The sequence below is a fragment of the Stenotrophomonas sp. Y6 genome, assembly GCF_022436665.1.
In the GTDB taxonomy this organism is placed as follows: Bacteria; Pseudomonadota; Gammaproteobacteria; order Xanthomonadales; family Xanthomonadaceae; genus Stenotrophomonas; species Stenotrophomonas acidaminiphila_A.
Genome location: NZ_JAKUKB010000011.1, coordinates 112,077 through 169,474 on the forward strand (window position 1 = coordinate 112,077; position 57,398 = coordinate 169,474).

Here is a 57,398-nt window from a genome sequence, read left to right on the forward strand (position 1 = left end):
ATCGAGGGCTACAGCCACCAGGAGGGCGTGCGCAACGTGCTGCGGGTCAAGCGCTATGCGGTGAAGAACCCGCCGGCCGACGCGTCTTCGCAGGCCTACGTGCTGGACATGGTGGTCAGCTCGGAAACGGTGAAGAAGTAACCGCGCTGCGCCACACCGCGGAAACGACGAAGGGCGCCGCGCGGCGCCCTTCTTCTTGGTCCCGTGGGGTCACGCCAGGGCCGGGTTGAGCGTGTAGGTGCCATGCAGCGCCGCTTCGGCCAGCACGTGGCCGTGCATGGCGCGGTACACGTCGGCGGCGCTGAAATCGCCTTGCACCGGCAGCCGTTCCACGTCCAGCGCGAACAGGCGGAAGAAATAACGGTGCACGCGCTCGTCGTTGAACGGCGGGTACGGGCCGTCGTAGCCACGGTAGACCCCGGCCAGCTCCGGATTGCCGGCGAACCAGGCGGTGTAGTCGTTCACGCCCTGGCGCGCGCCTTCCGGCCCCGGTGGTGGCTGCTTGCCGCGCGCGCTGAAACCATCGCTGCAGCTGCCCGCCGCGATCTCGCGCAGCGAGGCGGGAATGTCCACCATCACCCAGTGGATGAAGTCGCCGCGCGGCTGCGCCAGCGGAATGCTCACGTCGTCGCGGCCGACCAGTTCCGGCACGGTCGGGACATCCGGATCCACGCATACCAGCGCGAACGAGCGCGTGCCTGCCGGCACCTCGCTCCACGCCAGCTGTGGGTTGCGGTTGCCGGCGAAGCCGCTGGCGTCGCCGGCGGCGAATGCGGCCGGGATCGGCCGGCCGTTGTCGAAACTCTGGCTGCTCAGTTTCATTGTCTTCTCCTCTGGGGTGGGGCGCCGGCCCAGCCGGCGCCTGCCGCTGCGGGGGAACCGGATGCTCAGGCCTCGGGGTAGCCCAGGCGCGCGGCGACCGGCGCCAGGTGCGCGAACTCGGCCGCCAGCACCTGCGCATACCGGCGCCAGTGGCCGGCCTCGATGGTGGCCGGGCCGAGGCTGCGCACCGGCGGGAAGCGCAGCCCGAAGGCCTGCTCCAGCAGTTCGCCCATCGCCGCCGGGTCGTTGACCGCGGCGTCGATGCGCAGGATCAGATGGGTATACAGGTCCTGTTCGTTGAGGTCGGCCACCTGTTCCAGCACCCGCGCCAGCCAGCGCGCGGCCTCGTCGGCCGAGGTCAGCGCCAGCGGCGCCGGCGCGCCCAGCGCCAGCCATTCGACCAGCATGTCGCGCGGGTCGCGCACCGCGATCACCAGGCGGCCCTCCGGCAGCTGCGGGCGCAGCGCCCACAGCAGGGCGTTGTCCCACCACAGCAGCCAGTCGATCACGTTGCCATCGGCAATGCCGCGCGCCGGCAGGGCGTCGCGCCACTGCTGCACGAACTGCGCCGGGCTCAGGGTGTCGTCGGCCAGGTGCTGCAGGGTATGGAAGTTCTGGAAGGCATCGTCCGGCGGGTTCGGGCCGAAGCGGTCGCTGCGCAGCACCTGGCTGCCGGCGGCCATCACCGACACCACGCGCTCCACGCCCGAGCCCGGGGCGCCCCACACGAACAGCGGGCGCAGCGGGTTGTCCTGGGCGACTTCGCCCAGCGCCGGCCATTGCGCCGGGGCCTTGGCCTGCGGCGGCAGCGGCAGGCGCGACGGCGCCAGTTCAGCGTGCAGGCGCAGCCAGGTGGCCAGCGCCGCGGCCGGCTCGTTGGCCCGGTCCTGCACCGCACCCAGCCAGACCCGCAGTTCCGGACGCGCGGCTTCCGGGGCGTTGTCGATCAACGCCTGGACGTGGGCGATGGCCGAGGCCGGCTCGCGCGCCAGCAACGCCTCGACGATGCGCTGTTCGCCGCTGACGCGGCCCGGCTCCAGCGCGACGATGCGCCGCGCCACGGCCTCGGCGGCGTCCGCTTCCCCGTTCATGTCGTGCAGGCGCATGCGCGCCTCCAGCGCCGGCAGGTGGTCGGGCATCGCCGCCAGCCAGCGTTCGACCACCTCCACCGCTTCCGGGCTGCCGACCGGTGCCACCGCCAGCCGCGCCAGCCACAGGTCGTGCAGCTGCGGGTGCACGTCCAGCGTCGCGTCCAGGTCGGCGCGCGCCTCGTCCTCACGGCCGAGCCGCTGCCAGGCAACCAGCAGCATCTGCAGGGTGGCGCGGTCGCCGGGCAGTTCCGCCAGCAGCGGGCGCAGGTACTCCAGCGCCTGCAGCGGCTGGCCGGAGGCCAGTTCCAGCTCGCCGGCCAGGCGGCGCATGCCCGGGCTGTCGCCTTCCGCGGTGGCCAGCACCTGGCGCATCACCTCGGCGGCACGGTCGGCATGGCCCTGGCGCAGCGCCAGCTGCACCAGCAGGCCGCGCAGGGCGTGGTTGGACGGGTTCAGCTCCAGCACGCGCCGGAACGCCTGCTCGGCGAAGGCCAGCAGGTCCTTGGCCAGATAGGCGAAGCCCAACGCGTAGAGCACGCGCGGGTCGTCGGGCAGGCGCTGGCTGGCGGCCGACAGGACCGCCAGCGCGCGGTCGGCGTCACCGCGGCGCAGCGCGACCATGCCTTCGATCGCGCCCAGCTCCGGGCTGTCCGGCTCGACCCGCGCGGCCATGCGGCCCAGGCGCTCGGCCTCGTCGATGTCCTCGCGCGCCAGCGCCAGGTGCGCCTGCATCAGGTAGGCGGAAAATTCGTTGGGATTGAGCGCGGTGGTGCGCTCCAGCGCCTGCCCGGCGTCATCGATGCGGCGCTGGGCCAGCAACAGGCCGGCATGCTGCAGGTGCAGGTCGGCATCGTCCGGCGCCAGGGCCAGGGCCTGCTCCAGGCTGGCCTGGGCGGCGTCGGCATCGCCGCGCTGCTGGAGGGCCAGCGCCAGCCAGCGGTGGGCCTGCGGTTGCTGCGGTTCGGCGGCGACCCATTCGCGGGCCGTGGCCACGGCTTCGTCGGTGGCGTTGCGGCGCAGGGCGTTGATGATCGTGTCTTGCATGGCGGTCCGGCGTAAGCGCAAAACGCCATTGTAGCCGGGCCGTGGCGCGCCCCCGCCGGCAGCGCCAGCGGCGGCTCAGGCGCCGAGCGCGGGCACCGCCCCCTGCGCTGCCGGGCGCACGCCCACCGCGGCGGCCAGCCGTTGCGCCACCCAGCGCTCGGAAAAGCCATCGCCGCGCAGGTTCTCTATGAAGCCGCAGTGGCCACCCCAGCGCGCGATCTCCAGCCGTGCGTGCGCCGGCAGGCGCCAGTGGCGGAAGGAGGTGAACGGAATCACCGGATCGTCGCGCGCCATCAGGATGTCGGCCGGCACCTCCAGCGCGGACAGGCGCGGGCCGGCGATGGAGTAGCCGTCGAAATAGTCCTGCAGCGTGGCGAAGCCGGTATGCCGCTCCACCAGCCAGCCGGTCAGCGCGCGGATCCCCAGCTTCAGCACCGCGTCGTCGCAGTCGGCCAGTTCCGGGAACAGTGCGCGCTTGCGCCGCAGCGAGCCGGTCCACTTGCGGCGGAAGTACCAGTCGTACATCGCCGGGCCGCGTTCGATGCTGTCCATGGTCTGCGCCGGGTCCAGCACCGGGCACACCGAGGCCACGTGGCGCAGCGGCACGCCGGCGGCGGGCGCGTGCAGGGCCAGGCGCAACGCGAAGTTGCCGCCCAGCGAGTACCCCGCCGCGACCAGCGGCAGGCCGGGAAAGCGGCCGGCCACGTCGCCGGCGGCATGCACCACCTCGCCGATGCGGCAGGAATGGAAGATCCCCGGGTTGAGATGGTGGGTGTTGCCGTGGTCGCGGAAGTTCAGCCGCACCACCTCGAAGCCCTGCTCGAGCATCCGCGCGGCGGTCATGCGCATGTAGCTGGACTCGGCGCTGCCCTCCCAGCCGTGCAGCAGCAGCGCCAGGCCGACCGGCGCCGCCCTGCCCGGCAGGCGGCTGTGCCAGGCCTGCAGGCGCACGCCGTCGCCGCCGTCGAGGATCAGTTCGCGGGTGAGCGCGCCACTGGCCGCCAGCAGCTGCTGGCCGCGGCGCAGGCGCACCCCGCTGGACGCCAGCATCGACTGCAGGTGCGGATTGCGCAGCCACGGCGGCGGTTGGTAGTGGGCGACGCTCAACATGGCGGCCATGCTGCGCCCGTGCGCCGGTAGAGCGCGTGAACCCGCGCCGGCGGCCGGCCGCCGCTCACGGCTGCCCGGCGCTGCGGGAGGCGTGCCACCGCAACACGTCGTTACGGGCCTTCCATCGCCGCGATGATGCGCGCGCGCGAGGTCTCGGCGATGCGCCGGCGCCCTTCCAGGTCATGGCTGGCGACCGGCTCCAGGAAGTGCACTTCGGCGCGGCGGGCCGGTTCGCCGAGCAGGCGCAGGAAGTTGCCGAAGAAACTCTCGCCCGGCGCGAACGCGACCCGGGTCTGGGCATCGCCGCGCACGCCGTAGCGCAGGGCCACCGGCTGCACCGGCACGCCGGTTTCCACCGCCGCCTGGAAGATGCGCGCATGGAACGGGCCGACCTCGTGGCCGCCGCGGGTGCGCCCTTCCGGGAACACCGCCACCGGCCGGCCCTCGCGCAGCCGCTTGGCCATTTCCTCCATCACCCCGCCCAGCGACTCGGTGTTGCCGCGCTGGTGGTAGATGGTGTGGCCGCGGCTGGCGAGCCAGCCCACCAGCGGCCAGCCGGCGATCTCGCGCTTGGCCACGAAACCGACCATTTTCTGGCTGTGGATCATGCTGATGTCGACCCAGCCGACGTGGTTGGCGACGAACAGCACCGCCCCCGGCAACGGCTGGCCGGTGCGCTGCAGGCGGAAGCCGAAGATCCACATCAGGCCGCCCGACCACCAGCGCACCACCTTGTGTTCCAGCGGATCGGTGGCCGCGCCGAGGCGACCGAACGGCGGCGCCATCAGCAGCAGGATCAGCGGCAGGAAGATCACGACGTGGACCAGCAGCAACGGCACGCGGTACAGATAGCGGAACGCACGCGCCACGCTGCCCGGGCGGGCGGGACGGGGGGAAGTCATCCGCGCAAGATACCGGATGCGGTCCGGCTTCCGCCAGCACATGGCGACCGCCTGCCCGGCTCCTCACCCCGGGGCCCGGGCAACGCGGTATAAATCCGCTCACGCCTACAGGGGAGCGTGGACATGGAGCGGTTATCGCGGTCGCTGGCCGGGGACATGCTGCCGCTGTTGTCGGCGGCGCTGGAGCAGGTCGACAGCGGCGTGATCGTGTTCGATGGCCAGAACCGCATCGTGTACTTCAACAAGGCCATGGAAGCCCTGTCCGGCTGGTCGCGCGACGAAGTGGCGGGACGCAACCTGGGTTTCCTGGCGCCGGCGGCCATGCGCGAGCGCTACGACAGCGACCTGCATCCGGGCGCGGCCAACCGCGTGCGCGAACTGGCCAGCCAGCCGCGCGACGTGCAGATGGTGCGCAAGGATGGCCAGACCCGCTGGATCAGCGTGTCGGTGGCCCGTACCCCCGCGGTCGAGGGCCAGATGCACATGGCGTTCGTCCGCGACGTGACCACGCGGCGCCAGCGCCAGGAGCGCGAGCGGCTGCTGTCGCTGGGGTTCGACGAGACCCAGAGCGCGGTGCTGATCACCGACGCCCGCGGCCGCGTGGTGCATCTGAACAAGGGCTTCTGCCGGCTGTTCGGGTTCGATGCCAGCCAGGTCCTGCGCCGCCACGTCGCCACGCTGCTGGTGCCCGACCGCGCCCGGCGCCGCACCACCCTGGCCCAGGCCGCGCGCCTGCTGGCCGGCGAGCCGGTGTGCTGCGACGAACGCGTGGCCTGCCGCGATGGCCGTCCGCTGTGGTGCGCGATCAGCATCAACCCGATCTTCGACGACTACGGCACCCTGGCCAACCTGGTCATCGTGCTGATGGACATCACCCACACCAAGGTGCACGAGGTGCTGCAGCACCGGATGCTGGACGCGCTGGTGCGCGAGGTTCCCACCAGCGAGGTGATGCAGATGATGTGCCGCGACGTCGAGCAGATCGCACCGCAGGTGCTGTGCTCGGTGCTGCGGGTGGAGGACGGGCGCCTGCGCACGCTGGCCGCGCCGAGCCTGCCCGAGGCCTACACCCGGCAGGTGGACGGCATCCCGGTCGGTCCGGGGGTCGGCTGCTGCGGTACCGCCGCGCATACCGGGCAGATGGTGGTGGCGCGCGACATCGCGCTGGACCCCAACTGGCAGGGCATCAGCCACATGGCGCTGGAGCACGGGCTGGCGGCCTGCTGGTCCACCCCCATCAAGGCCAGCGACGGCCGCGTGCTGGGTACGTTCGCCTTCTACTACCGCCGCCCGCACGACCCGGATGCCTTCCACCGGCGGCTGGTGGACGTCATCGTGCACCTGTGCGCGCTGGCGCTGGAGCGCGAGGAGGCGCGCAACCGCATCCGCCGGCTGGCGTTCTACGACGATCTCACCGGCCTGCCCAACCGCAACCTGCTGCATGCCCAGGCCGACCAGGCGATCGCCGCGGCGGCCGCCGCCGAGCAGGCGCTGGCGGTGCTGTTCATCGACCTGGACCGCTTCAAGCAGATCAACGACTCGTTCGGCCACCCCGGCGGCGACCAGCTGTTGCGCGTGGTCTCGCGCCGGCTGCAGGAAGAGGCCGGGCCGGGGGACATCGTCGGCCGCCTGTCCGGCGACGAGTTCGTGATGGTGCTCACCCTGTGCGACGCGCACTCCGCCGGCGAGCGCACCGAACGCATCCTGCGCCGGCTGTCGCTGCCGCTGCAGCTGGACGACGTGCAGATCCGGCCGTCGGCCAGCGTCGGCATCAGCATGTTCCCGCACGACGGCCACGACACCGAAACCCTGCTGCACCATGCCGACGTGGCCATGTACCAGGCCAAGAACAGCGGCCGCAACGGCGCGCGGTTCTACTCGCGCGAGATGGACCACAACGCGCAGGAGCGGCTGGCGCTGGAGACCGCGCTGCGCGAAGCGGTCGAGCAGCACCAGCTGCACCTGCATTACCAGCCGCAGGTGGGCATCGGCGACGGCCGCCTGCGCGGGGTGGAGGCGCTGGCGCGCTGGCGGCACCCGCGCCTGGGCGACGTGCCGCCGATGCAGTTCATCCCGCTGGCCGAGGAATGCGGGCTGATCGGCGACATCGGCCACTGGGTGCTGGAACAAGCCTGCGCGCAGCTGGCGCACTGGCGGCGCACCGGGCTGGAGGTGCCGTCGGTGGCGGTGAACCTGTCGCCGACCGACTTCCACGACCTGGACCTGCCGCTGCGGATCGAACAGGTGCTGCGGCGCGAAGGACTGCTGCCGGGCGACCTGAAGGTGGAGATCACCGAGGACGTGCTGCTGGATACCGACCCCAGCACCCTGCGCACGCTGCACGCGGTGCATGCACTGGGCGTGCGCCTGTCGATGGATGATTTCGGCACCGGCTATTCCAGCCTGAGCTACCTGCGCCTGCTGCCGATCAGCGAACTCAAGCTGGACCGCAGCTTCGTGCGCGGCATCGAGAACGACGAAGTGGCCAGCGCCCTGACCCGCGCCATCGCCCACATCGGCCAGAGCCTGCGGCTGACGGTGGTCGCTGAAGGCGTGGAAAGCGGCGAACAGCTGCGCCTGCTCGGTGAACAGGGCTACGGCATCGCCCAGGGCTACCACTTCACCCCGGCGCTGCCCGCGCACGAGCTGGACAGCTGGATCCGCGAGCATCTGCCGGCCGCCGCGTTCGCGCACGCTTGAGCCGGGGCGCGCCGGGGCCCGGCATGCCTGCGCTCAGGCCGGTACCACCGCCAGGGTCAGGCGCGAGACGCACACCGGCTTGCCGGCCTCGTTGTCGATGCGGATCTCCCAGACCTGGGTGGTGCGCCCGACATGCAGCGCGCGCGCGGTGCCGGTGACCACGCCACTGCGCGCCGCACGCAGGTGGTTGGCGTTGATCTCCAGCCCCACGCAGACCTGGCTGGCGGTATCCACGCACAGATTGCCGGCGCTGCTGCCCAGGGTTTCGGCCAGCACCACCGAGGCGCCGCCGTGCAGCAGTCCGTAGGGCTGGCGGGTGCGTTCGTCCACCGGCATGGTCGCCTGCAGCCAGTCGTCGCCGGCCGCGGTGAAGACGATGCCGAGGTGCTCGATCAGCGTGCCCCGGCTGAGGCGATTGAGTTCGTCCAGTGAAACGGGGGCGCGGAAAGCCATGGCGATGACCGGTGTGGGGGCAGGCCAGTTTACGGTGCCGCGCGCGGGCCGGGCTCAGGCGAACAGATCGTCCTGCGGCGGCGGATAGCGCAAGCGGCCATCGACCACGCGTGCGCTGGCGGTGAGCACGTGCGCTCGCGCCGGGCCGGCATCGAGGATGTGCCGCACCGGGATGCCGCGCACGCTGAGCAGATCGGCGATCAACCGGCGGTGGCAGCGCCACCACGGCGCTTCGGCGCACATCAGCGCGGTGCGGCGGCGCGCGGCCAGTTCCAGCAGCCGCGCCAGCCCGTCGGCGAACTCGGCGCTGTCCAGGTGGTCGGCGTAGCCCTGGAAGGCGGCGTTGCGCCAGGCCCCGTTGGGCGAGCCGGGCCGCGCGCGGCGACGCCCGCCCAGCTGCGGCAGCCACAGGTAATCGATCCCCACCGCCGGAAGCGCGTGCGCCAGCGTCCCGCCGGCAAACCAGGGATGGCGCCGCGAACCCGGGAAGCGGCGCACGTCGGCCACGGCCTGGATGCCGTGGCCGTCCAGCAGCGCGAGGAAATCCTCCCAGCTGCGGGTGGAATGGCCGATGGTCCAGAGCGTCACGGCGCCGTCCATGTCAGCCGATCTTCTCCGGTGTCGTGCCGCGGTGCGTGGCGCCGCGGTCGCTGCGGATCGCGGGCTGCGGGCGGTCGCCGCCGCAGCGGCGCCTGTCGCGCTGGTACAGCATGCCGCGGGCATGCGCCCGGACGACACGGCCGGCGACGCGGCCGGCTTCGGAGTTCCAGCGCACGGGGTCGTCGCGCTGGAAGGCGCTGCCCATCGGCATCCTCGGTGCAGGCAGGGGGACGGCCATTGCAACCGAGGCCACGTCCACGCCCCGTGTGCGCGCTACAGGATGGGTACCAGCCCCGCGCCGAACGCGGTCAGCATGCGCACCAGCAACCACTTGGGGCCGACGTCGACCTCGGGGAAGTCGCCCACCGGCACGTAGCAGCGGCGGAAATCCGGGTCGTGCCGCGACAGCGGCAGCGGGCACTCCGGCCCGGGCTGGAAGGCGTAGTTGGTGGCGTAGCGCCACGGCCACACGTCGAGCACGGGCAGTGCCTCGGAGGCCTTGCCCAGGCTGTAGTTCAGGCCCGACAGCACCGGCGCCTTCTCGCGCGGCGCCACCACCCAGGCATTGTCCGGCGCGATGTCGCGCAGGATGCTCTGCGCCAGCCGCTCGGCGAACACCGGGTCGTCGATGATCACCGCGCCTTCGGTGTTGTAGTTCTCGCTGCGCGGGTCGAAGTTGTGGGTACCGACCACGCCGATGCGGCGGTCCACCACCAGCGACTTGGCATGCAGGCCCATGCGCGCGCCGCGGCGGGTGACCGGCAGCGGGCGGTTGGCCGCCTTGCTGCCGAGGAACGAGGGCCGGGTCTCGGTGCGCAGCACCTCGCGCTCGACCTCGCTGCCGTCGGCGCCGGCGCGGCGCCCGGAACCGCTGCCGCGCACGTTGCTGCCGGCCGCGCTCGCCCCGATCAGGCGGTGCGGCGGCGGTGGCACCCCGGTCCCGTCCAGTGCCGAGGACAGCAGGTTGTCCGGGGCCACCGGCGGATCCAGCGGGAACGGCTTGTACTCGTAGATGTCGAAGCCCAGCACGCGCAGGTTGCGGCGCTTGTACTTGTAGGCCATCGCATAGACGATCGGGTTGTCGGTCGCTGCCAGGCTGTTGGTCGACACCACCACCCGCGGTGGTTGCGGGCGCGCGCGCAGGTCCTTGAAAAGCTGCTGCGCCGGTTCGGACAGCACCAGGTACGGCGTCTGCAGCAGGACTTCGGACCGGGCGCCGGAGATCAACGTGTCCAGTCGCGGTTCGCTGGGGTTGGGCAGCGGGTCGCGGCGGTGCTTGCGCGGCAGGTCGGCGACATAGGCCACCGCGCGCACCGGCAGCGCGGTATCGACGAACGCCTCGGTGACGAACGCCGGGTCGGCCGCCTCCGCCGCGGCGCGCGCCACCCGCTCCGGGCGCATGAAATGCGCCGCCGGCATGTCCGGCACGCCATGCCGCAGCAGGGTGCGGCCGACATCGTTCAGGCGCTCGGCCGGCACGCTGCGCGGCGCGTCCCAGAAGGACTGGAAGTTGGCGGCCATCTCGCGCGCCTCGGGCCCGGCCACCACCACGTCGCGGTCGCGGAAGTTGTACTCGCGGTCCCAGTCGTAATAGTCGTCCTGGTAGTTGCGGCCGCCGACCACGCCGACCACCCCGTCCACCACCAGCAGCTTGTTGTGCATGCGCTGGTTGAAGCGGCGGAAGCAGCACAGCACGCTGCCGGCGTAATCGAAGTAGTTGAGCTTGGCCTTGCCGAACGTGGGGTTGTAGATGCGCAGCTCGAAGTTGGCGTGCGCGCCGGACAGCGCGGCGAGCATCTGCACGTCCGATATCGCCGAGAGCTGGTCGATCAGCACCCGCACCCGGACCCCGCGGCGGGCGGCGTCCAGCAGCGCGTCGATGATCATGCGCGCGCTGTCGTCGGTATCGAAGATATAGGTCTGCAGGTCGATGCTGCGGGCGGCGCTGTGGATCAGGTTCAGCCGCGCCACCAACGACAGCTCGCCCTCGTCGAGGATCGTGGCGTAGTGCCGCGGCGCGCCGGCGGCGGCGGAGTCGGCCATGGCCTGGGCGCCAAGCGCGCGCAGCGGCGAATCCAGCGCGCAGCGATCGGCGCGGGCGCAGTCCAGCGCGGTGGGGCGGGCGGACACGGCGATGCCCTGCGCACGGTCGCGCTGCTGCGGCGACAGCGACGCGCAACCGCCGGCCAGCACGGCCGCGCCAAGCAGCACCAGTCGCAGCAGTAGGTTCACGGCCGGGAAGCGCCCAGCAGGCGCGTACGCAATATGAAGGTCACACGGTCACCGAGGGCGAACTGCCAGCTGTCCATGCCGTAACGACCGCGCTGCACGGTACCCCGGCTTACCAGGTCGCAATCATAGCCCGGGCGGGCGCATTCCGGCGCCTCCAGGCGCAGCACCTCGCGCCGGCTGATACCACGGATGGTCAGCCGCCCCTGCACGCTGCCGCCGCGCTCGACGATGTCCGGTTCGTAGGGATCGGACTCGAACTCGACCAGCGGGTGCCGCTGCGCGTCGAAGAATTCCTCGCCGCGCATCCAGCCGGTGTAGCGCGGCTTGCCGGGAATCTCGACGTACTGGGTGAACATGCGCAGGCGCACCTGGTGGCGGCCATCGGGCAGCACCGTGATCCAGCCATCGAAACGCGGGAACTGGCCCTCGATCCGCTGCCCGAAGCGGGTGCGGATCTCGAAGCCGAAGCGCGAGTGGTCGGTATCGAACTGCAGCGGCTGCGCCGCGGCCGCCGTGCCCGTCGCCGCCAGCCAGCTCAGCAGCAGTCCGCAACGCACCCACCGCATGTGTTCAGTCCCTGTCCACGGCCCCGGGCCAGCGGGCGGCCATGCACGCACGCCCAGCCGGCTTCCGGCCTGTGCCGCCGGGCACGCAGCGTGGCCAGGCGCGGGGGCTGCACCGGTACGGACGACGGAACCGGATCATCGGCTCACGGCCACCAGAATGCGGCCAGACGGGCGATGCCCGGCTCGATGGCCGCGGCCATCGGCAGCGACAGCACCGCCACCGACGCGGTGGGCATGCCGCGGTAGTCGCCGGACTGGCCGCTGTGCATCAGCGCCACCAGCCGCTCCAGGCCGGGGTTGTGGCCGACCAGCAGCAGGCGCTCGACCTCGCGGTGCTCGTCCACCAGCCCGGCCAGGGTGCCGGGGGTGGCGTCGTAGATCCGCTCCTCCAGGCGCTGCTCGACGTAGCCGGTCAGCGACAGCACCGCCTCCAGCGTCTCGCGCGCGCGCCGTGCCGGCGAGCACAGCACCCGGTCCGGCACCAGCCGCTGCTCCAGCAGCCAGCGACCGGCCGCCTCGGCCTCGGCCAGGCCATGCGGGGAAAGCGGGCGGTCGATATCGGCCAGGCCATTGTCGGCCGGCTCGGCATGGGCATGTCGCAGCAGGATCAGTTCACGCATGAGGGTTCATTAGCTCCGGGTCAGACCTTGTTCAACCATTGCAGAAGCGGCTCCCAGTCCTGCTGGTGCTCGCGGACCTGGGCGGAGTGATAGTCGAACAGGCTGCGGCCCAGGCCGACCATGACCACGTAGCTCTGGCTGTCACGCAGCTGCGCGACCACCTCGTAGGGCCACTGCGCCAGCATCTGCCGCGCCTGCTGCGAGGTCTGCGTCCACGGCTTGGTGCGGTTGAGCACCAGCCCCACCGGCAGCGCGCGCGAGTGCACGCGCTTGACCCTGGCCAGACTGTTCAGGAACCCGACGATGGCCTCGATGTCCAGCGCCGACGGCAACACCGGCACCACCACCGCGTCGGCCACGTCCAGGAAATGTTCGAGATCGTCCGCGAGCGCACCGGCCGGGGCATCGATGATCACCTCTTCGGCGCCATCGGGAATGTGTTTCTGCCAGCCCTTCCTGCGCTGGACGTCCACCGGCAGCACGGCACTGTCCAGGCCGGCGCGGCGCTCCGCCCAGCGCGTGCTGGAGCCCTGCGGGTCGGCATCGGCGATCACCGTCGCCCTGCCCTGCAGCGCCGCATGCGCGGCCAGGTGCGTGGCGATGGTGCTCTTGCCCACCCCGCCCTTGGAACCGGCCACCAGGATCGTCTTCATGCACGCCTCGTTTTGCGCGGGACTGCCCGCAGCGTACACCGGCGCGCGACGGCCGCGGTAGTCGGCGCGTGAGGACACCCCTGCCGGGACGGGAGGCTTTGCTATCGTGGCGGCCCACACCGGAGCCACCATGAGCGAACTGCAGGACCTGACCGCGCTGATCCGCGCCAATACCCCGCTGATCGTCATCGAGACCGCGGACGAGGCCCGCGTGGTGGACCTGTTCCGGCAGGCGCTGATGCACGTGTGGCGGGCGCTGTACCGCTGGTCGATCACCGAAGGCCTGCGCCGTATCGACATGGACCGCGAGGACGACGCCGTCGGGCCGCCCGACGCCAGCTCGGCGCTGCGGATGATCCAGGAGGCGGAGCAGCGCGGCATCTACCTGCTGCTCGATTTCCACCCGTACCTGGGCTACGCCAGCCACCAGCGCCTGCTGCGCGACATCGTGCAGCGCCGGCACAGCCAGCCGCACGTACTGGTGCTGGTCGGCACCAAGGTCGAACTGCCGGCCGAGCTTGAAGCGCTGGCCACCCGCTTCAATCCGCGCCTGCCCGACGCCAACGCACTGCTGAAGATGCTGCGCGAGGAAGCGGCCGCCTACGCCGGCGACAACGGCGGCCGCCGCGTGGAAGTGGACCAGGACGCGGTGCGTCAGATCCTGCGCAACCTGCAGGGGCTGAGCCTGCCTGACGCGCGCCGCATCGCCCGCCAGCTGATCTACGCCGACGGCGCACTGCGCGCCGACGACCTGCCGCAACTGGCCAGGCTGAAGTTCGAACTGCTCAACCGCAGCGGCCACCTGCACTACGAATACGACAGCGCGCGCTTCGGCGACGTGGCCGGCGCCACCCGGCTCAAGCGCTGGATCGAACAGCGCAGGGCGGTGTTCGTGGCCGGCGACGCGCCGCCCGGGCTGGACCCACCGCGCGGCATGCTGCTGCTGGGCGTGCAGGGCTGCGGCAAGTCGATGCTGGCCAAGGCCACCGCCGCCGGCTTCGGCGTGCCGCTGCTGCGGCTGGATTTCGCCACGCTGTACAACAAGTACCACGGCGAGACCGAGAAGAACCTGCGCGATGCGCTGGCCTCGGCCGAGCAGCTGGCGCCGTGCGTGCTGTGGATCGACGAAGTCGAGAAGGGCTTGGCCAGCAGCGGCGAGGACGGCGGCGTCTCGCGCCGGGTGCTCGGCTACCTGCTGACCTGGATGGCCGAGCGCAAGGCGCCGGTGTTCATCGTCGCCACCGCCAACCAGGTGCACGAGCTGCCGGCCGAACTGCTGCGCAAGGGCCGCTTCGACGAGATCTTCTTCGTCGACCTGCCCACGCCCGACACCCGGGTGGAGCTGCTGCGCCTGCACCTGGGCAAGCGCGGACTCGACGTCGGGAGCTTCGCCCTGCCCGCGCTGGCCGCCGCCGCCGAGGGCTTTTCCGGCGCCGAGATCGAACAGGCGGTGGTCGCCGGCCTGTATGCGGCGCATGCCGAACGCAGGCCGCTGGACACCGACCTGCTGATGGCCGAGATCAGCAGCACGCGGCCGCTGTCGGTACTGATGGCCGAGCAGGTGCAGGCGTTGCGCGACTGGGCACGCGGGCGCACGGTTCCAGCGGAGTAAAGGCGGCCGTGCTCAGCGCGGCGGCGACCAGGGCACCGATTGGGCCTGGTCCAGATACCTCACGCGCGTGGCGCGACCATGCTGCAGCAGCAACGCCTCGCGCGCCGACGGCAGCAGCACGCCGGTGGCGTGGGTGGTATTGGCGCGGTAGAGCCAGGCCACGCCACCGCGCACATCCAGCAGTTCGATCTTGCCCTCCATACGCGCGTTGCCACCGGCGACGCCGGCCAGTACCAGCCAGTCCTCGCCACAGGTGAAGCCGGCCTGGTGCACGCCGACCAGCGAACTGGAATAGACATGTTCGCGCTGCCAGCCGGCCAGGTTCCAGCGCACGGTCTCGTGCTGCAGGCCGCGGTACAGCGGCGGCACATCGTGCTGCAGCACCTTCGCCCGCGCGGGTGAGCGCTGCACCGTCACCAGCCGGGTGCCCTTGTCGAGCAGCATCACCGCCAGCATGTCGTTGCGTGGCCCCCGGCCGGAAGGGGCATGGCGATCCATGATCTCCAGCCGCGGGATGGCCGCGTCGCGCAGCAGGCGCAACCGCAGTACCACGCCCTTGTCGGTGCCGGCGACGATCAGGCCCGAGGCCTCGTCCCAGTCCAGGCAGGTCACGCCGCCGTCGCCCGGCAGCCGCAACGGCGCACCGGCCAGCGCGCGCCGGGCATGGTCATAGAGGTACAGCTCGTCGCCGCTGGCCAGCAGGTACAGGCCACGCAGCGGCGTGGCCGAGGCCGCGCCGGGCTTCCAGTGCCCTTCGCGGAAGGCATGCAGCAGTTCGCCGCTGCGGGCGTCCCAGACCTTCGGTCCGTTCTCGTGCTGGACAATGTCGCCGGCTTCGACGTTGCCGCTGCTGGAGCGGCTGATCACGATCCCGTCGGCAGGACCGAAAGTGATGTCCTGGGTACGCAGTTCATGGGCCTGCAGCGCGATGCGCGCATCCTTCCTGCGCGCGTCCCACAGTTCCAGCCGCCCCGACGCGCGGCCGACCGCCAACAGCCCCATCTGCGGCGAATACGCCGCCGACCATGCGTCATCGTCCAGCCCGCGGTTGGCGTCCACGAACGACTGGGTGAACTCCGGCCGGATGTCCGCCACATAGGCTGCCAGCAGGACCGGCAGGAACCACAACGCCATCGTGTATCTCATCGCCCCACTCCCTGGTCGATCCAACCACCCTCGCGCCGGCCCCTGGGCCTCCTGCAATGGCAGGGACGCCGGGCCATTCGAGGGACGGGGAACGGGGCGACATCGCGCCGGCGCCGCGTACCCTCACGGCCTGGCTCAGGGCCAGGCCGGCGGATTGGCGGCCCAGGCCTGCTGCACCTCGGCCAGGCGCGCCCGTTCCTCGTCCTTCCATGCCGGCAGCAGCTGCGCCAAGCGCGACGGGTCGTTCCACAGCTGCGGCTCGGTACGTACCGCCGCTGCATACCACTGCACGGCTTCGTCGCGGCGTCCCAGCGTCCACAGCGCCAGCGCCAGCGTCGGCGGCACCCAGGCACCGTTGCCGCGCGCGGCCTGGGCGGCGGCGCTCCACTGCTGCAGCGCCCCTTCGGCGTTGCCGTGGCGATACAGGCTCCAGCCCTGGTTCCAGCGGATCCCCCGGGCCTGCGAGGAGTTCTCCGAGACGGCGGCCAGGGCTTCCTGGTAGAGCTTGTCGCCCAGTTCCACGCGGCTCTCGGCGTAGGCGATGGCGGCCAGCTGCACCGTGGCTTCCACGCCCTTGCGGCCGCGCTCGCGCAGCTTCATCAGCTGCTCCACCAGGTCCGGCTGCTCCGGCGGCAGCGCCTGCACCGGCCGCGCGGCGGCGTCGTCATCGAAATAGAACTCGGCGATTTTCGGCATCCCCTGTGCCCACGCCGTCGAACAGAACAGGCCGGCCAGCAGCATCAGGCCACCGGCCACGCCCCTTATCACCTGCATGTTTCAATCCCCATCATTCATGTTCCAGCAAGGTCCGATCCTAACCGCTCGGCGGGCACTCCGCGACCCCGGGCCCCCGCCCCGGTGCGGCCGTGGACGCGCCGCCGGGTACGGCCCGGGTGCCCGGCAGGGCGCCAAAACCCGCGCTGTTACAATCGCCGGCCGCGTGCGCGCCGCCCTGGCGCGGCAGCCGACGCCAGCCGTTCCTGCAATGGGCCAGCCATGACCAGTACCGCCGAACTCACCTCCCCCGCCTCCGCCAACACGCCGCTGACCGGGGTGCGCGACCGCGATTACACGCTCGAGCACAAGTACACCCGCACCGACGGGCGCATCTACCTGAGCGGCGTGCAGGCGCTGGTGCGGCTGCCGCTGATGCAGCAGCAGCGCGACACCGCGGCGGGGCTGAACACCGGCGGCTTCGTCAGCGGCTACCGCGGCTCGCCGCTGGGCGGCTTCGACCTGGAGCTGTGGCGCGCGCGCCGGCACCTGGACGCGGCGAAGGTGAAGTTCGTACCCGGGCTCAACGAGGACCTGGGCGCCACCATGGTCTGGGGTACCCAGCAGGCCAATCTGTTTCCCGGCGCCAACGTCGATGGCGTGTTCGGCATGTGGTACGGCAAGGGGCCGGGCGTGGACCGCTGCGGCGACGTGTTCAAGCACGCCAACGCCGCCGGCACTTCCAGGCACGGCGGCGTGCTGGCGCTGGCCGCCGACGACCATGCCTGCCGCAGCTCGACCCTGCCGCACGGCAGCGAGGACGAATTCGTCAGCGCGATGATGCCGGTGCTCAACCCGGCCGGGGTGCAGGACATCCTCGACCTGGGCCTGGTCGGCTGGGCGATGAGCCGCTACACCGGGCGCTGGATCGGCTTCAAGACCATCGCCGAGACGGTGGAATCCTCGGCCTCGGTGGACGTCGACCCGTTCGCGCGCCGCATCGTGCTGCCGGAAGACTTCGAGATGCCGCCGGCCGGGCTCAACATCCGCTGGCCGGACCCGCCGCTGGAGCAGGAAATGCGCCTGCACCGCTACGCGGTGAAGGCCGCGCAGGCCTTCGCCCGCGCCAACGGCATCGACAGGGTGGTGATGGATTCGCCGCGCGCGCGGCTGGGCATCGTCACCACCGGCAAGAGCTACCTGGATGTGCTGCAGGCGCTGGAGTACCTGGGCCTGGACGAGAAGGCCTGCGCCGACATCGGCATCCGCGTCTACAAGGTCGGCATGACCTGGCCGCTGGAACCGCAGGGCATCGCCGCGTTCGCGCGCGGGCTCGAAGACATCGTCGTGGTGGAGGAGAAGAAGGCCTTCATCGAGCGGCAGATGAAGGAGTACTTCTACAACTGGCCCGCCGCCTGGGGTGCGCGCCCGTCCATCGTCGGCAAGTACGACGAACAGGGCGAGTGGATCCTGCCGTCCACCGGCGAACTCACCCCGGCGACCATCGCCGGTGTCATCGGCCGCCGCATCCAGCGTTTCTTCAACACCGAATCGATCGAACAGCGGCTGCGCTGGATGGACGAGAAGGAAGCGGAGATGGCGTTGCCGCGGGCGCAGTTCCCGCGCGTTCCGCACTACTGCTCCGGCTGTCCGCACAACACCTCCACCAACGTGCCGGAAGGCTCGCGTGCGATGGCCGGCATCGGCTGCCACTACATGGTGACGTGGATGGACCGCGACACCGACACCTTCACCCACATGGGCGGCGAAGGCGTCACCTGGGCCGGGCAGGCGGCGTTCACCGACACCCCGCACGTGTTCCAGAACCTGGGCGACGGCACCTATTTCCACAGCGGCTCGCTGGCGATCCGCCAGGCGATCGCCGCCGGCGTCAACATCACCTACAAGATCCTCTACAACGACGCGGTGGCGATGACCGGCGGGCAGCCGGTGGACGGCACCCTCAGCGTGCCGCAGATCGCCCAGCAGATGCGCGCCGAGGGCGTGCACACCATCGTGCTGCTGTCCGACGACATCGCCAAGTGGAAGCTGCGCCGGCACGAGTTCCCGCACGACGTCGAGTTCCATGACCGCGCCGAACTGGACGCGGTGCAGAAGCACCTGCGCACAGTGAAGGGCACCAGCATCCTGATCTACGAACAGACCTGCGCCACCGAGAAGCGCCGCCGCCGCAAGCGCGGCAAGCTGGTCGATCCGCCCAAGCGCACGATGATCAACTCGCTGGTCTGCGAGGGTTGCGGCGACTGCGGCGAAAAGAGCTTCTGCGTGTCGGTGCTGCCGAAGGAAACCGAGTTCGGGCGCAAGCGCGACATCGACCAGTCCAACTGCAACAAGGATTTCTCCTGCACCACCGGCTTCTGCCCGAGCTTCGTCACCATCCATGGCGGCCAGCTGCGCAAGGGCAGGAAGAGCGATGCGGCCAGCCTGCTCGACAACCTGCCCGAGCCGGTGTTCCGCAGCGACCTGTCGCAGCCGTGGAACATCCTGATCACCGGCGTCGGCGGCACCGGCGTGGTCACCATCGGCGCGCTGCTGGGCATGGCCGGGCACCTGGAGGGCAAGGGCGCGACCGTGCTCGACCAGACCGGGCTGGCGCAGAAGGGCGGCGCGGTCACCACCCACATCCGCATCGCGCGCGCGCCAGCGGACATCCACGCCGTGCGCATCGCCGCCGGCGAGGCCGACCTGGTGCTGGGCTGCGACATGGTGGTGGTCAACGACTACTGGGCGCTGTCCAAGGTGCGCGGCGAACGCTCGCAGGTGGTGCTCAACACCTACGAAGCGATGCCCGGCACCTTCACCACCCACCCGGACATGCAGTTCCCGGCCGCCGACATCATCGCCGGGGTGAAGGTGGCGCTGGGCGGACGCGACCCGATCCTGCTCGACGCCACCCAGCTGGCCACCGCGCTGCTGGGCGACGCCATCGCCTCGAACCTGTTCATCCTCGGCTTCGCTTGGCAGCAGGGGCTGGTGCCGCTGTCGCTGGAAGCGCTGATGCGCGCGATCGAACTCAACGGCGCCGCCATCGAGATGAACCAGCGCGCCTTCGCCTGGGGCCGCCTGGCCGCGATCGACCCGCAGGCGGTGCAGCAGGCCGCCGGGCTGGTACGCAACGCACCCACCGAAGCCGAGCGCACCCCGGGCACGCTGCGCGAGCTGCCGCCGGGCGAGTGGGAAGGCAGCGAGGCCGGCGCGCCGTCGGCGCCACGCAACCCGGGCAACGAGCCGGAAGTCCGCGGCCTGCCCGCCAGCGACCCGCACCCCGGCGATGCCCCGTTCGCGACCCTGGACGACACCCGCCTGTCGCGCTCGCTGGACGAACTGATCGCGCGCCGCAGCGGGTTCCTCGTCGATTACCAGGATGCGGCCTACGCCAACCGCTACCGCCAGCTGGTGGACGCGGTGCGCCAGGCCGAGCAGCGCGTGGCGCCGGGCAGCACCGCGCTGACCGAGGCGGTGGCGCGCTACTTCTTCAAGCTGATGGCCTACAAGGACGAATACGAGGTGGCCCGCCTGTACACCCGCGGCGATTTCCTCAAGCGCGTGGCACAGCAGTTCGAGGGCGACTACCAGGTGCGTTTCCACCTGGCACCGCCGCTGCTGGCCAAGCGCGACGAACACGGCCGCCTGCAGAAGAAGGAATACGGGCCGTGGATGTTCAGGGCCTTCGGCCTGCTGGCCAAGCTGAAATTCCTGCGCGGCGGCCGCTTCGACGTCTTCGGCCATACCGCCGAGCGCCGCGGCGAACGCCAGCTGATCGCCGATTACGAGCAGACCCTGCACGAACTGCTGGGTTCGCTGGACGCGCGCCGGCTGGCGCTGGCAGTGGAGATCGCCAGCATTCCCGAGCACATCCGCGGCTACGGCCACGTCAAGGAAGCGCACCTGCACGAAGCCAAGGCACGCGAAGCGGCGCTGCTGGCGACGTGGCGCAACCCGAAGGCGCTGCATATCGTGCAGGCGGCTTGACCGCGCAAGGCAACCCAAGCCTTGCGATTGCGTTATGCAATCTATGGGTTGCATAACGCAAATGAAACCTATCGCTTGCCTTCCTTGGAGGCAAGGCATATGTTGCCCCCACCGTTCGTCCCCGGGGGCGCCTGCCATGACCGACAAACGCCACGCCATCCGTGCCGCCCATCAGCTGGGCCCGTTGATGCGGGCATTCCGCAGGCAGGCCGGGCTCAGCCAGGCCCAGTTGGGCGAGCGCCTCGGTATTTCCCGGCAAGCCATCACCGCGCTGGAGCGCGAGCCCGAGGCGGCCACCTTCGAGCGGCTGATGCGGGTATGGGCCGAGCTCGGTGTGGAGGTCTCGCTGCAACCACGTGGGCAGGAAACGCCAGACACCGGCCTGGAGTGGTGAGCCATGGGCGAACTGCGGGTCTGGATGAACGGCCTGGAAGTCGCTTCGTGGCAGGAGGGCGCACGCACCGGGGCACGGCTCACCTATCTCCCCACGTGGCTGGAATCCGAACAGCCGCGCCCGTTGTCGCTGTCGTTGCCGCTGCTGCCGGCCGGTGAAAGCCACCACGGCCCGCGGGTCACGGACTACTTCGACAACCTGCTGCCCGACAACAGCGCCATCCGCAACCGCATCCGCGACCGCTTCGGCATCCGCACATCGGGCACGTTCGACCTGCTGCAGGAAATCGGCCGCGACTGCGTGGGCGCCGTGCAGCTGCTTCCTCCCGGCGTGGTGCCGGAAGACATCCACCGTATCGATTGCACGCCGTTGAGCGATGCCCAGGTGGCGGACCGTCTGCAGGCGGTCACCAGCGGCGTGCTGCCGGGCCGGCACGTGGATGACGAGTTCCGCATCTCCATTGCCGGCGCGCAGGAAAAGACCGCCTTCCTGCGCCATCACGACCGCTGGTGCGTTCCCACCGGCAGCACGCCCAGCACGCACATCTTCAAGTTACCGATGGGGCTGGTCGGCAACATGCGGGCCGACATGCACGCATCGGTGGAGAACGAGTGGCTGTGCATGCAGCTGCTGGCGGCGTTCGGCATGCCTGTCGCCACCACCTCGATCGGCCGGTTCGGCGACCAGCGCGCCTTGATCGTGGAGCGCTTCGACCGCCGGCTTGCCCGCAACGGCCGCGGGTGGCTGCGGTTGCCGCAGGAGGACATGTGCCAGGCCTTCGGCCTGCCCTCCTCGCGCAAGTACGAAAGCGACGGCGGCCCGGGCATCGTGCCGATCATGGAACTGCTGCGCCAATCGGAACAGCCGCAGGACCGTGCCACCTTCTTCAAGACCCAGCTGCTGTTCTGGATGCTGGCCGCCACCGACGGGCACGCCAAGAATTTCAGTCTCCACATCGAGGCGGCGGGACGCTTCCGGCTGACGCCGATCTACGACGTCATCTCGACGTATCCGATCTTCGGCAACGGGCCGAACCATCTTTCCCCGCACAAGGCGGCGCTGGCAATGGCGGTGAGTGGCCGGAACCGGCATCGCCAGCTCCTGCACATCCGTCGCAGGCACTGGAACCAGACCGCACGTGTCTGTGGTGTCGCCAACGGCGCCGAACCGTGGATCGGTGACCTGCTGGAGCGCGTCGAGCCGGCCATCCAGACGGTTGAGGCAACGCTGCCGGCCGACTTCCCGGATCGGGTCGCCACCCCGGTCTTCGAGGGCCTGCGCCACGCCGCCGCGCGCCTGGCGCAGATGGCGCCGGACGATTGACCGCGACGCGCAGCGCTTCGGCGCGCGCGCCGCGCAACCGGGCCAACGCCATCAGCGCCGCGGCGCAAGAATCTTCGTCAGCAGGTCGGTGCGGCCGGCGATGCGGCGCAGGTGCGGGTAGCGCAGGCCGTCGCGGTAGTCGATGCGCACCGTGCGGAAGCTGTCGGCCTGGCGCACGATCAGTTCGACCGGGGAGCCGCCCTTCGCATCACTCACCGCCTGCTTCAGGCGCGCGCCGGTGTAGGCCAGGCCGTTGACCGCCACCACGGTGGCGTCTTTCGCCAGCCCGGCCTTGAATGCCGGGCTGTCCCAGCCCACCCATTGCAGCACGCCGTCGCTGCCGGCCTTCAGCCCCAGCGAGTACTGCAGGTCAACCAGGCCACCGGCCTCGCCGTCGGCGATCACTGGGTTCGCGGTCTCGCTGTAGTACAGCTCCCAGCCCGCGGCTTCCAGGCCGTCCGGCGCGCTGCCGTCACGCGCCTCCAGGCGCTGGCCGATGAAGGCGTCCCACGCGCCGGGCTGCAGCGCTTCCAGCGCCTGCATCACGTCGCTGCGGTCGTACAGGCGGATCTCGCCCTGCGCACCGCCCTGGTGGAAGCGGCGGGCGAAGTCGTCCAGCGCCACCCTGCCCTTGGACAGGGTGCGCAACCGCGCGTCCACGCCCAGCCACAGCAGCGTGCTCTCGTTGTAGAACTCGAAGGCGCGCTGCCAGTCGGCCCATGCCTGCGGCCTGGAATTGAAATCGACGATGCCCTGGTGGACGGTGTCGTGCAGGTCGCGCCACTGCCGCCCGGGCTGGGTGGCGTAGTTGGCCTGCAACTGCGCCAGCATCGCCATGGCGTAGTCCGGCGCCCACAGGCCCGAACGCGCGGCCAGCACTACCGCCCAGTACTGGGTCTGGCCTTCGTACATCCACAGCTCGTCGTTGTGCATGGGCGCGTTGTAGTGCGGCACCCAAGTCGGGCGCGGCCGCCACGCCTTGCCGATCCACGCATGTGCGTATTCGTGCGGCAGCAGGTCGTTGTCGGTGTAGGGACGCTCGCCGCGCAGGTAGCCGTCGTGCATGCCGTTCTCGCTGGACTGCGCATGCTCCAGGCCGATGCCGCTGAACACGTCCGACACCGCCAGCAGGAAGTCGTAGCGCGTGTACGGGCGCGCGCCGAACACCTTGTCCGCTTCGTGCACCAGCGCGCGGTGCGCATCGAGCACCTTCGGCTCGGCCTGCAGGCCCTGCGGGTTCTCGGCGACCACGTCCAGCCACACCGGCCGGGCGGCCTTGTCGTCCAGCGCGAAGCGCCTGAACCAGCGCCCGGCGAATACCGGCGAATCGATCAGGGTCATCAGCGACACCGGCGCGTAATGCTCGACCGCGCCGTCGCGCCGGGTCACGTCCAGCGCAGTGCCGCTGCTCCAGCCCTCGGGCAGGCGCAGGGCCGGCTTGACCTGGATGCCGCGCGCATCGAAACCGGCCGGGTACAGCACCACGCGGTGCCACTGCAGGTCGAGCAGGTTGGGCGTCATCGCCACCCGGCCCTGGTCGGCGGCGGTGGGCGACAGGTACTGGAACTGGACGTCGAGCGCGTCCACGCCTTCCGGCACCTGCAGCCGGAAGGCGTACATGTCGCCGGAGTCGCGGGTCCACGGCAGCGGCTGGCCATTGCCGCGGATCACCAGCCCGGCCATCTGGTTGATCGGCCCGGTCGGCGCATGGTTGCCGGGTATCCACTGCGGGTACCACAGGGTCAACGGACCGGGCGACACCGGAATGCGCTGGCGCACGCGCTGGATGCGCCGTTCCAGGTCGCTGGCATCCACCTCCAGCTCGATCACGCCCGGGTAGCTTGCCTGCACCTGCATCGCCGCCTGCCGCGCCTGGCCGCCCTGCGCGTGCGCGCACGCCAGCGGCGCCAGCCCCAGCACCATCGCCAACCACCACTTGTGCGCGTACATCCGTTCCCCTGCCCCGTGTTGAAGTTTCCGCATCCTAGCCGTTCCGCAGCGGTGCCTGCTGCCACACCAGGGTGCGGTTGTTGGCCGGCATCGCCGCGTCCTCGAGCAGCTGCAGCCCGTGCGCGCGCGCCAGCGCGTCGACCGCTTCGAAATCGCGGATGCCCGAACGCGGGTCGCGCGCCTTCAGCCAGCCGTCGAAGACGCGGTTGCTGTCGCTGCTGAAGCCGCCACCGTAGTTGAACGGCCCATAGGCGATGAACCGCGCGCCGGGCGCCATCAGCGCGGGCAACCCGGCGAACAGTGCCTGCACCTGCTCCCAGCCCATGATGTGCAGCGTGTTGGCGGTGAACACCGCATCGAAACCGGCCACGCCGGCGGCCACCGGCAGCGCCGGTGCCGGCTGCAGCCCGGCGCCGGCCACCGCCTGCAGTTCCAGCGCGGCCGGGGTATTGGCCAGCGCGGCCTCGTCCAGCCACAGGCCGATGCCCGGCAGGTGGTCGCGGTGGTCGCTGGCCTGCCAGCGCAGCCACGGCATGGCCGCGGCGAAATACACCGCGTGCTGGCCGCTGCCGCTGCCGATCTCCAGCACGTTGCGGGCCTCGCCCAGGTGGCGGCGCAGCACCGCGAGGATCGGCTCGCGGTTGCGGTCGCAGGACGCGGCATGGGGTTTGGCGGTCATCGCGGCAGCGGCGGGCAGGGGACCCGGGCGATTGTGCCGGAGCGCGCATCGACGCCGCGCATGACCATGGTCACTTGTGCGCGCACCGTGTCGCGGCCGAGATTCGGTGGTTACGCGCGGTGCGCCCGCATCGCATCACCCAGGGAGTCCCGCATGCAACGCCGCCAGTTCCTCGCGCTTTCCGGCCTCGGCCTCGCCGGCATGATGTTGCCCAATGCGCGCCTGATCGCCGCCGAGGAACTGCTCGCGCCGGCCGACGTGGCGCGCAAGAAGGCACTGGCCGACAGCGTGCTGGCACTGGCGCGCAGGGGCGGCGCCAGCTATTGCGACGTGCGCATCGGCCGCTACCTCAACCAGGCCATCATCACCCGCGAGGACAAGGTCCAGAACGTCACCAACAGCGAGTCGGCGGGCGTCGGCATCCGGGTGATCGTCGACGGCGCCTGGGGCTTCGCCGCCAGCAACCAGTCCAGCGAACAGGGCGTGGCCGCGGCAGTGGCGCAGGCACTGGCGATCGCCCGTGCCAATGCGAAGATCCAGACCCGGCCGGTGCAGCTGGCGCCCACCCCCGGGGTGGGCGAGGTGCGCTGGCAGACGCCGATCCGCCGCAACGCGATGGCGGTGCCGGTCAAGGACAAGGTGGAGCTGCTGCTGGCGGTGAACGCCGCCGCGCTCAACGCCGGCGCCAGTTTCATCAACTCGCAGCTGTTCCTGGTCAACGAACAGAAGTACTTCGCTTCCAGCGACGGCTCGTGGATCGACCAGGACGTGCACCGCATCTGGCTGCCGTTCACCGCCACCGCGATCGACAAGGCCAGCGGCAAGTTCCGCACCCGCAATGGGCTGTCGGCGCCGGCCGGCATGGGCTGGGAGTTCCTCGACGGCGACGCCGCCGGCAAGTACCACCTGCCGGGTGGCGTGATCGGCTATGGCCACTCCTACGACCCGGTGGAGGACGCCATCGCCGCGGCCAGGCAGGCGCGCCAGAAGCTGACCGCGCCGTCGGTGAAGCCGGGCAAGTACGACCTGGTGCTGGACCCGTCCAACCTGTTCCTGACCATCCACGAGAACGTCGGCCACCCGCTGGAGCTGGACCGCGTGCTCGGCTACGAAGCCAACTACGCCGGCACCAGCTTCGCCACCCTGGACAAGCGCGAGGCCGGCTTCCGCTGGGGCAGCGACATCGTCAACTTCACCGCCGACAAGACCGAGCCCTACAGCCTGGGCGCGGTGGGCTACGACGACGAGGGCGTGAAGTGCCGGCGCTGGGACCTGGTGAAGGACGGCATCCTGGTCAACTACCAGGCCACCCGCGACGAGGTGCATATCCTTGGCGAGAACGCCTCGCACGGCTGCAGCTATGCCGATTCGTGGAAGAGCGTGCAGTTCCAGCGCATGGCCAATGTCTCACTGGCGCCGGGCAAGGTGCCGCTGACCCCGGCGCAGATGGTCAAGGACGTGGAGAACGGCATCTACATCCACGGCCGTGGCTCCTATTCCATCGACCAGCAGCGCTACAACGCGCAGTTCGGCGGCCAGCTCTGCTACCAGATCCGCAACGGCGAGATCACCGGCATGGTCGAGGATGCGGCCTACCAGATCCGCACGCCGGAGTTCTGGAACGCCTGCTCGGCGATCTGCGATGCGCGCGATTTCCGGCTCGGCGGCTCGTTCTTCGACGGCAAGGGCCAGCCGGGCCAGGTCTCGGCGGTATCGCACGGTTCGGCGACGACCCGCTTCGACGGCATCAACATCATCAATACCGCGCGCAGCCTGGGCTGAGCCCCGGCGCGCCAGGCCTGCGGGGGCCGGGGGCGGCGGCCACAGCGGTGAAGGCGGTACCGGTTCCTATGTCTAAAGTCACTACCGCGGCCAGCCGCGTCCCGCAAGAATCAAACGGTTCGCAGAGCACCGCGGAGCCACTGTCGTTCGTTGCCGTACCGCAACCGGAGAACTGCCTTGCAAAGACGTGACTTCCTCGCCCTGACCGGGCTTACCGCCGGCGGCCTGCTGGTGCCGTCGTTCTTCGGCAAGGCGATCGCCGCCGAACAACTGCTCACCGCGATCGACCCGGCGTTGAAGAAGCGCCTGGCCGACGATGCCATGAACGCGGCGCGCGCCGCCGGCGCCAGCTACTGCGACGTGCGCATCGGCCGCTACCTGCGCCAGTTCGTGATCACCCGCGAGGACAAGGTGCAGAACGTGGTCAACACCGAGTCCACCGGCGCCGGCATCCGCGTGATCGCCAACGGCGCCTGGGGCTTCGCCGCGACCAACGACCTGAGCCCGGCCGGCGTGGTCAAGGCCGCGCAGCAGGCCGCCGCCATCGCCAAGGCCAACGCCCGGGTGCAGACCGCGCCGGTGCAGTTCGCCAAGGCGCCGGGCTTCGGCGAGGTGAGCTGGCGCACGCCGATCCGCAAGAACGCGATGGAGGTGCCGATCAAGGACAAGGCCGACCTGCTGCTTGGGGTCAACGCCGCCGCGCTTGCCGCCGGCGCCAGCTTCGTCAACTCGATGCTGTTCCTGGTCAACGAGCAGAAGTACTTCGCGTCCACCGACGGCTCCTACATCGACCAGGACGTGCACCGCATCTGGGCGCCGATGTCGGTGACCGCCATCGACAAGTCCACCGGCAAGTTCCGCACCCGCGACGGCCTGTCCTCGCCGATGGGCATGGGCTTCGAGTACCTGGACGGCGACGCCGGCCAGAAGTTCGTGTCGCCCAACGGCGTGGTCAACTACGGGCTGTCCTACGACATGCGCGAAGACGCGGTCGCGGCCGCCCGCCAGGCGCAGGAGAAGCTCAAGGCGCCGTCGGTCAAGCCGGGCAAGTACGACCTGGTGCTGGACCCGTCGCACACCTGGCTGACCATCCACGAGTCGGTCGGCCACCCGCTGGAACTGGACCGCGTGCTCGGCTACGAGGCCAACTACGCCGGCACCAGCTTCGCCACCCTGGACAAGCGCGAACAGCATTTCCAGTACGGCAGCGACAAGGTCGACATCTTCGCCGACAAGACCCAGCCCGGCAGCCTCGGCGCGGTCGGTTACGACGACGAAGGGGTGAAGTGCAAGAAGTGGGACCTGATCCGCGAGGGCAAGCTGGTCGACTACCAGACCATCCGCGACCAGGCGCACATCCTCGGCAAGACCGAGTCCGACGGCTGCTGCTACGCCGATTCGTGGTCGAGCGTGCAGTTCCAGCGCATGGCCAACGTTTCGCTGGCGCCGGGCAAGACGCCGCTGAGCGTGGCCGACCTGATCAAGGACGTGGAGAACGGCATCTACATCATCGGCGACGGCTCGTTCTCGATCGACCAGCAGCGCTACAACGCGCAGTTCGGTGGCCAGCTGTTCTACGAGATCAAGAACGGCCAGATCACCCGCATGCTCGAGGACGTGGCCTACCAGATCCGCACGCCGGAGTTCTGGAACGCCTGCAGCGCGGTGGCCGACGAGCGCGACTACCGCCTGGGCGGTTCGTTCTTCGACGGCAAGGGCCAGCCGGGGCAGGTCTCGGCGGTGTCGCACGGCTCGTCCACCGCCCGTTTCGACGGCATCAACGTCATCAATACCGCGCGCAGCCTCGGCTGACCGTCCAAGGAGTTCCTGAGCAATGAGCATCTTCACCGAACAGCAGGCCAAGGCCATCCTGGACAAGGTCATCGCGCTGTCCAAGGCCGACGAATGCACCGCGACCCTGGCCGGCTCCATCGACGGCAACATCCGCTTCGCGCTGAACAACGTCTCCACCAGCGGCATGGTCACCAACGCCGAGCTGGCCGTGCAGGTGGCCTTCGGCAAGCGCGTGGGCACCGCTTCGATCAATGAGTTCGACGACGCCTCGCTGGAGCGCGTGGTGCGCCGCGCCGAGGATCTGGCGCGGCTGGCGCCGGAGAACCCGGAGTTCATGCCCATCATCGACAGGCAGGACTACAGGCCGAGCCCGACCTTCAGCGAGTCCACCGCCGCCATCGACCCGGAGTTCCGCGCCAAGGTCGCCGCTGATTCCATCGCGCCGTGCCGCGGCCACGGCCTGGTCGCCGCCGGCTTCCTCGAGGACAGCCGCGGCTTCGTCGCCATCGCCAACAGCAAGGGCAACTTCGGCTACCAGCGCACCACCTCGTTCGACTACACCTGCACGGTGCGCACCGAGGACGGCCGCGGCTCGGGCTGGGTCGGGCGCAACCTGAAGGACGCGGCCGACTTCCACGCCGACCAGGAGATCGAGATCGCCAAGCGCAAGGCGATCGAATCGGCTGAAGCCAAGGCGCTGGAACCGGGCAAGTACACGGTGATCCTGGAGCCGGCCGCGGCCGCCGGCCTGATCAGCTTCATGATGAACTTCTTCGACGCGCGTTCGGCCGACGAGGGCCGCAGCTTCCTGTCCAGGAAGGGCGGCGGCAACAAGCTCGGCGAGCAGGTCTACGACCCGCAGGTGAACATGTTCGCCGACCCGTGGCACCCGGACGCGCCGGTGCTGCCGTGGGACGGCGAAGGCATGCCGCGCGAGCGCATGGCGATCATCGAGAACGGCAAGGTCGCCAACCTGAACTACTCGCGCTACTGGGCGCAGAAGCAGGGCAAGACCGCCAATGCGCGGCCGGGCAACCTGCTGATGAGCGGCGGCAGCAAGTCGATCGCCGAGCTGGTCAAGGGCACGCAGAAGGGCATCCTGCTCACCCGCACCTGGTACATCCGCCTGGTCGACCCGCAGACCGTGCTGCTGACCGGCCTGACCCGCGACGGCACGTTCTACATCGAGAACGGCCAGATCAAGCACCCGGTGAAGAATTTCCGCTTCAACGAATCGCCGGTGATCATGCTCAACAACATCGACGAGCTGGGCAAGCCCGTGCGCGTGGCCGGCGACGAGTCCAGTTTCGTGATGATGATCCCGCCGATGCGGCTGCGCGATTTCACCTTCACCTCGCTGTCCGACGCGGTCTAGGCAGGCCTGCTTCGCGGGCCTTGCCCGCCCCCGGTCGCGCTGGCGCGAAACCGGGGGCCCCGCGCCCCGCTCCTGCCAGCGCCCCCGCGGCTGTCGCCGCGCCCCCCTTTACCCGGAGGGGGGCCCTGTCCCGAGATGTTCCCGCCTTTGTCACCGTCCCGGCTAACGCGTGCGCAATTCCTCCACCTGCTGCTCGGCGGCGCGGTGGCGGCCACGTTGCCCGGCAGGGCGCGCGCGCAGGCCAGCCGCTACGATTTCTGGTTCACGCGGCTCAAGTACGACTCCGGCGACTGGGACGTGGACGCGCGCATGCCTTCCAACCTGATCACCTCGCTGATCGACTACACCACGCTGCGCGTCGACCCTGTCGAGCATGTCATCGCGCTGTCCGACCCGAAGATGCTGCGCGCGCCGTTCTGCTACCTGGCCGGGCACAAGCTGGTCGAGTTCAATCCGGACGAGCGCCGCAACTTCGAGCGCTACGTGCGCAACGGCGGCTTCGTGCTGGTGGACGACTGCAACCACGACATCGACGGCCTGTTCGCCACTTCGTTCGAGGCGCAGATGCGCGCCATCTTCGGCGCCGGCGCGCTGGCCAAGCTGCCCAACACTCACCCGCTGTACCGCAGCTTCTTCCGCTTTCCCGACGGCCCGCCGGCGACCACGTTCGAACTGAACGGCTGGGGCGACGACCTGGTGCACGACTACCTGAAGGGCATCGAGATCGACGGCCGCCTGGGCGTGCTCTACAGCAACAAGGACTACGGCTGCGAATGGGACTACGACTGGCGCAACAAACGCTTCCTGGCCGAAGACAACACCAAGTTCGGCGTGAACATCGTGATGTACGCACTGACGCACTGACTCCATTGGTGACCGCATGAACACCCCCGTCCACGATCTCGACTCCCTGCTGCCCCGCCTGGGCGAACTGCGCGGCGCGCTGGCGCAGGCGGTGGTCGGCCAGCAGGAAGTGGTCGAGCAGCTGCTGATCGGCCTGCTCGCCGGCGGCCATTGCCTGCTCGAGGGCGCGCCCGGGCTGGGCAAGACGCTGCTGGTGCGCTCGCTCGGCCAGGCCCTGGAACTGCAGTTCCGGCGCGTGCAGTTCACCCCCGACCTGATGCCCAGCGACATCCTCGGCACCGAGCTGCTGGAGGAAGACCACGGCACCGGCAAGCGTGCATTCCGCTTCCAGCGCGGGCCGGTGTTCACCAACCTGCTGCTGGCCGACGAGCTCAACCGCACCCCGCCCAAGACCCAGGCCGCACTGCTGGAGGCGATGCAGGAGCACACCGTCAGTTACGCCGGCACCACCTACGCGTTGCCCGCGCCGTTCTTCGTGCTGGCCACCCAGAACCCGATCGAGCAGGCCGGCACCTATCCGCTGCCGGAAGCGCAGCTGGACCGCTTTCTGCTGCACGTGCGCGTGGATTACCCGAGCGAGGCCGAGGAGCGCGACATCCTGGCGCAGACCACCGGCCGCGGTGGCGGCGCGGTGCCCAAGGTGATGGATGCCGACGCGGTGCTGGCGCTGCAGTCGGCGGTGCGCGACGTGCATGTCGGCGCCGACCTGCTGACCTGGATCACCCGGCTGGTGCGCGCCAGCCGCCCGGGCGACGGCGCGCCGGCCGAAGTGAACAACTGGATCAAATGGGGCGCCGGCCCGCGCGCCGGGCAGTCGCTGGTGCTGGCGTCCAAGGCGCGCGCGCTGCTGCATGGGCGCTTCGCCGCCACCCGCGAGGACGTGCAGGCACTGGCCGCGCCGGTGATGCGCCACCGCCTGCTGCTGTCCTTCGCCGCCGAGGCCGAGCAGAAGAGCGCCGACGACGTGATCGCCGCGCTGCTGCGCGCGGTGCCGTTGTCCACCTGATCCAGACCGGCCCGAGCCCCGCCCGCACCCACCTTGGCCGCCACCGCGCCACCGCTGATTCCCGCCGACGTGCGCAGCCGCCTGCGCGGCCTGCGGCTGCTGCCGCAACGGGCCAGCGGCAGCCGCGGTATCGGAGTGCACGCCAGCCGCAGCCGCGGCGCCGGGCTCGAGTTCGCGCAGTACCGTGCCTACGAGCCCGGCGACGAGCCGCGCCAGATCGACTGGAAGCTCTACGCGCGCTCGGACCGCTTCTTCGTGCGCGAATCCGAACGCGAAAGCCCGCTCACGGTATGGCTGCTGCTCGATACCAGCGCCTCGATGGCGCAGGCCGACCAGGCGCGGCGCGACTGGACCCGCCTGCAGGCCGCCTGCGCCCTGGCCGCGTGCGTGGCGCAATTGGCGCTGCAGCAGGGCGACGCCTTCGGCCTGATCGCCATCGGCGGCGACGGCGTGCGCCTGGTCCCGGCCGGCCATGGCCTGCGCCAGCGCGACCGCGTGCATCTGCAGCTGCATGCCCTGCGCGCGCAGGGCCGGTGGCCGGCGCACGCAACGCTGGCGCCGGTATGGGAACGCATCGCCGGCAACGACCTGGTGGTGATGATCGGCGACGGCTTCGACGACACCGCCATCGCCCTGGCCGAACGCCTGGCCCGGGCCGGCCGCGATGTCGTGCACCTGCAGCTGCTGACCGCCGAGGAGCGCGACTTCCCGTTCCGCGACGGCCATCGTTTCCGCGACCCGGAAACCGGCGATGAACTGCTCGGCGACGGCGCCCTGCTGCGTGCCGGTTACCGGGCGCGCTTCGCCGAGGCGCGGCGCACGCTGGATGCACGGCTGCAGGCCGCGGGCATCCGCCATGACACCGGCTTCCTCGACGAGCCCATCGACGCCCCGCTGCAACGCCTGGCCGGTGGCCGCGGAGGCAGCGGCGCATGAGCCTGGTGTGGCTGTTCCCCGCGGGGCTGGCCGCGCTGGCGGCGCTGCTGCTGCCGTTGCTGATCCACCTGGCGCGGCGCGACGAGCAGCGGCTGATCGATTTCGCCGCGCTGCGCTGGCTGTCGGCCAGGCCACGCCCGCGCCGGCGCATCCGCTTCGACGACTGGCCGCTGCTGCTGGTGCGGCTGCTGCTGCTCGCGCTGCTGGCGGTGCTGCTGGCGCGGCCGGCGCTGCACGGCGTCGAGGACGATGCGCCGCGCGTCGCCGTGGCGCCCGGCGTGGACATCGCCGCCGCGCGCGGCGCGACGGGCAGCGGTGACGCGCGCTGGCTGTGGCTGGCGCCGGGCTTCCCCGCGGTCGATGCGGGCGCCGCGCCCCCGCCCGCGCAGCCGCTCGCCAGCCTGCTGCGCGAACTGGATGCGACGCTGCCGGCCGGCGCGCCGCTCACCGTGGTCGTGCCGTCGGTGCTGGACGGACTGGACGCGCAGCTGCCGCGGTTGTCACGCGCGGTACGCTGGCAGGTCGTCGCGGCCGCGCCGCCCGCCGCCGCTGCCACCGCCGCGCCGGCACCGCGCCTGCACATCCGCCATGACCCCGCCGGCGCCAGCGCCCTGCCGTGGCTGCGGGCCGTCGGCCAGGCATGGAACGCCGCCACGCCGGCGGACATCGGCGGCGACGACCAGCCCTTCACCGACGACGCGGGCGTGCGCGTCTGGCTGTCGGCCAGACCGGTTCCCGCCACCGTGCAGGCATGGGCGCGCGCGGGCGGCCGGTTGCTGGTCGATGCGCGCACGCCGCTGCCGGCCGACACCCAGCGCCTGCCGGTCTGGCACGACGACAGCGGCGCGCCGGTGATCGAACAGGTGGCCGGCGGCGGTGGACGCTGGCTGCGCTGGGCCGCGCCGCTGCAGCCGGCCACCCTGCCGGTGCTGCTGGACGCCGGGTTCCCGCAGCACCTGCGCGACGTGCTGCAGGCGCCGCCGGCACCGACGCGGGCGCTGGCCGCGGCCATGGCGCCGGGCCGCGGCGCGGCCGCCTGGCCGCAGCCGGCGTACGAACCCGTGCCGTGGCTGGCCGCCGCCATCGCCCTGCTGTTCCTGCTGGAACGCTGGCTCGCCAGCGCGCGCCGGCGCCGGGGGCCGCCATGAACCCGCAGGCCCTGCTGCGTGGCGCGCGGCGCCGGGTATTGCTGATCGTCCTGGCCGGCGGCGTGCCGCTGGCACTGGCGGCGGGCGCGCTCGCGATGCGCCTGGCCGGTTTCGACGCCGGCAGCGTGGCCCTCACCCTGGCGCTGCTCGCCGTCGCCACTGTCGCCACCTGGCGCGCACGGCGCCTGGACACCCGCTGGCTGATCGCGCGCCTGGACCAGCAACCGCGCCTGGAGGACAGCGCCGACCTGCTGTTCGCCGCGCCGGAAACGCTGAACCCGCTGCAGCAGCGCCAGCGCGCGCGCATCGAACAGCGCCTGCGCGCGGCGCCGCCCGACCTGCGCCCACGCTGGCCGTGGCCGCGCTTGGCCGCGTGCTTCGGCGCCGCACTGCTGGTCGCCGCCGCCGCACTGCTGTGGCCGCGCACTGCCGCGGTGGTCGCGGGCGGCCACGATGCCTCCGCGACTGCCGCTGCCCCATCCGCGCCGCCCGCGCTGCGCGGCACGCGGCTGCAGGTGACGCCGCCCGCCTATACCGGCCAGCCCACCAGCGCCGGCGCGAAGCTCGACGCGCGCGCCCTGCAGGGCAGCCGCCTGCACTGGCAACTGCGCTTCGCACCGCAGCCGCAACAGGCATGGCTGCAGTTCCACGATGGCCGCCGGCTGCCGCTGCAGCGCGACGGCGACCACTGGCAGACCCGCGAAACCCTGCAGCGCTCCGGCCTGTACCGCATCGCCACCGAACCGGCGCTGGCCGGGGCCGGGCGCGCGTGGCGGCTGGAGGTGGTGCCGGACCGGCCGCCGCAGGTGAAGGTGATCGAACCGGTGCAGACGCTGACCCGCGCCGCGCCGCGCCAGCGCCGCTGGCCGCTGCGGTTCGAAGCGCGCGACGATTTCGGCGTCGCCGCCGGCGCGGTGCTGGAGCTCACCACCGCCAAGGGCAGCGGCGAGAACATCGACTTCCAGCAGCGCCGCATCGAGCTGGCCGGCAGTGGCCCGGCCACCGCGCGCCGTTTCGCCTACGACGTCGACCTGGCGGCGCTGGGCGTCGGCCCCGGCGACGAGGTGGTGGCGCGCCTGGGCGTGCGCGACAACCGCGCGCCGCAGCCGCAGGAAGCGCGCAGCCCCAGCCTGATCCTGCGCCTGCCCAGCGCGCAGGAAGTGCAGACCAGCGACCTGGAAGGCGCAATCAAGAAAGTGATGCCGGCCTATTTCCGCAGCCAGCGCCAGATCATCATCGACGCCGAGGCATTGCTGAAGCAGCGCGGCGCGCTCGATGCCGACACCTTCACCCGGCGGGCCGATGCCATCGGCGTGGACCAGCGCATCCTGCGCCTGCGCTATGGCCAGTTCCTCGGCGAGGAGGCCGAGGGCGGCGCCAAACCGCCGCCAACCAGCGACAGCGCGCCCACCGGCGACACCGCGGCCAGTGAGCACGCGCACGACGATGGCCATGACCATGGCGAGGCCGGCGACGGCAGCGCAGCGGCGTTCGGCAGCGCCACCGACGTACTCGCCGAGTACGGCCATACCCACGACCACGCCGAGGCCGCCACCCTGCTGGATCCGCAGACCCGCGCCATCCTCAAGGCCGCGCTCGACCAGATGTGGCAGTCCGAAGGGCACCTGCGCCAGGGCCATCCCGACCAGGCGCTGCCCTACGCCTACAAGGCGCTGGGTTTCATCAAGCAGGTGCAGCAGGCCGAGCGCGTCTACCTGGCGCGGGTCGGCCCCGAGCTGCCGCCGATCGACCTGGCGCGGCGCATGGGCGGCAAGCGCGACGGGCTGGGCAACCGCGGCCTGCAGCTGCCGCCACGCAAGCCCGGCGACCGCACCCCGGTGGACGCATGGCGGGCGCTGGCGGCGGCGGACGCGGCGGTCGACCTGGACGCGCTCTCGCGCTGGCTCGATGCGCATCCGCAGACGGTGCCCGACCCGCTCGACATCGCCGCCGCCATCGACGCACTGCGCCAGCAACCGGATTGCCATGCCTGCCGCCAGCGCCTGCGCGACCAGCTGTGGCCGGCGCTGCCGCGCGCCCCCGGGCCGCCGGCGCGGCGCGATGCCGCCGACGCCATGGGCCGTCGCTACCTGGATGCCCTGGCCGCACCGCAGGAGACCGCGCGATGAGTGCCTGGCTGCCGTTGGGGGTCATCGCCCTGGCCGTACTGCTCGCCAGCCTGCGCCTGTGCCTGCCGCCACGACCGCCGCGCGCACGCCTGGCAGTGCAGCTGGTGCTGCAGCTGGCGGCGGCGCTGCTGCTCGGGCTGGCGCTGTTCCCGCCACGCCAGGCGGTGCCTGCCGATACGCTGCTGGTCGCCACCGCCGGCACGCGCGCGGCGGAGCTGGCGGCGGTTCGTGCCGCCATCCGGGTACGCCTGCCGGAAGCGCCGGCGCTGGCGGGGGTGGAGCGGGTACCCGACCTGGCCACCGCCCTGCGCCAGCACCCTGGCACCCGCGAACTGGTCATCGTCGGCCAGGGCCTGCCGGCGCGCGACCGCGATGCCACACTGCCGCCGCTGCGCTTCCTGCCCGGTGCCGCGCCGCAGGGCCTGGTCGAACTGCAGGCGCCGCCACCGCTCGCCGCGGGCGCGCGCTTCGAGGTGGGCGCACGCGTGCACGGCCTGCCGCAGGCGCGGGTGGAGCTGCTCGACCCGGCCGGGCATCGCGTCGCCCTCGCCGCCCCCGGTGACGGCGGTCGCGTCCGCCTGGCGGCCAGCGCGCGCGACGCCGGCGACGTCGAGTTCACCCTGCGCGTGCTCGACCGCGAGGGCAGGCGGCTCGACCAGGTACCGGTGCCGGTGCGCGTGCGCCCGCTGCCGGCGCCCACGCTGCGCCTGCTGGCCGGCGCCCCGGGGCCGGAACTGAAGTACCTGCAGCGCTGGGCCGCCGACAGCGGCGCCACCGTGCAGACCGGCATCCATGTCGGTGGCGGGGTGCAGCTGGGCGATGCACCGGCGGCGATCGAGCCGGCCAGCCTCGCCCGGCTCGACCTGCTGCTGCTCGACGAGCGCCGCCTGGCGGCGCTGTCCTCGGCGCAGCGCGCGGCCATCGCCGCGGCGATGCGCGACGGCCTCGGCGTGCTGGTGCGCATGGGCGGCGCGCTGGACGCCAATGCCAGGCGCACCCTGCGCGACTGGGGGCTGGAGGTGCGCGGTGGCGAACGGACCGCCACGCTGAAGCTGCGCGATGCCGATACGGGCGCGGATGCGGATGCAGATACTGACGGTGGGCGCGCGCCCGCGGCGCCGGCCATCGAGCGCTTCGACCTGGCGTTCGCCAATCCCGGCGTGGTGCCGCTGCTGCGCGCCGCCGACGGCAGCGCGATCGGCGGCTGGCGCGCCGTCGGCCGCGGCCGCATCGGCCTGTTGCCGGTCGCCGACAGCTACACCCTGGTGCTGGCCGGCCACGCCGACACCCATGCCGAACTGTGGAACCAGGTGCTGGCGGTGCTGGCGCGGCCGCTGCCGGCATCGCCGCTGGCACGGCTGCCCGCCTGGGCCTGGGCCGGTGAGCGCACCGCGCTGTGCGGGCTGCCCGACGGCACCCGGATCGAAGCCCCCGATGGCGGCACGACCCCCCTGCTGGCCGATCCACGCGCCGGCAACTGCAGCGGCTGGTGGCCGCGGCAGGCCGGCTGGCACCGCGTCGTCGCCGGCGATACCAGCGCCGGGATACGGGTCATCGCCCCGGCCGACGCACGCGCCCTGCACGCGCAGGCCACGCGCGAGGCCACTTCAGCCTTGCGCGGCAGCACCGGAATTACCGCAGCATCCGCGCTGCCGGTGCCCGGCCCCCGCTGGCCGTGGCTGCTGGGCTTCATTGGCGTGGCGGCACTGCTGTGGTGGCTGGAGCGGCGGCGCCCGGCTGTCATCCGCCGTGCCACAGGCGCGCCGTAGGCCGCGACCGGTGCTTCCGCGGGGTCTCCGGCGACGCCCTGCGGCGCCCTGCGATCGCTGGCCATGACCGCCCGGCGGCGTCACCGCGCGCGGGGAGCAGCAGCCAGCGGTACGGCGTCGTGCCCGGGTATTCCCCCGGCCGGAGCGCCATCCGGGCGATGCCCCGGGGGTCGCCAACTCCCGCAGCGGCGCGGCAGGGTGGCGTCGCTGTTGCGGTGGCGTGCTTTTGCCTCAGATTGGCGGACAGAGGCCCGCTTCCCCGCGCACCGCGTACCGGTCGGCGGGTCGGCGGGTCGGCGGGTCGGCGGGTCGGCGGGTCGATGATCCCGGCATCGGATGCAACCCGCAGCACGTTACTGTGCGCCGGCCTTCAGCTCACGGGTGCCGCACCCGCCGCCGGATCGCACCCGTCCGGCTTCCGGCCTGGCACCCGGCCCCCTCCCGCGACCACGACCCGTGCGAGCTGCCCGGGCGCGATGGGCCTGTCCTTGCCGGCCTGCGGCAAGCGGCTGACCGGCTCGATCCGGAGCGGGCATCGGGCAAAGCACCCTGCCGCCGGCGGCTGCCGGTGCCTGGCAGGCAGGCGCGCGCAGCGGCATGCCTGCCGTGACAGGCAACGGGGGCGGCGATCCGCGGCCGTCCGCTGGCCACTTCACCTCGTGGACAGGGCAGGCTGACCAGATGCCCGCCTGCCCCGTCCAATGTCCGCCCGTTGCCTTCCGCCGCTTTTACCTGCGCGCGCTGAAGATCGGCGTCAGGTAGTCGGGGGTGCCCTCGATGCGCTGCAGCGACGGGTAGCGCAGGCCGCCGCGGTAGTCGATGGCGAACGTGCGGTACACGTCCATGTCCTTGACCAGCAGGCGGATCGGCTGCTGGCCGTCCTTTGCCGCGCGCACCGCGTCCTCCAGCTCCCCGGCGCTGTACTGCAGGTCGTTGACCGCCAGCACCTGCATGCCGCTGCCGAGGCCGGCGTTGAACGCCGGGCTGTCCCAGCGCACCTCGCCGATGCGGCCATTGCCGTCCAGCGACAGCCCCAGCGAGTAGATGAAGCTGGCGCCGCGGCCCTTCATCGTCGCCGTGTAGTAGGCGCTGGACGTGTCGGTGTAGACCAGCTTCCAGCCGGACGCCTCGATGCCGCCGGTCAGGCCCACCCGGCGCTCGAGGCGGTCGCGCAGGAATCGCGCCCAGTCGCCGGTGGGCTGCACCTGTTCCAGGGTCGCGGCGACGTCCTCGAAGGTGTAGGTGTCCGGTCGTTGCCATTGGCCGTCGTTCTTTCCGAAGAAGGCGCGGGCGAAATCATCCAGGCTGCGCCTGCCGCTGCTGAGCCGGCGGATGCGCACGTCCGCTTCCAGCCACAGCATCTGCCCGCCCTGGTAGTAGTCCTCGCTCATCTGGTAACCGCGGTAGGGCTTGGGCTTGCGGCGCGCGATCACCGGGTCGTTGGTGGTGTCGCCCAGCGAGCGCCATTCCAGGCCGGGGCGGTTGTCGGCGTAGGTGGCCGCGACCAGCGCCAGCGCGTCGCGCGAGGCATCCAGCGGGCGGATGCCGGAACGCGCGGTCAACACGTTGCCCCAGTACTGGGTCTGGCCCTCGTAGACCCACAGCAGGCTGCCCTGCATCGGCACGTTGTAGTTTAGCGTCGCCAGGTCGGCCGGGCGCCGGTACTTGCCGTCCCACGAATGCGTGTACTCGTGGCCGAGCAGGTCGCTGCTGCCGACCTTGGGATTCCAGCCGCTGAAATAGTCGCGGTCCTCGCTGTTCTCGCTGGAGCGCTGGTGCTCCAGTCCAATGCCGCCGAGCTGGCTGGTCACCGCGAACAGGAAATCGTAGTGGTTGTAGTGCTCGGCGCCGAACAGCCGGCGCGCCTGGGTCACCAGCGCGCGGTGCTGGGCGATGTGCTCGGGCTTGGCCTCCAGGTCCTTGGCGCGGTCGGCGAACACGTTCAGGCGCACCGGCCGGGTGCCGGCCGGGGCCAGATCGAAGGTACGGTGGTAGCGGCCGGCGAACACCGGCGAATCGACCAGGATCTCCAGGTTGGTCGGCGCGTAATGCACGGTGTCGCCGTCGCGGCGCTCGACCTCCAGCGCACTGGCCGCTTCCCAGCCCTGCGGGTAGCGGGCGCTGGCGCGGTAGCTGATGGCGTGCGCGGCATGGCCGGCCGGGTACAGCACCATCGCGATCCACTGCAGGTTGAGCATGTTCGGGGTCATCACCGTGCGCCCCTGCGCGGCATCGGTGGGGCTGAGGAACTGGTAGTCCATGCGCAGCTCGGCCACGCCTTCGGGCACCTGCACGTTGAAGGTGAAGACGTCGAGCGGATCGCGGGTCCATTCCAGGCGCTGGCCGTTGCCGGTGACGACCAGCCCGGCCAGCTTCTCGATCGCGCCACTGGCGGCATGGTTGCCCGGCAGCCATGCCGGATAGTGGAACCGCTGCAGCCCGGGCCGCACCGGCACGGTCTGGCGCACCTTGAACACCCGCTGGCCGAGGTCGGTGGCATCCACCTCCAGCCGGATCGTGCCCGGATAGGCCGCCTCGCTGATGGCGACGCCGCGGGCGTCGGTGGCGGGCACGGCCGGGGTGGCGTGTGCCAGGCCCAGGGCGGCCATCAGTGCCAGTCCCAGCAGGGCGGGGCGGATCGGGTGCATCGGCAGGTCTCGCGTCGGTTCGGGACCGCGATGATCGCCGCAGCCGCTACCCGGCGCACGGGCCGTTAGCCATGCCCCGGCCTGCGAGAACCCGGCTCAGGTCCGCACGAAGATCTCCACGCGGCGGTTGAGCTGGCGGCCGCCGGGGTTGTCCCGCCCGTCGACGTCGTTGGGCGCCACCGGCTGCGCCTCGCCATAGCCACGCGCGCTGGCGTCCTGCGCCACGCCGCGCTGGCGCAACGCCGCCACCACCGCCTGCGCGCGCCGCTCGGACAGCGCCTGGTTGTAGTCGTCGCTGCCCTTGGCGTCGGTATGGCCGCGGACTTCGATGGCGCGCGAGGGCACCTTCTGCAGCGCGGTGGCCAGCGCGTCCAGCACCTTGCCGGCGTCGGCGCGCACCTGCGCCTTGTCGAAGTCGAACAGCACCTTGTCGTTGAGGGTGACGACGAAGCCGCATGGCGCGCCGGACGGCCTGAACTTGTCCAGCAGCGGGAAGCGCCCGGCCGGCGGCAGCGGCGGCAGCGGCGCCATGCGCACCTCGCGCGCGACCGCGCCCACGGTACCGGTGCCGTCGCCGCGGTTCTCGGCGATGCCTTCGGGCCCGCCGATCCAGCGCCCGGAGCCATCGGCGCGGACCTCGATGCTGCCTTCTTCGCCCACCCACAGGCCCGAGCCATCGCCATGGTTCTCGATGTTGCCGAAGTCGCCCACCCAGGTGCCGCCCCCCTTGCCGTCCAGCTCGATATGCCCATGCTCGCCGACATAGGTGCCGGAGCCGTCGGCCTTCACCTCGAAGGTGCCGGCACTGTTGACGATGCTGCCGCTGCCATCGGGATTGACCCGCACCACATCCTCGTCGGTCACCGCCAGGCCGCTGCCATCGGCGGCCACCTCGAACACGCCCTCGCCGGCAACGCGCTGCAGGTTGCCGGCGGCATCGAGATTGGTGAAGCCGCTCTCGTTGACCAGCGCGCCGTCGGTGGCGCAGTTCGCCGGGCGCACGCTGATGCCGGCCACCGGGTCGATCAGTGCCTGCATCGAGGCTTCCAGCTGCTTCTGCGCCGGGCCGCTGCCGACGAGGCTGGGCACCATGATCGGCGGGATCGCCGGGAACTCGAAAGCGGCATCGGCCGGCGTCGCATCCGCCTGTTCCTGCGTCGCCACGGCGGCCGCCTCCGCTTGCGTGGCGGCCGGCGGTGACGACGGGCTGCAGGCCGGCAGCAGCAGGGTCAGGCAGGCCAGCGACAGGGGGGTAAGGCGCATGCAGCAGCTCCTGGGTCGGGGAGCCGCACTGTCGGCGATGCCGCGTTCAGGCCCTGTGACCAGCCACCACCCGGGGCGTCGGCGGACACCGTGCAGCGCGGGCTGCCTGCCTGCACGATGGGCGCGGCCGCCCCGGGACGCGGCCATGCCGCCGGCCGGAGCCCATGGCGCTCAGTCGTAGCGCACCTTCAGGCCATCCAGCTTCACCACGCCGGCCTGTTCCAGGCCGGCCACGATCGCCCCCACGTCGTCGGCGCCGATCTGGTTCTGGAAGTGCGCGGCGACATGCTTCTTCAATGCGGCGAGGGTTCCCGGCCGCCCGGTTTTCGTCTTCGACAGTACGGTCTTCATCCGCGTCAGCCGCTGCATGGCCGTGGCGGGCGCCGCGGCGACCGGTGCATCGGGCAGCGGCCGCGGGGGCGCTTTGTCCACCACCACCGTCACCGCGTTCGCCTTGGGTTTCGGTTTCGGTTGCGCCGCGGGCACCGCGCTCACCTCGGTGGCCGCGGCCGATGCGAACAGCGGCATGCCGGCGATCGCCGTCGAGCGGCAGGCGAATATCTTCCTGCCCTTCAGGTGTTCCACCAGCGGATCGAAGCCGGTGTCACGGGAAATGATGTGGAAGAACCCACGCGGGTCGCTGGCGGACAACTGGCCGATGTAGAACGCGATATGGAAATCCAGCGCATTGGGGCCATTGCCCGAGATGCGCACGTAATCGGCACGCTCGCGCATGGCCTGCATCTGTATCGCCAGCTCGGCCGACAGCTTGGCCTGGCCGGCACCCACGAACACCCACAGGCGGATGTCCGCACGGTCCAGAAGCCGCAGGTCGGTGGGCTGCACGTTCTCGTGATCGATCAACACGTAGTTGATGCGGCCACTCCCCATGGACAGTTGTCCGACGGCCTCGCTCGGCATGCTGCACGCTCCCTGTTTCCCGGGCGCATCATGGCCCGACGGCAGCCGATGTTCCAATGGCGGCGGTTACCCCGCCGGCCACCCGGCCCGGCGCGCGGCGGCGTGGAAGGTCCAGGCGACGAACCGGCTCTGCTTGCTGCCCTGCGCCATCGCCACTTCACGCACCTCGAGCGCGCCGGCACGGGACAGTTGCCGGTGCAGGTCGGCCAGGTGCTCGCGCTTGGCGACCAGCGAGCTGAACCACAGCACCTGGGCCTGTACGGCCACGCTCTCGCGGATCATCCGCCGCAGGAACGAGGCCTCGCCGCCGGTGCACCACAGCTCGTTGGCCTGGCCGCCGAAGTTCAACAGCGGCGGCCTGCCGCGCGGCGCGGGCTTGCCGTCGCCAAGATTGCGCAGCTTGCGCTGGCTGCCCTGCGCCGCCTCCCTGGCCGAGGCGTGGAAGGGCGGGTTGCACAGGGTCAGGTGGAAGCGGTCCTGCGCCTGAACCACACCGGCGAACAGGCTGCCGCGCGCGTGCTGCAGGCGCAGTTCGATCAGCCGGTCGAGCCCGTTGCCCTGGACGTTGGCGGCGGCCGAGCGCAGGGCGACGGGATCGATGTCGCTGCCGACGAACGACCAGCTGTACTCGGCCTGGCCGAGCAGCGGATAGATGCAGTTGGCGCCCACGCCGATATCGAGCACGCGCACCCCGGGCCCGCGCGGGATCGTGCCACCGGCGTCGGCGGCCAGCAGGTCGGCCAGGCCGTGCAGGTAATCCGCGCGGCCCGGTACCGGCGGGCACAGGTAGCCGGCGGGGATATCCCAGTGGCCGATGCCGTAGTCGCTGGCCAGCAGCGCGCGGTTGAGTTCGCGTACCGCCAGCGGATCGCTGAAATCGATGCTCTGCCCGCCGTCCGGGGTGCGTCGCAGGTACGCGCGCAGCGCCGGGTTGGCCGCCAGCAGCCGTGCCATGTCGTAACGGCCCTGGTGGCGGTTGCGCGGATGCGGGCCCGCGGCCGCCGGCACGGGGCGCCGCTTCGCCGGGGGCGGAGGCGTCGGCATCGCGGAGGTGGGAGGTCAGTGGCCGGTGGCCGGCGCCGGGTCCTGCGCCTGGAAGCGCCGCAGCGGTCCGCCCTGCCCATCGGCGCGTGCGGCCAGCGCGGCGGCGATGGCCGCACGCGCGTCGCGCAGCACTTCGGCTTCGTTCTGGCTGGCGTCGATCACCTGCTTGCCGGGCAACTCCAGCTGCTGGAAGATCGCCCGGCAACGCTCCAGGTTCTGCGCCGTCTCGAAATGGTTGGGCACGTCGCCGCGGGCGTGGATGCGCGCCAGCCCGGTGGCCGGCGGCAGGTCCAGCAGCAGCAGCAGGTGCGGCCGCGGCGCGAAGGCGTTGAGCTGCAGCAGTTCGTCCACCGGCAGGCCGGCGGCGCCCTGGTAGGCCACCATCGATGGAAAGTAGCGGTCGAGGATCACCACCGCGCCGCGCGCCAGCGCCGGCGCCACCAGTGCTTCGACGTGCTGGCGGCGGTCGCGCAGCAGCAGGTCCACTTCTTCCTGCGGACTCAGCCGCCCGGTCGCCGCCGAGGCCCGCAGCTGCGTGCCCCACGGCCCGTTGGTCGGCTCCTTGCTCAGCACCACCTCGGCGCCGGCCCGCTCCAGCGCCTCGGCCAGCCCCCGCGCCAGCGTGGACTTGCCGGCACCGTCGATGCCCTCGATGGCGATCAACAGGCCGCCGGGAATGTGCTCTTTCGTCATCGCGGTACTGTAGCCGAAGCGGTCCGGCGCACCCACCCTTGACGTGCCGCCGCCGGCCACCCCGCCGCGGGCCAGTGACCATCGGCCCATGCCGCGCGCCGCGGCGGCCGCCACACTGCCGCGACCTGGGAAGGAGCCAGCCATGCCGCCAGCCGCGATGCGCTTTCTGCTACTGGGAATGCTGTGGGTCGCCGGCGGCGCCGGCGCGGCACCGCCGGACGCCGCCACCCTGCGGGCCATCGAGGCCACCGCCCACGACTACATGGACGGACAGCTGGAGGGCGACCCGGCGCGGGTGGCGCGTGCGCTGCACCCGGACCTGGCCAAGCGCAACCTCGTGGACAGGCCCGACGAAACCCTCGGGCTGGGCCGGATGAGCGCGGACGAACTGGTCCGCCTTACCCGCGAAGGCGCGTTGAAGACCCCGCGCGAACAGTGGCAGCGCACGGTGAGCGTGCTGCAGGTGGACGAGGACATCGCCACGGTGCGGCTGGAAAGCCCGTGGTTCATCGACCACCTGCAGATGGGCCGCTTCGACGGCCGCTGGGTGATCGTCAACGCGCTCTGGCACCGCAAGCCGCGACCGCGCAGCTGACCGCGCCGGCAATGCCCGCTATCGTGTCGCGTCCCGGCTTCCACCCGCGCTCCCGATGAACCCGACCCCAGACGACACCGCCGTTGCCGAGGTTCCCGCCGTCGTCCACGCGCACGGGCATGGGGCCTGCGCCAACTGCCGGGCGGCGCTGCAGGGCCATTACTGCCACCACTGCGGGCAGTCGGCGCACAACCCGCTCAAGCACGTGGGGCACGCGATCGAAGAGGTGTTCGAGTCGTTCTGGCACCTGGACGGGCGCATCTTCCGCACGCTGCGCGACCTGCTGGTGCCAGGCCGGGTCGCGCTCAACTACCTCCGCGGCCAGCGCGTGGGCTACGTGCAGCCGCTGCGGCTGTTCGTGATCCTGACCCTGTTCACGTTCTTCGTCGGCAAGCTGACCCTGCATGTCGACGACATGACCCTGAACGGCGGCGACAACACGCTGTTCGCCAACGCGCAGACCGTGCAGGAAGTGGAGGCGATACGCGCGGCGCAGCAGGCCGGGATCGAGCGCCAGCTGGCGGCTTCGCCCGCGGCCACGCCGGCATTCACGGTGGCCATGGCCGCGCTGAACACCGCCGCTGCACGGCGCACCTCCGAACTGCGCGGGCAGCCGGCGCCCGCGCCGGACACCGTGGCCTCGGCGATGACGCGCGCGGCGCAGGCGGCGGGCCAGGCCACCGGGCGCCAGCAGGCTACCGTGTTCGACTCCGACATCAACGGCAGACCCTGGGATCCGGAGACCAATCCGGTGGTGGTGCAGGGCATGCCGGCATTCTTCAACCACTGGCTCAACCAGCGCCTGGCCAACGGCAAGGCCAACGTGGAACGCATGGGCGGCAAGACCGACCTGTACGTGCAGGCCTTCCTCACCGCCCTGCCCGGCGCGCTGTTCTTCCTGATGCCGGTGTTTGCGCTGGTGCTGCGCGTGGCCTACCTGGGCCGCCGCATCGGCTACCTCGAACACCTGGTGGTGGCGCTGTACAGCCATGCCTGGCTGATGCTGGTGCTGCTGGCCACGTTCCTGACGATCGGCGTCACCGGCGCCATCGGCAACCGCGTGGTGAACGCCATCGGCGATGGCATCCACGTGGTGCTGTGGCTGTCGGTTCCCGTCTACCTGCTGTGGATGCAGCAGCGCGTGTACGGCGGCCGCGGGTGGGCGACGCTGGCGCGCTACGTGTTCATCGGCGGCATCTACTTCTGGCTGGTGATCCTGGGGGTGACGTACGCGGCGCTGGCCGGGGTGTCGTCCTGAGCGGCCGGACGCGGGCTCACACCCAGCCCTGGGCCACCAGCTCGCGCTTGACGTAGGCGTAGAACACCGGCGCGGCGACCAGCCCGGACAGGCCGAACGCCGCTTCCATCACCAGCATCGCCAGCAGCAGTTCCCAGGCATGGGCGCGGATCTCGCCGCCGACGATGCGGGCGTTGAGGAAGTACTCCAGCTTGTGGATCACCACCAGGAACAGCAGCGCGGCCACCGCGACGTAGAACGACACCGACAGCGCGACGATGGTGATCACGGTGTTGGAGATCACGTTGCCCACCACCGGCAGCAGGCCGGCGAGGAAGGTGATCAGCACCAGGGTCTTGGCCAGCGGCAGGTGCACGCCCAGCAGCGGCAGCACGCCCAGCAGGAAGATCGCGGTGAACAGGGTGTTGAGCAGCGAGATCTTGAGCTGGGCGAACACCACCTGGCGGAACGCGGTGGCCAGGTGGCTGGTACGGCCGACCAGTTCCCGCGCCAGCGGCCCCATGCGTGGCAGCGGCAATTCGTCGTACAGCGCGATCATCGCGCCCAGCACCATGCCGATCAGCACCCGCACGCCGATCTGCACCGCCGAGGTGCCGGCGACGCCGAGCTGGCGGCGGTGCTCGGCCACCCATTCGTTCACCCCGGCGCGCAGCGCCTGCATGTCCTCGGGGATATACGGCTGCAGCAGCGGCGGCACCTGGTGGCGCGAGGTATTGAGGATTTCCATCAGCTGCGCCAGCAGCGCGTCCGGCCCGCCGGTTTCGTTGCGGAAGAACGACACCACCGCGATGATCGCCAGGCCCAGCAGGCCGATCACCGCCACCGACAGCACGGCCACCGCCATCGCCCGCGCCCGGCCCGGCGGCAGCCGGCCCTCCACGGTCGAAGCCAGCACGTGGCTGAGGTGGAACACCAGCAGGCCGGACAGCAGGGTGACCACCAGGCCCAGTTCCAGCACCGCCCACATGCCCAGCAGCATCAGCACCCAGGCGGCGATGCGCGCCGGCGGCGTCGCTGGCTTCAGGGGGAGGAGGTCGGTCACTGCGGCAGGCCCGTCGAAGATGCGCCATGGTAGGCGATCACGCTGCCGGCCAACCGTGCCGATGCGGCGCTTCCCGGCAGGCGCGGGCGGGAAAGGCCGCGCCCGGGGCCGGCGCTCAGTCGCCGGGCGGGGCCTGGCAACCCTCCTGCTGCGCACAGAAGCGCAACGCGCGGCGGCGCTGGTCCTCGCTCAGCTCTGGCGGTGGGCGGGCGATGGCCGACTGGATCTGGTCGCGGCCGCCGGTCAGCTTGTGCAGGCCCTTGGCAGCGGCCATCAGGCCGTAGCTGATGCCCATCAGCAGGTAACCGCCGCTTTGGCTGACCTGCTCGGGCGTGGGCGGTTCGCTCCATGAACGGCTGAAGCGGTTGGGCTCGATCTTCACCGGGTTGCGGAAGCGGTACAGGTCCAGCGGCGTGTCGTCCTCGGGCTTGAGCGCGCGCACTTCCTCCAGCGTCCTCACCGCGTCCGTGGACGCCGCCGCAGGGTCGGCCGCGGGGTCCGCCGCGGGCACCGTATCCACGGCCGGTGGCGATGCCTGCTGCGCCTGCGCCGCGCCCACCAGCACCATCCCCGCCAACACCATTGCGTACCATCGAGGCCTTGCCACCGTTCCTGTCCCTGCCGGTTGCCGAAGCAGGCAGCATACGGGCGCCACCTTCAGATTGCGTTGGCGGCGCACCGGGCGTTCAGCCTGCATGGGTCTCACAGGCTGAGACGGCGCCGTGCTTCCATGCCGTCTTTGGATCGGCACTACCGGCATGGCGTTCTCCCTCGCTCCCCGCACCGAAGCCAGCGAACGGGCGCTGGCCACCACCGACGGCCTGCCCTCGCGCGACGGCGCGCTGCTTGGCCAGCGGCTGGCACGGCGCTATCGCGACCGCGTCACCGGCAGCTTCACGATCCCGGGCCGCGAAGGCAGCTACGCGCCGATCCCCGACGACGTCCCCGAGGCGCTGCAGGCCGCGCTCCGGGCGCGCGGCATCGAACAGCTGTACTCGCACCAGGCCGACGCCTGGAACGCCACCCAGCGCGGCGAGCACGTGGCCGTCGTCACCCCGACCGCGTCGGGCAAGTCGCTGTGCTACACGCTGCCGGTGGTGAGCGCGGCGATGCAGGGCAACGCCAAGGCGCTGTACCTGTTCCCGACCAAGGCGCTGGCCCAGGACCAGGTGGCCGAGCTGCTGGAGCTCAACCGCGCCGGCGACCTCGGCGTGAAGGCCTTCACCTTCGACGGCGACACGCCCGGCGACGCGCGCCAGGCGATCCGCCTGCACGGCGACATCGTGGTCAGCAACCCGGACATGCTGCACCAGGCGATCCTGCCGCACCACACCAAGTGGGCGCAGTTCTTCGAGAACCTGCGCTACGTGGTGATCGACGAGATCCACACCTACCGCGGCGTGTTCGGCAGCCACGTCACCAACGTGATCCGCCGGCTCAAGCGCATCTGCGCGTTCTACGGCGTGCGCCCGCAGTTCATCCTGTGCTCGGCCACCATCGGCAACCCGCATGCGCATGCCGAGGCGCTGGTGGAAGAACAGGTGCATGCGATCACCGAGAGTGGCGCGCCCAGCGGCCCCAAGCACGTGCTGCTGTGGAACCCGCCGGTGATCAACCCGGACCTGGGCCTGCGCGCCTCGGCGCGCTCGCAGGCCAACCGCATCGCCCGCATCGCGATCAAGAGCGGGCTCAAGACGCTGGTGTTCGCGCAGACCCGGCTGATGGTGGAGGTGCTGACCAAGTACCTGAAGGACATCTTCGACAACGACCCGCGCAAGCCGGCGCGGATCCGCGCCTACCGCGGCGGCTACCTGCCCACCGAGCGCCGCGAGGTGGAGCGGGCCATGCGCGCCGGCAGCATCGACGGCATCGTCAGCACCTCGGCGCTGGAGCTGGGCGTGGACATCGGCGCGCTCGACGTGGTGGTGCTCAACGGCTACCCCGGCAGCGTGGCGGCGACGTGGCAGCGCTTCGGCCGCGCCGGTCGCCGCCAGCAGGCCGCGCTCGGGGTGATGGTGGCCAGCAGCCAGCCGCTGGACCAGTACGTGGTGCGGCACCCGGACTTCTTCGCCAACGCCACCCCCGAGCACGCGCGCATCGCCCCGGACCAGCCGCTGATCCTGTTCGACCACATCCGCTGCGCGGCGTTCGAGTTGCCGTTCCTGAGCGGGGAGCCGTTCGGCCCGGTCGACCCGCTGGTGTTCCTGCAGGCGCTGGCCGAAACCGGCGTGGTGCACCAGGAAGGCGAGCGCTGGGAATGGATCGCCGACAGCTACCCGGCCAACGCGGTGAGCCTGCGCGCGGTGGCCGATGGCAACTTCGTGGTGGTGGACCGCAGCGACGGCAAGCAGCAGATCATCGCCGAGGTGGACTATTCCGCCGCCGCGCTGACCCTGTACGAAGGCGCCATCCACATGGTGCAGAGCACGCCCTACCAGGTCGAGCGGCTGGACTGGGACGGGCGCAAGGCCTACGTCACCCGTACCCACGTGGACTACTACACCGACAGCATCGACTTCACCAAGCTCAAGGTGCTGGACCGCTTCGACGGCAATGCCGCCGGACGCGGCGATTCGCACCACGGCGAGGTGCACGTGGTGCGGCGCGTGGCCGGCTACAAGAAGATCCGCTACTACACGCACGAGAACATCGGCTATGGCCCGGTCAACCTGCCCGACCAGGAGCTGCACACCACCGCGGTGTGGTGGCAGCTGCCGCAGGCCACCCTGCTGCGCAGCTTCGCGCAGAAGCAGGATGCGCTCGACGGCTTCCTCGGCGCGGCGTACGCGCTGCACATCGTCGCCACCGTGGCGGTGATGGCCGACGCGCGCGACCTGCAGAAGGCGGTGGGCAATGGCGACGGCGCGTGGTTCGCGGTGGCCGACCAGAGCGGCCGCGGCCAGCTGCGCGGCAACGAGGGCGGCGACGGCGCGGTGGAGCTGATGCAGAGCTTCGTGCCCACCGTTTACCTGTACGACAACTTCCCCGGCGGCGTGGGCCTGAGCGAGCCGCTGTGGCAGCGCCAGGCCGAACTGGTGCAGCGCGCGCTCGAGCTGGTGGAGCGCTGCGACTGCAGTGCCGGCTGCCCGGCCTGCGTCGGCCCGGTGCTGGCCGCGCAGGAACAGGGCCAGGGCGAAACACCGCGCTCGCTGGCGTTGAAGGTGCTGTCGCTGCTGTCGGCCGAGCGCTGCGCGCAGGTGCCGGCGGTCACGGCTGACGCGGTGGACGAGGCGCTCGACCTGCTGCCATGAGCGTCAGCCTGGACAAGCTCAAGGCGCTGCGCAGGCAGGCCGGGCATGCCGATGCCGCCGTTGCCGCCCACCCTGCGGCGGCGCTGCCGGGCCCCGCGCCATCGGCCACGGAACCGGCCCGGCCGCCGCCCCCGGCAATGCCTGCGCCTGCGCCGTGCGCCGCACCGGCGCCGGAAGCGCCCGCGGCGTCGCCGCAGGCGCCGCTTCCGCAACGCCATGACGCCGCGCCGAGGCCAGCATCGCCACCACGCGGTGACTCGGTGTTCGGGTGGGTCGAGCAGATCCGGCACAAGCCCGCGGCCGTGCCAGCGCGCACGCCCGACAGCGATGGCCTGCGCCGCCTGCTGGCCACGCGCGGGCGCGCGGTGGCCACGGCGCCGCGCCTGCCACGCAACGGCCCGGTCGACCGCGCGCTTCCGGGCACCGAGATCGCACCCGGCCTGCACCTGATCGAGGCCTTCCTGCCGCAGCCGGTTCCGGCGCAGCCGCTGTCACTGGCGTTCAGCAGGCGCCCGGACGACACCGTGCGGCCGCAGGACCTGCTGTTCTTCGACACCGAGACCACCGGCCTGGCCGGCGGCACCGGCACCCGCGCTTTCATGATCGGCGCCGCCGACTGGCATCGCGATGCGGCGCGCGGCGAAGGGCTGCGCGTGCGCCAGCTGCTGATGTCCACGATGGGCGCCGAGAGCGCGATGCTGGAGGTGTTCGCCAGCTGGCTGGCGCCGACCACGGTGCTGTCCAGCTACAACGGCCGCTGCTACGACGCGCCACTGCTGAAGACGCGCTACCGGCTGGCGCGGCGCGGCGACCCGCTTTCCGCGCTGGACCACGTCGACCTGCTGTTCCCGACCCGGCGCCGCTACCGCGGTACCTGGGAGAACTGCCGGCTGGCGACCATCGAGCGGCAGCTGCTGCGCATCCAGCGCGAGGACGACCTGCCCGGTTCCGAGGCACCGGCCGCCTGGCTGGACTATCTGCGCGGCGGCAGCGCGCGCAACCTGCGCCGCGTCGGCGAACACAACCACCAGGACGTGGTGACGCTGGCGCAGTTGTTCCTGCGCCTGGTGCAGGCCGAGGCCGACGAGCGGGCATCCTCGCTGGCCCCGTAGAGGCGGGGCTTGCCCCGCCTTCACGTTGCAATGCCGGCGCCGACCCGCGCCGGCGAGGACCCCTCACCCGCGGACCGGCTGCGCCAGGCCGTCGCGGATCGCCTGCTGGATCAGGCGCTCGGCCTCGCGCTGGGCACGCACGCTGGCGGCGGCCTGCTGGCGACCCAGCTCGGCCTGCTGCCTGCCCAGTTCCGCCTGCCGGCGCGCCAGTTCACGCATCTCCTCGCGCATGGCCGGGGTGTCGATCTGCGCGCGCAGTTTCTCGGCCTCGCGGCGGGCGGCTTCGGCCTGTTCGCGGCTCGTCGTGGCATCCCCGCCGTGCGCGGCCAACGCCAGTTCCGCCTGACGCGCGGCCAGCTCGCCGATGCTGGCGCCGATGTCACCCATGCGCCCGCCGATCTCGCCCTGGCGTTCGCCCAGCTTGCCCTGGCGCTCGCCGAGGCGGCCCTGCTGCTCGCCCAGCCGCGTGGTTTCGGCGAAGGCCTGCTCGAACCGCGACAGCACCCCGGCATCGCGCACCACGTAGGCGCGGCCATCGCGACGCAGCAGCAGCACGCCATTGCCGTCGTCCAGCCGGCGCGCCTGCTCCAGATCGGCCATCGAGCCGTTCATCACGCTGTGCTCGTCTTTCAACAGCACATAGCCGTTGCTGCTCGGGCTCTGCGAAAGATGGATCACGCCATGGGTCGACACCCGCGGCGCGGGCGGCGCGGGCGGCGCGGGCGGTGCCGGCGGGGCCGGCGGGGCCTTGGAGGCGGCCGGGGCTGCCGGCGGCGGCGGCGCGGGCAGCGCCGGCGCGGTGCCCTTGGCCCTGATCACGGTGTGCACCACCGAATGGTCGCCCTTGGGCACGGCAGGCGGGCTTGGCACGGCCGGTACCGCGGGGGCCGCGGGCACCGGCGGCGGGGACGGCGGGGACGGCGGTGCCGGCATGGCCACCAGGCGCATCGGCAGCACGCCGACCAGCGCCACCGCGGCGACGATCAGGCCCGCGCCCAGGCGCGGGAAGGACGAGGGGTTCTGCAGCATGAGCAGTCTCCGCTTGAGGCTCAGGTAGGTGGGCGAGGCGCTGGCGAGGCCGGCGCCGGGCCGGGGGCTGACGCCCAGCTGCAGCAGCAGGCGTCCGTAGTGCTGGCGGCAATGGCGGTTGCCGGCGACCACCGCGGCATCGACCGCCGCCTCGCGGGCGATGGCGTACTCGCGGGCCGCCAGGTGCACCAGCGGGTGGAAGAAGAACAGGTGCTGGGCCAGCGCCGGCACCAGGCCCAGCCACAGGTCGCGGCGCTGCAGGTGCACCAGTTCATGGGTCAGGGCCATGTCCAGGTCGTCGTCGCCCATGCGCGGCAGGCCACGCGCCGGCAGCAGCAGCACCGGCCGCCAGGGGCCGACCAGCTGCGGCGAATCGATGGCCGCGCTGAGCATCAGCCGCGGCGCGCGGCGCAGGCCGTGGGCTTCGGCCGCCAGCTGCAGCGCGGCATCCAGGCGACGGTCGTCGCTGGGCCGTGCCGTGCGCAGCAGGGCGCGGCTGGCGCGCCAGGCCGAGGCGGTGCGCAGCGCCATCACCAGTACCCCGGCCAGCCACAGCGCCATCACCACGTGCAACCACGACCAGCCGCTTTCCAGCGGCAGTGGCTGCATCACGATCAACGGTGCGGCGGTGGCCTGCGGCTGCGCGGCGGCGGCCTGCTGCACCACGTCGACGGTGGTGTCCATCGCCGGCAGCACCGGCAGCTGCAACGGCGCGCTCCAGACCAGGCCGACCAGCGCCTGCAGCGCCACCAGCCACCACAACCCGCACTGGGTTGCCGCCGGCAGTCGCCGCACGCAGCGGCACAACACCCACACCAGCGCGGTGAGCACGACGGTCTGCACGCTGGTGGCGAGCAGGCGATTTCCCAGCAGTTCGAACAGGCTGTCCATGATCAATCCTCCCGGCGCTGCGATTGCAGCCTGCTGACCAGCGCTTCGAGTTCGGCCAGTTCGTTGTCGCTGACCTCGGCCTTCTCCGACATCCACGCCACGAACGGCGAGATCGAGCCCTGCAGGGTCTTTTCGACGAAGCTGCCGACCGCGCTGCTCACCACCTCCTGCTGGTGCGCGGTGGAGCGGTAGCGGTACACACCCTGGTCCTGCGCGCGCTGCAGGTAGCCCTTGCCGCGCAGCCGCTCCATCATGGTCAGCACGGTGGAGCGGGCCAGGCCGCGCGCCTCGCCGAAGCCGGCGGCGACTTCGCCGACGCTGGCCGGTTCGTTTTCCCCGATGTACTGCAGCAGGGCCAGCTCCTGGTCCCCGATGGTCTTGCGGCGCATGGTCGACTCCGTGACTACATTTGTCGCCACGGTAGCCATGACTACAAATGTAGTCAATAGTCCGGAAGGCATACCGCCCGGTGTCGGGCTGAATGCTTCAGGTTGCGGTGCCCGCTCAGGACACCTGGCTGTCGATCTGCCAGCGGGCGAATTCGGCTTCGAACTCCGGCAGGTCCAGCAGGCCCAGGCACGCCTGCGCACCGACCGGCAGCGGTTCGCCACGCGCCAGGCGCCGCGCCAGCAGCACCGCGGCGAAGGTGGGAATCTCCGGCCCGTGCAGCATCGGTGCGGTGAGGTCCCAGTGCACCCGGTGGGCGACGCCGCCGCGCTGCCCGCGCAGGGTCACGCGCATGCCGCCCAGGTCGGTGCCGAAACGATCGAAGCAGCGCCCGGCGCGGGCGAACGCACCGGCCAGCGCCGCCATCGGCAGCGGCACGCCACGGTGCCGCAGCCAGGCCAGGGCCGCCAGGCAGCGCGACAGCAGCGGCAGTTCCAGCGCGGCACGGAAACGCACGGTCGACACGCCTGGATGGCGCTGCACCAGCAGGTCGTGGTCGGGCACGTCGCAGGGCGAGGCCAGCCGCGGTGCGATGCGCGCGAACGTGACCGGCTGCGGGTCGGCCCAGCCGACGACCGGCTGCCAGCGCCCGTCGATCCAGCAGCGGAACGACTGCCCGCAGTACGACAGCACCGCGCGCACCGTGGCCATGCCCAGCGGGGTGGCCTGCGCCGGCGCGATCACGATGTCGATGGACTGCAGTACGTCCAAGCGCCCGCGCAGCGCATCGACCACCGCGCCGGACAGGGCCGGCAGGGTACTGGCGCCGCTGATCGCGCTGCGTCCGTGCCGGCGCGCCACGGCATCGAGCTGCGCGGGAAAATCGCGGACGAAATCGCGGCCGTCGGCCAGGTCGATGTAATGCATGCCCGCCTCCAGGCACGCACGCGCGACGCCGTAGTCCTGCCCCTGGAACGGTCCGGCGGTGTGGATGACCAGGTCGGCGCCGGTCGCGCGCAGGTCATCGGCGAACGTCGCCGCGGCCGTATCCAGCCGCCGGCACTGCACCGGCGCCATCTCCATCCCGGGCAGGTTGGCCGCCGCGCGCTGCGGGTGGCGCCCGGCGGCGATGACGGTGATGCCCGGGGTCGCCGCCAGCGCGCGCACGATGCGCGCGCCGAAATGCCCGTACCCACCGAGCACCACGACCCGGCAGCCTTCCTGTTGCGACATCGATCCACTCCGCATGCGGCGATGCACGCATTATCGGCGGGCATCGCCGCGGCCGTCGCGGCTGGCTTTCATCGCCCGCACACGGCGGCGGCGGCAGGCTCGGCACACCGCCCCGCCATGGAGTCCGCCATGTACCGCAGCCTGATCCTCGCCGGCACCGTCGTGCTGTCCGCCGCCGCCTGCAGCAGCGCCCCGGTCGCCGGCATCCAGCCCATCGACGGAGTCATCTCCGGCCAATGCCACACCGACATGGTGCTCGGCGCGGCCGGGCTGGCCGCCTCGCCGGCCACGGTGGAACGCGCGCGGGTGGACAGCGACAGCCTGCAGGTGCAGACGGTGCGCGGTGGCACGCGACTGCCGGTGACCCCGGCCAGCGCCACGTCCGGGGGCGACCGCCTCACCATCGAGGTCGGTCGCGGCAACGCCATCACCGCGCTGCGCTGCGGTTGAACGCGGCGCCCGCGCATGCAGGCGGGATGACGCGCTGCGACGGTACAGGCCTGGAACCAGGCGATATGCTTCGGTGTCCTTCATCAGCACTGGAGTTCCGATGCGAATCCCGACGATGCCGCGCGCCGTGCGCCGCCCCACCGCCCTGATCGCCGCCCTGTCGCTCGTGCTCGCGCTGGGCGCGTGCAAGGGCCCGGCCCCGGAAGAACAGGAGCAGGCGCTGGACCAGGCCAAGCAGGCCGCCGATGCCGCCGCCACCCCGGACCAGGGCGTCGCCACCACGCCGCCGCCGGTGGGCAGCTGCGATGCCAGCCAGGTCGAAGGCCTGGTCGGGCAGGCTTACACCGAGGCGCTGGCCGAGCAGGCACGACAGGACGCCGGGGCCGCCAAGCTGCGCCTGCTCAAGCCCAACCAACCGGTCACCATGGAGTTCCTGGGCGAGCGCCTGAACATCGAAGTGGATGACAAGGACGTGGTCACCGGGGTCCGCTGCGGCTGACCCGGAACACGCCGCAAAGCCTTGCGGCGCAAGGGTTTGGTTGCTGCCGCAACCATGCGTTGCGGCACCGCAGCATCTGTGTTCTAGTCGAGCGCATCCGGTGGCCTCAACGCTGCGCTCCAGTGACGGGCATGCCGTGCACGCGACAGCAACATGGCCGTGCATGGGGTGCCGCGGTGGACGAGGGTGAGGTGTCGCCGCCCACCCGCGCACCACGAGGCCCAGATGACCCTCCGCACTCGCCAGGGGCTCTACGACCCGCAAGACGAACGCGACGCCTGTGGTTTCGGCATGGTCGCGCAGCTGGACGACCAGCCTTCCCGGCTCCTCGTCGACACCGCGATCGCCGCGCTCTCGCGCATGACCCACCGCGGCGGCGTCGCCGCCGATGGCCTCACCGGCGATGGCTGCGGCCTGCTGCTGCGCAAGCCCACCGTGTTCCTGCGGCGGCTGGCGGAGGAAGCCGGCATCGCGCTCGGGCCGAACTTCGCCGCCGGCGTGGTGTTCCTGCCGCATGACCCCGCGGCCGCGCAGCGCTGCCGCGGGGAGCTGGACGCGCAGCTGCGCGCGGCCGGCTGCCATCCGCGCGGCTGGCGCGAGGTACCCATTGATGCCAGCGTCTGTGGCGAGCTGGCGCGCGACACCCTGCCGGGAATCGAGCAGGTGTTCGTCGATGCCGATCCGGGGCAGGACGCCACGCAGTTCGCGCTGGCGCTGTTCCTGGCGCGACGCCGCAGCGAACAGGCCCTGCGCGATGTCGCCGATTACTACGTCACCACGCTCAGTGCCGACGCCATCAGCTACAAGGGCATGGTGCTGCCGGACAAGCTGAGCACGTTCTACCCGGACCTGCAGCGCCACGAACTGGCCGCCAGCGTGGTGGTGTTCCACCAGCGCTTTTCCACCAACACGATGCCGCGCTGGCCGCTGGCGCACCCGTTCCGCCTGCTCGCCCACAACGGCGAGATCAACACCATCGAGGGCAACCGCCACTGGGCGCAGGCGCGCAGCCGGGTATGGAAGACCCCCAGGTTCGACATCGCCGAGTTCGACCCGGTGATCTCGATGCACGGCTCGGATTCGCAGAGCATGGACAACATGCTCGAACTGCTGGTGGCCGGCGGCATGGAGCTGATCCAGGCGCTGCGCATCCTGGTGCCGCCGGCGACCCAGTCGCTGGAATTCAAGGACGCCGACCTCGCCGCGTTCTACGAGTTCTACGGCCTGAACAGCGAGCCATGGGACGGCCCGGCCGGGATCGTCGCCTGCGATGGACGCTACGCGGCGTGCACGCTGGACCGCAACGGCCTGCGCCCGGCGCGCTGGATGCTGACCGCCGACCGCCACTTCCTGGTGGCGTCCGAGGCCGGGGTGTGGGAAGTGCCCACCGAGCGCGTGGTGCGCAAGGGCAAGCTGGGGCCGGGGCAGATGATGGCCATCGACCTCAAGCGCGGCGACCTGCTCGACTCCGACGCCATCGACCGCATCAACCGCGCGCGCGCCCCGTACAAGCAATGGCTGCACCAGGGCGTGACCTACCTGCAGACCGAACTGATCGACCCCTCGCTCGCCGAAGAGCCGTTCGACGAAGCCACCCTGCGCAGCTACCACAAGCTGTTCCAGCTCACCGCCGAGGAAGTGGAGCAGGTGCTGCGGCCACTGGCCGAGACCGGGC

At 71.5% G+C, this 57,398-nt stretch carries 46 protein-coding genes and 1 pseudogene (2 of these 47 cut by a window edge); 22 read left to right on the forward strand and 25 right to left on the reverse strand.

The window, feature by feature from the left end:
* On the forward strand, positions 1-141 hold the end of the coding sequence (locus MKP15_RS14355) for an META and DUF4377 domain-containing protein (RefSeq protein ID WP_240213175.1). It extends 681 nt beyond the left edge of the window; the window shows 141 of its 822 coding nt (coding positions 682-822); its start codon lies off the left edge, out of view; it ends in the stop codon at positions 139-141.
* Between the two features lie 69 nt (positions 142-210).
* Here MKP15_RS14355 and MKP15_RS14360 read toward each other — a convergent pair whose 3' ends face one another.
* The 4 genes from MKP15_RS14360 to MKP15_RS14375 all read right to left on the reverse strand — a co-directional run bounded on the left by MKP15_RS14360 (position 211) and on the right by MKP15_RS14375 (position 4,969).
* Entirely contained in the window at positions 211-822 is a 612-nt protein-coding gene (locus tag MKP15_RS14360; protein WP_104937684.1) for a YbhB/YbcL family Raf kinase inhibitor-like protein, read from the reverse strand.
* 65 nt (positions 823-887) lie between these two features.
* Complete coding sequence (locus MKP15_RS14365) at positions 888-2,957, reverse strand: tetratricopeptide repeat protein (protein WP_240213176.1); 2,070 nt, start codon at positions 2,955-2,957, stop codon at positions 888-890.
* 75 nt (positions 2,958-3,032) lie between these two features.
* Positions 3,033-4,064: an alpha/beta fold hydrolase gene (locus tag MKP15_RS14370; protein ID WP_240213205.1), complete on the reverse strand. Its 1,032-nt coding sequence runs from the start codon at positions 4,062-4,064 to the stop codon at positions 3,033-3,035.
* A 113-nt stretch (positions 4,065-4,177) separates the two neighbouring features.
* Complete coding sequence (locus tag MKP15_RS14375; protein WP_161615006.1) at positions 4,178-4,969, reverse strand: lysophospholipid acyltransferase family protein; 792 nt, start codon at positions 4,967-4,969, stop codon at positions 4,178-4,180.
* Between the two features lie 123 nt (positions 4,970-5,092).
* Between MKP15_RS14375 and MKP15_RS14380 the strand changes: the two genes are divergently transcribed.
* Entirely contained in the window at positions 5,093-7,669 is a 2,577-nt protein-coding gene (locus MKP15_RS14380) for an EAL domain-containing protein (RefSeq protein ID WP_240213177.1), read from the forward strand.
* 33 nt (positions 7,670-7,702) lie between these two features.
* Here the strand turns inward: MKP15_RS14380 and MKP15_RS14385 are convergent, their stop codons facing one another.
* The 7 genes from MKP15_RS14385 to MKP15_RS14415 form a co-directional block, all read right to left on the reverse strand.
* Positions 7,703-8,122, reverse strand: a complete 420-nt coding sequence (locus tag MKP15_RS14385) for a hotdog fold thioesterase (RefSeq protein ID WP_161615005.1) — start codon at positions 8,120-8,122, stop codon at positions 7,703-7,705.
* A gap of 54 nt (positions 8,123-8,176) precedes the next feature.
* Complete coding sequence (locus tag MKP15_RS14390) at positions 8,177-8,722, reverse strand: DUF488 domain-containing protein (RefSeq protein ID WP_240213178.1); 546 nt, start codon at positions 8,720-8,722, stop codon at positions 8,177-8,179.
* A 1-nt stretch (position 8,723) separates the two neighbouring features.
* Entirely contained in the window at positions 8,724-8,927 is a 204-nt protein-coding gene (locus tag MKP15_RS14395; protein ID WP_202626473.1) for a DUF2945 domain-containing protein, read from the reverse strand.
* 68 nt (positions 8,928-8,995) lie between these two features.
* Positions 8,996-10,954, reverse strand: a complete 1,959-nt coding sequence (locus MKP15_RS14400; protein WP_240213179.1) for a phospholipase D family protein — start codon at positions 10,952-10,954, stop codon at positions 8,996-8,998.
* Positions 10,951-11,520 carry a YceI family protein gene (locus MKP15_RS14405; RefSeq protein ID WP_161615002.1) on the reverse strand — a complete coding sequence of 190 codons (570 nt, stop codon included), beginning with the start codon at positions 11,518-11,520 and terminating at the stop codon, positions 10,951-10,953. The genes MKP15_RS14400 and MKP15_RS14405 overlap by 4 nt, the downstream gene beginning before the upstream one ends.
* Positions 11,521-11,663: 143 nt before the next feature.
* Positions 11,664-12,140 carry a histidine phosphatase family protein gene (locus MKP15_RS14410; protein WP_104937677.1) on the reverse strand — a complete coding sequence of 159 codons (477 nt, stop codon included), beginning with the start codon at positions 12,138-12,140 and terminating at the stop codon, positions 11,664-11,666.
* Between the two features lie 20 nt (positions 12,141-12,160).
* Positions 12,161-12,793: a ParA family protein gene (locus MKP15_RS14415; protein ID WP_104937676.1), complete on the reverse strand. Its 633-nt coding sequence runs from the start codon at positions 12,791-12,793 to the stop codon at positions 12,161-12,163.
* A 130-nt stretch (positions 12,794-12,923) separates the two neighbouring features.
* Here MKP15_RS14415 and MKP15_RS14420 point away from each other — a divergent pair, with 130 nt between their 5' ends.
* Positions 12,924-14,405, forward strand: a complete 1,482-nt coding sequence (locus tag MKP15_RS14420; RefSeq protein ID WP_240213180.1) for an AAA family ATPase — start codon at positions 12,924-12,926, stop codon at positions 14,403-14,405.
* A 12-nt stretch (positions 14,406-14,417) separates the two neighbouring features.
* On the opposite strand, the gene MKP15_RS14425 is transcribed toward MKP15_RS14420, so the two are convergent.
* Both MKP15_RS14425 and MKP15_RS14430 read right to left on the reverse strand, forming a co-directional pair.
* Positions 14,418-15,551 carry a hypothetical protein gene (locus MKP15_RS14425; RefSeq protein WP_240213181.1) on the reverse strand — a complete coding sequence of 378 codons (1,134 nt, stop codon included), beginning with the start codon at positions 15,549-15,551 and terminating at the stop codon, positions 14,418-14,420.
* 135 nt (positions 15,552-15,686) lie between these two features.
* On the reverse strand, positions 15,687-16,325 hold the full coding sequence (locus MKP15_RS14430) for a tetratricopeptide repeat protein (RefSeq protein ID WP_240213182.1): 639 nt from the start codon (positions 16,323-16,325) through the stop codon (positions 15,687-15,689).
* 222 nt (positions 16,326-16,547) lie between these two features.
* On the opposite strand from MKP15_RS14430, the gene MKP15_RS14435 reads away from it, so the two are divergent.
* From MKP15_RS14435 to MKP15_RS14445, 3 genes are all read left to right on the forward strand, one after another.
* Complete coding sequence (locus MKP15_RS14435; protein ID WP_240213183.1) at positions 16,548-20,258, forward strand: indolepyruvate ferredoxin oxidoreductase family protein; 3,711 nt, start codon at positions 16,548-16,550, stop codon at positions 20,256-20,258.
* A gap of 136 nt (positions 20,259-20,394) precedes the next feature.
* Positions 20,395-20,652, forward strand: a complete 258-nt coding sequence (locus tag MKP15_RS14440; protein WP_104940062.1) for a helix-turn-helix transcriptional regulator — start codon at positions 20,395-20,397, stop codon at positions 20,650-20,652.
* Positions 20,653-20,655: 3 nt separating this feature from the next.
* Complete coding sequence (locus MKP15_RS14445; RefSeq protein WP_240213184.1) at positions 20,656-21,975, forward strand: type II toxin-antitoxin system HipA family toxin; 1,320 nt, start codon at positions 20,656-20,658, stop codon at positions 21,973-21,975.
* Between the two features lie 51 nt (positions 21,976-22,026).
* On the opposite strand, the gene MKP15_RS14450 is transcribed toward MKP15_RS14445, so the two are convergent.
* Together MKP15_RS14450 and MKP15_RS14455 are read right to left on the reverse strand one after the other, a co-directional pair.
* On the reverse strand, positions 22,027-23,925 hold the full coding sequence (locus MKP15_RS14450) for a peptidase M61 (protein WP_240213185.1): 1,899 nt from the start codon (positions 23,923-23,925) through the stop codon (positions 22,027-22,029).
* 34 nt (positions 23,926-23,959) lie between these two features.
* The gene (locus tag MKP15_RS14455) at positions 23,960-24,604 is read right to left on the reverse strand and encodes a DUF938 domain-containing protein (RefSeq protein ID WP_104937670.1); all 645 of its coding nucleotides are present in this window, start codon (positions 24,602-24,604) and stop codon (positions 23,960-23,962) included.
* Positions 24,605-24,757: 153 nt separating this feature from the next.
* Between MKP15_RS14455 and MKP15_RS14460 the strand changes: the two genes are divergently transcribed.
* The 9 genes from MKP15_RS14460 to MKP15_RS14500 all read left to right on the forward strand — a co-directional run bounded on the left by MKP15_RS14460 (position 24,758) and on the right by MKP15_RS14500 (position 37,407).
* Positions 24,758-26,386: a TldD/PmbA family protein gene (locus MKP15_RS14460; protein ID WP_240213186.1), complete on the forward strand. Its 1,629-nt coding sequence runs from the start codon at positions 24,758-24,760 to the stop codon at positions 26,384-26,386.
* A 177-nt stretch (positions 26,387-26,563) separates the two neighbouring features.
* Positions 26,564-28,198, forward strand: coding sequence for a TldD/PmbA family protein (locus tag MKP15_RS14465; protein ID WP_104937668.1), 1,635 nt, complete (start codon positions 26,564-26,566; stop codon positions 28,196-28,198).
* 22 nt (positions 28,199-28,220) lie between these two features.
* Entirely contained in the window at positions 28,221-29,555 is a 1,335-nt protein-coding gene (locus MKP15_RS14470; protein WP_240213187.1) for a TldD/PmbA family protein, read from the forward strand.
* Positions 29,556-29,744: 189 nt separating this feature from the next.
* Complete coding sequence (locus tag MKP15_RS14475; RefSeq protein WP_313233404.1) at positions 29,745-30,419, forward strand: DUF4159 domain-containing protein; 675 nt, start codon at positions 29,745-29,747, stop codon at positions 30,417-30,419.
* Between the two features lie 16 nt (positions 30,420-30,435).
* The gene (locus MKP15_RS14480; protein WP_104937665.1) at positions 30,436-31,425 is read left to right on the forward strand and encodes a MoxR family ATPase; all 990 of its coding nucleotides are present in this window, start codon (positions 30,436-30,438) and stop codon (positions 31,423-31,425) included.
* 33 nt (positions 31,426-31,458) lie between these two features.
* Complete coding sequence (locus MKP15_RS14485) at positions 31,459-32,361, forward strand: DUF58 domain-containing protein (protein WP_240213188.1); 903 nt, start codon at positions 31,459-31,461, stop codon at positions 32,359-32,361.
* Positions 32,358-33,509, forward strand: a complete 1,152-nt coding sequence (locus MKP15_RS14490) for a BatA domain-containing protein (RefSeq protein WP_240213189.1) — start codon at positions 32,358-32,360, stop codon at positions 33,507-33,509. Before MKP15_RS14485 ends, MKP15_RS14490 begins: the two co-directional genes overlap by 4 nt.
* Entirely contained in the window at positions 33,506-35,638 is a 2,133-nt protein-coding gene (locus tag MKP15_RS14495; protein ID WP_240213190.1) for a DUF4175 domain-containing protein, read from the forward strand. Before MKP15_RS14490 ends, MKP15_RS14495 begins: the two co-directional genes overlap by 4 nt.
* On the forward strand, positions 35,635-37,407 hold the full coding sequence (locus MKP15_RS14500; RefSeq protein ID WP_240213191.1) for a carboxypeptidase regulatory-like domain-containing protein: 1,773 nt from the start codon (positions 35,635-35,637) through the stop codon (positions 37,405-37,407). The genes MKP15_RS14495 and MKP15_RS14500 overlap by 4 nt, the downstream gene beginning before the upstream one ends.
* Positions 37,408-38,135: 728 nt before the next feature.
* On the opposite strand, the gene MKP15_RS14505 is transcribed toward MKP15_RS14500, so the two are convergent.
* The 5 genes from MKP15_RS14505 to tmk form a co-directional block, all read right to left on the reverse strand.
* Positions 38,136-40,055, reverse strand: coding sequence for a peptidase M61 (locus MKP15_RS14505; protein ID WP_240213192.1), 1,920 nt, complete (start codon positions 40,053-40,055; stop codon positions 38,136-38,138).
* 96 nt (positions 40,056-40,151) lie between these two features.
* Entirely contained in the window at positions 40,152-41,318 is a 1,167-nt protein-coding gene (locus MKP15_RS14510) for an OmpA family protein (protein WP_240213193.1), read from the reverse strand.
* Positions 41,319-41,489: 171 nt separating this feature from the next.
* Entirely contained in the window at positions 41,490-42,239 is a 750-nt protein-coding gene (locus MKP15_RS14515) for a PIN domain-containing protein (RefSeq protein ID WP_233996266.1), read from the reverse strand.
* 66 nt (positions 42,240-42,305) lie between these two features.
* The gene (gene rlmF, locus MKP15_RS14520) at positions 42,306-43,283 is read right to left on the reverse strand and encodes a 23S rRNA (adenine(1618)-N(6))-methyltransferase RlmF (RefSeq protein WP_275692587.1); all 978 of its coding nucleotides are present in this window, start codon (positions 43,281-43,283) and stop codon (positions 42,306-42,308) included.
* A 15-nt stretch (positions 43,284-43,298) separates the two neighbouring features.
* On the reverse strand, positions 43,299-43,976 hold the full coding sequence (gene tmk, locus MKP15_RS14525) for a dTMP kinase (RefSeq protein ID WP_161615524.1): 678 nt from the start codon (positions 43,974-43,976) through the stop codon (positions 43,299-43,301).
* A gap of 178 nt (positions 43,977-44,154) precedes the next feature.
* Between tmk and MKP15_RS14530 the strand changes: the two genes are divergently transcribed.
* Positions 44,155-44,571: a nuclear transport factor 2 family protein gene (locus tag MKP15_RS14530; RefSeq protein WP_240213206.1), complete on the forward strand. Its 417-nt coding sequence runs from the start codon at positions 44,155-44,157 to the stop codon at positions 44,569-44,571.
* Between the two features lie 55 nt (positions 44,572-44,626).
* Positions 44,627-45,829: a DUF3667 domain-containing protein gene (locus MKP15_RS14535; RefSeq protein ID WP_240213195.1), complete on the forward strand. Its 1,203-nt coding sequence runs from the start codon at positions 44,627-44,629 to the stop codon at positions 45,827-45,829.
* 16 nt (positions 45,830-45,845) lie between these two features.
* On the opposite strand, the gene MKP15_RS14540 is transcribed toward MKP15_RS14535, so the two are convergent.
* Positions 45,846-46,871 (reverse strand): AI-2E family transporter, encoded by a 1,026-nt coding sequence (locus MKP15_RS14540; protein WP_161615527.1) that lies wholly within the window; start codon positions 46,869-46,871, stop codon positions 45,846-45,848.
* Between the two features lie 115 nt (positions 46,872-46,986).
* Complete coding sequence (locus MKP15_RS14545) at positions 46,987-47,454, reverse strand: hypothetical protein (protein ID WP_240213196.1); 468 nt, start codon at positions 47,452-47,454, stop codon at positions 46,987-46,989.
* Between the two features lie 175 nt (positions 47,455-47,629).
* Here MKP15_RS14545 and MKP15_RS14550 point away from each other — a divergent pair.
* Positions 47,630-50,047, forward strand: a pseudogene (locus MKP15_RS14550) (DEAD/DEAH box helicase); the annotation flags it as partial.
* A gap of 71 nt (positions 50,048-50,118) precedes the next feature.
* Positions 50,119-51,234 carry a ribonuclease H-like domain-containing protein gene (locus MKP15_RS14555; protein WP_240213197.1) on the forward strand — a complete coding sequence of 372 codons (1,116 nt, stop codon included), beginning with the start codon at positions 50,119-50,121 and terminating at the stop codon, positions 51,232-51,234.
* A 63-nt stretch (positions 51,235-51,297) separates the two neighbouring features.
* Here the strand turns inward: MKP15_RS14555 and MKP15_RS14560 are convergent, their stop codons facing one another.
* The 3 genes from MKP15_RS14560 to MKP15_RS14570 form a co-directional block, all read right to left on the reverse strand.
* Positions 51,298-53,154 carry a M56 family metallopeptidase gene (locus MKP15_RS14560; RefSeq protein WP_240213198.1) on the reverse strand — a complete coding sequence of 619 codons (1,857 nt, stop codon included), beginning with the start codon at positions 53,152-53,154 and terminating at the stop codon, positions 51,298-51,300.
* 2 nt (positions 53,155-53,156) lie between these two features.
* Positions 53,157-53,543 carry a BlaI/MecI/CopY family transcriptional regulator gene (locus MKP15_RS14565; protein WP_161615559.1) on the reverse strand — a complete coding sequence of 129 codons (387 nt, stop codon included), beginning with the start codon at positions 53,541-53,543 and terminating at the stop codon, positions 53,157-53,159.
* A 115-nt stretch (positions 53,544-53,658) separates the two neighbouring features.
* The gene (locus MKP15_RS14570) at positions 53,659-54,774 is read right to left on the reverse strand and encodes a saccharopine dehydrogenase NADP-binding domain-containing protein (RefSeq protein WP_240213199.1); all 1,116 of its coding nucleotides are present in this window, start codon (positions 54,772-54,774) and stop codon (positions 53,659-53,661) included.
* A 129-nt stretch (positions 54,775-54,903) separates the two neighbouring features.
* Here MKP15_RS14570 and MKP15_RS14575 point away from each other — a divergent pair, with 129 nt between their 5' ends.
* The 3 genes from MKP15_RS14575 to gltB form a co-directional block, all read left to right on the forward strand.
* Complete coding sequence (locus MKP15_RS14575; RefSeq protein ID WP_240213200.1) at positions 54,904-55,224, forward strand: hypothetical protein; 321 nt, start codon at positions 54,904-54,906, stop codon at positions 55,222-55,224.
* Between the two features lie 115 nt (positions 55,225-55,339).
* Positions 55,340-55,723: an I78 family peptidase inhibitor gene (locus tag MKP15_RS14580; RefSeq protein ID WP_104937631.1), complete on the forward strand. Its 384-nt coding sequence runs from the start codon at positions 55,340-55,342 to the stop codon at positions 55,721-55,723.
* Between the two features lie 225 nt (positions 55,724-55,948).
* On the forward strand, positions 55,949-57,398 hold the beginning of the coding sequence (gene gltB / locus MKP15_RS14585) for a glutamate synthase large subunit (protein ID WP_240213201.1). The gene runs 3,005 nt beyond the window's last position; only the first 1,450 of its 4,455 coding nucleotides appear in the window; the start codon lies at positions 55,949-55,951; its stop codon lies beyond the right edge, outside the window.

What these genes read in the sequence shown, in the direction of transcription:
- MKP15_RS14360 (WP_104937684.1), bottom strand. Translation starts at nt 822, where the DNA reads ATGAAACTGAGCAGCCAGAGTTTCGACAACGGCCGGCCGATCCCGGCC.
- MKP15_RS14365 (WP_240213176.1), bottom strand. Translation starts at nt 2,957, where the DNA reads ATGCAAGACACGATCATCAACGCCCTGCGCCGCAACGCCACCGACGAA.
- MKP15_RS14375 (WP_161615006.1), bottom strand. Translation starts at nt 4,969, where the DNA reads ATGACTTCCCCCCGTCCCGCCCGCCCGGGCAGCGTGGCGCGTGCGTTC.
- MKP15_RS14380 (WP_240213177.1), top strand. Translation starts at nt 5,093, where the DNA reads ATGGAGCGGTTATCGCGGTCGCTGGCCGGGGACATGCTGCCGCTGTTG.
- MKP15_RS14385 (WP_161615005.1), bottom strand. Translation starts at nt 8,122, where the DNA reads ATGGCTTTCCGCGCCCCCGTTTCACTGGACGAACTCAATCGCCTCAGC.
- MKP15_RS14390 (WP_240213178.1), bottom strand. Translation starts at nt 8,722, where the DNA reads ATGGACGGCGCCGTGACGCTCTGGACCATCGGCCATTCCACCCGCAGC.
- MKP15_RS14395 (WP_202626473.1), bottom strand. Translation starts at nt 8,927, where the DNA reads ATGGGCAGCGCCTTCCAGCGCGACGACCCCGTGCGCTGGAACTCCGAA.
- MKP15_RS14405 (WP_161615002.1), bottom strand. Translation starts at nt 11,520, where the DNA reads ATGCGGTGGGTGCGTTGCGGACTGCTGCTGAGCTGGCTGGCGGCGACG.
- MKP15_RS14410 (WP_104937677.1), bottom strand. Translation starts at nt 12,140, where the DNA reads ATGCGTGAACTGATCCTGCTGCGACATGCCCATGCCGAGCCGGCCGAC.
- MKP15_RS14415 (WP_104937676.1), bottom strand. Translation starts at nt 12,793, where the DNA reads ATGAAGACGATCCTGGTGGCCGGTTCCAAGGGCGGGGTGGGCAAGAGC.
- MKP15_RS14420 (WP_240213180.1), top strand. Translation starts at nt 12,924, where the DNA reads ATGAGCGAACTGCAGGACCTGACCGCGCTGATCCGCGCCAATACCCCG.
- MKP15_RS14425 (WP_240213181.1), bottom strand. Translation starts at nt 15,551, where the DNA reads ATGAGATACACGATGGCGTTGTGGTTCCTGCCGGTCCTGCTGGCAGCC.
- MKP15_RS14430 (WP_240213182.1), bottom strand. Translation starts at nt 16,325, where the DNA reads ATGCAGGTGATAAGGGGCGTGGCCGGTGGCCTGATGCTGCTGGCCGGC.
- MKP15_RS14435 (WP_240213183.1), top strand. Translation starts at nt 16,548, where the DNA reads ATGACCAGTACCGCCGAACTCACCTCCCCCGCCTCCGCCAACACGCCG.
- MKP15_RS14440 (WP_104940062.1), top strand. Translation starts at nt 20,395, where the DNA reads ATGACCGACAAACGCCACGCCATCCGTGCCGCCCATCAGCTGGGCCCG.
- MKP15_RS14445 (WP_240213184.1), top strand. Translation starts at nt 20,656, where the DNA reads ATGGGCGAACTGCGGGTCTGGATGAACGGCCTGGAAGTCGCTTCGTGG.
- MKP15_RS14450 (WP_240213185.1), bottom strand. Translation starts at nt 23,925, where the DNA reads ATGTACGCGCACAAGTGGTGGTTGGCGATGGTGCTGGGGCTGGCGCCG.
- MKP15_RS14455 (WP_104937670.1), bottom strand. Translation starts at nt 24,604, where the DNA reads ATGACCGCCAAACCCCATGCCGCGTCCTGCGACCGCAACCGCGAGCCG.
- MKP15_RS14460 (WP_240213186.1), top strand. Translation starts at nt 24,758, where the DNA reads ATGCAACGCCGCCAGTTCCTCGCGCTTTCCGGCCTCGGCCTCGCCGGC.
- MKP15_RS14470 (WP_240213187.1), top strand. Translation starts at nt 28,221, where the DNA reads ATGAGCATCTTCACCGAACAGCAGGCCAAGGCCATCCTGGACAAGGTC.
- MKP15_RS14480 (WP_104937665.1), top strand. Translation starts at nt 30,436, where the DNA reads ATGAACACCCCCGTCCACGATCTCGACTCCCTGCTGCCCCGCCTGGGC.
- MKP15_RS14490 (WP_240213189.1), top strand. Translation starts at nt 32,358, where the DNA reads ATGAGCCTGGTGTGGCTGTTCCCCGCGGGGCTGGCCGCGCTGGCGGCG.
- MKP15_RS14495 (WP_240213190.1), top strand. Translation starts at nt 33,506, where the DNA reads ATGAACCCGCAGGCCCTGCTGCGTGGCGCGCGGCGCCGGGTATTGCTG.
- MKP15_RS14500 (WP_240213191.1), top strand. Translation starts at nt 35,635, where the DNA reads ATGAGTGCCTGGCTGCCGTTGGGGGTCATCGCCCTGGCCGTACTGCTC.
- MKP15_RS14505 (WP_240213192.1), bottom strand. Translation starts at nt 40,055, where the DNA reads ATGCACCCGATCCGCCCCGCCCTGCTGGGACTGGCACTGATGGCCGCC.
- MKP15_RS14510 (WP_240213193.1), bottom strand. Translation starts at nt 41,318, where the DNA reads ATGCGCCTTACCCCCCTGTCGCTGGCCTGCCTGACCCTGCTGCTGCCG.
- MKP15_RS14515 (WP_233996266.1), bottom strand. Translation starts at nt 42,239, where the DNA reads ATGCCGAGCGAGGCCGTCGGACAACTGTCCATGGGGAGTGGCCGCATC.
- rlmF (WP_275692587.1), bottom strand. Translation starts at nt 43,283, where the DNA reads ATGCCGACGCCTCCGCCCCCGGCGAAGCGGCGCCCCGTGCCGGCGGCC.
- tmk (WP_161615524.1), bottom strand. Translation starts at nt 43,976, where the DNA reads ATGACGAAAGAGCACATTCCCGGCGGCCTGTTGATCGCCATCGAGGGC.
- MKP15_RS14530 (WP_240213206.1), top strand. Translation starts at nt 44,155, where the DNA reads ATGCTGTGGGTCGCCGGCGGCGCCGGCGCGGCACCGCCGGACGCCGCC.
- MKP15_RS14535 (WP_240213195.1), top strand. Translation starts at nt 44,627, where the DNA reads ATGAACCCGACCCCAGACGACACCGCCGTTGCCGAGGTTCCCGCCGTC.
- MKP15_RS14545 (WP_240213196.1), bottom strand. Translation starts at nt 47,454, where the DNA reads ATGGTGTTGGCGGGGATGGTGCTGGTGGGCGCGGCGCAGGCGCAGCAG.
- MKP15_RS14555 (WP_240213197.1), top strand. Translation starts at nt 50,119, where the DNA reads ATGAGCGTCAGCCTGGACAAGCTCAAGGCGCTGCGCAGGCAGGCCGGG.
- MKP15_RS14560 (WP_240213198.1), bottom strand. Translation starts at nt 53,154, where the DNA reads ATGGACAGCCTGTTCGAACTGCTGGGAAATCGCCTGCTCGCCACCAGC.
- MKP15_RS14565 (WP_161615559.1), bottom strand. Translation starts at nt 53,543, where the DNA reads ATGCGCCGCAAGACCATCGGGGACCAGGAGCTGGCCCTGCTGCAGTAC.
- MKP15_RS14570 (WP_240213199.1), bottom strand. Translation starts at nt 54,774, where the DNA reads ATGTCGCAACAGGAAGGCTGCCGGGTCGTGGTGCTCGGTGGGTACGGG.
- MKP15_RS14575 (WP_240213200.1), top strand. Translation starts at nt 54,904, where the DNA reads ATGTACCGCAGCCTGATCCTCGCCGGCACCGTCGTGCTGTCCGCCGCC.
- MKP15_RS14580 (WP_104937631.1), top strand. Translation starts at nt 55,340, where the DNA reads ATGCCGCGCGCCGTGCGCCGCCCCACCGCCCTGATCGCCGCCCTGTCG.